This window comes from Pseudomonas sp. D3, assembly GCF_029320995.1.
GTDB lineage: Bacteria > Pseudomonadota > Gammaproteobacteria > Pseudomonadales > Pseudomonadaceae > Aquipseudomonas > Aquipseudomonas paraveronii.
In genome coordinates this window covers 4,633,225-4,690,003 of sequence record NZ_CP119772.1, presented here as the reverse complement: position 1 = coordinate 4,690,003, position 56,779 = coordinate 4,633,225, and the positions used below count along the sequence as shown (strand labels likewise).

Annotated in this window: 51 protein-coding genes and 1 tRNA gene (1 of these 52 cut by a window edge); 31 read left to right on the top strand and 21 right to left on the bottom strand. The window is 61.6% G+C overall.

The window, feature by feature from the left end:
* Window positions 1-47: the end of a DUF6543 domain-containing protein gene (locus P3S72_RS21600; RefSeq protein WP_276194154.1), read on the top strand. It extends 5,224 nt beyond the left edge of the window; 47 of the gene's 5,271 nt are visible here — the last part of the coding sequence; its start codon lies off the left edge, out of view; its stop codon occupies window positions 45-47.
* Here P3S72_RS21600 and P3S72_RS21595 read toward each other — a convergent pair.
* From P3S72_RS21595 to P3S72_RS21585, 3 genes are all read right to left on the bottom strand, one after another.
* Window positions 44-670: a LysE family translocator gene (locus P3S72_RS21595; protein ID WP_276194153.1), complete on the bottom strand. Its 627-nt coding sequence runs from the start codon at window positions 668-670 to the stop codon at window positions 44-46. The two genes, P3S72_RS21600 and P3S72_RS21595, sit on opposite strands and share 4 nt — an antisense overlap.
* A gap of 66 nt (window positions 671-736) precedes the next feature.
* Window positions 737-2,068, bottom strand: coding sequence for an NCS2 family permease (locus P3S72_RS21590; RefSeq protein WP_276197972.1), 1,332 nt, complete (start codon window positions 2,066-2,068; stop codon window positions 737-739).
* A 197-nt stretch (window positions 2,069-2,265) separates the two neighbouring features.
* Complete coding sequence (locus P3S72_RS21585) at window positions 2,266-2,700, bottom strand: MarR family transcriptional regulator (protein WP_276194152.1); 435 nt, start codon at window positions 2,698-2,700, stop codon at window positions 2,266-2,268.
* Window positions 2,701-2,781: 81 nt separating this feature from the next.
* On the opposite strand from P3S72_RS21585, the gene P3S72_RS21580 reads away from it, so the two are divergent.
* Together P3S72_RS21580 and P3S72_RS21575 are read left to right on the top strand one after the other, a co-directional pair.
* Window positions 2,782-3,948 carry a PLP-dependent aminotransferase family protein gene (locus tag P3S72_RS21580; protein WP_276194151.1) on the top strand — a complete coding sequence of 389 codons (1,167 nt, stop codon included), beginning with the start codon at window positions 2,782-2,784 and terminating at the stop codon, window positions 3,946-3,948.
* Between the two features lie 10 nt (window positions 3,949-3,958).
* A complete protein-coding gene (locus P3S72_RS21575) occupies window positions 3,959-4,561 on the top strand; it encodes a glutathione S-transferase family protein (protein ID WP_276194150.1) in 603 nt (200 codons plus the stop codon).
* Window positions 4,562-4,665: 104 nt separating this feature from the next.
* Here the strand turns inward: P3S72_RS21575 and P3S72_RS21570 are convergent, their stop codons facing one another.
* Window positions 4,666-5,562 (bottom strand): LysR family transcriptional regulator, encoded by an 897-nt coding sequence (locus P3S72_RS21570; RefSeq protein WP_276194149.1) that lies wholly within the window; start codon window positions 5,560-5,562, stop codon window positions 4,666-4,668.
* 111 nt (window positions 5,563-5,673) lie between these two features.
* On the opposite strand from P3S72_RS21570, the gene P3S72_RS21565 reads away from it, so the two are divergent.
* From P3S72_RS21565 to P3S72_RS21555, 3 genes are read left to right on the top strand one after another with little or no spacing between them, the layout of a single operon-like run.
* Entirely contained in the window at window positions 5,674-6,966 is a 1,293-nt protein-coding gene (locus P3S72_RS21565; RefSeq protein ID WP_198717280.1) for a citrate:proton symporter, read from the top strand.
* A 1-nt stretch (window position 6,967) separates the two neighbouring features.
* Entirely contained in the window at window positions 6,968-8,293 is a 1,326-nt protein-coding gene (locus P3S72_RS21560; RefSeq protein WP_276194148.1) for an acyclic terpene utilization AtuA family protein, read from the top strand.
* Entirely contained in the window at window positions 8,290-8,616 is a 327-nt protein-coding gene (locus P3S72_RS21555; protein ID WP_276194147.1) for a hypothetical protein, read from the top strand. The genes P3S72_RS21560 and P3S72_RS21555 overlap by 4 nt, the downstream gene beginning before the upstream one ends.
* Window positions 8,617-9,539: 923 nt before the next feature.
* On the opposite strand, the gene P3S72_RS21550 is transcribed toward P3S72_RS21555, so the two are convergent.
* The 5 genes from P3S72_RS21550 to P3S72_RS21530 form a co-directional block, all read right to left on the bottom strand.
* Complete coding sequence (locus P3S72_RS21550; RefSeq protein ID WP_276194146.1) at window positions 9,540-9,911, bottom strand: glutathione S-transferase N-terminal domain-containing protein; 372 nt, start codon at window positions 9,909-9,911, stop codon at window positions 9,540-9,542.
* Window positions 9,912-10,011: 100 nt separating this feature from the next.
* Entirely contained in the window at window positions 10,012-10,557 is a 546-nt protein-coding gene (gene folE / locus P3S72_RS21545; RefSeq protein ID WP_017845839.1) for a GTP cyclohydrolase I FolE, read from the bottom strand.
* 78 nt (window positions 10,558-10,635) lie between these two features.
* On the bottom strand, window positions 10,636-11,193 hold the full coding sequence (locus P3S72_RS21540; RefSeq protein WP_198717284.1) for a Smr/MutS family protein: 558 nt from the start codon (window positions 11,191-11,193) through the stop codon (window positions 10,636-10,638).
* Between the two features lie 75 nt (window positions 11,194-11,268).
* Window positions 11,269-11,589 carry a hypothetical protein gene (locus P3S72_RS21535; protein WP_276194145.1) on the bottom strand — a complete coding sequence of 107 codons (321 nt, stop codon included), beginning with the start codon at window positions 11,587-11,589 and terminating at the stop codon, window positions 11,269-11,271.
* Between the two features lie 140 nt (window positions 11,590-11,729).
* On the bottom strand, window positions 11,730-12,320 hold the full coding sequence (locus P3S72_RS21530; protein WP_198717286.1) for a cysteine hydrolase family protein: 591 nt from the start codon (window positions 12,318-12,320) through the stop codon (window positions 11,730-11,732).
* A gap of 240 nt (window positions 12,321-12,560) precedes the next feature.
* Here P3S72_RS21530 and prmB point away from each other — a divergent pair, with 240 nt between their 5' ends.
* Window positions 12,561-13,469 carry a 50S ribosomal protein L3 N(5)-glutamine methyltransferase gene (gene prmB / locus P3S72_RS21525; protein WP_276194144.1) on the top strand — a complete coding sequence of 303 codons (909 nt, stop codon included), beginning with the start codon at window positions 12,561-12,563 and terminating at the stop codon, window positions 13,467-13,469.
* 106 nt (window positions 13,470-13,575) lie between these two features.
* Here prmB and P3S72_RS21520 read toward each other — a convergent pair whose 3' ends face one another.
* Both P3S72_RS21520 and P3S72_RS21515 read right to left on the bottom strand, forming a co-directional pair.
* Entirely contained in the window at window positions 13,576-14,382 is an 807-nt protein-coding gene (locus P3S72_RS21520; protein ID WP_276194143.1) for a hypothetical protein, read from the bottom strand.
* A gap of 99 nt (window positions 14,383-14,481) precedes the next feature.
* Complete coding sequence (locus P3S72_RS21515; RefSeq protein WP_276194142.1) at window positions 14,482-15,444, bottom strand: alpha/beta fold hydrolase; 963 nt, start codon at window positions 15,442-15,444, stop codon at window positions 14,482-14,484.
* Between the two features lie 142 nt (window positions 15,445-15,586).
* Here P3S72_RS21515 and aroC point away from each other — a divergent pair, with 142 nt between their 5' ends.
* The 4 genes from aroC (at window position 15,587) to P3S72_RS21495 (ending at window position 18,898) form a co-directional block, all read left to right on the top strand.
* Window positions 15,587-16,678 carry a chorismate synthase gene (gene aroC, locus P3S72_RS21510; RefSeq protein WP_276194141.1) on the top strand — a complete coding sequence of 364 codons (1,092 nt, stop codon included), beginning with the start codon at window positions 15,587-15,589 and terminating at the stop codon, window positions 16,676-16,678.
* Window positions 16,679-16,730: 52 nt separating this feature from the next.
* The gene (locus P3S72_RS21505) at window positions 16,731-17,894 is read left to right on the top strand and encodes an MFS transporter (RefSeq protein WP_276194140.1); all 1,164 of its coding nucleotides are present in this window, start codon (window positions 16,731-16,733) and stop codon (window positions 17,892-17,894) included.
* Window positions 17,891-18,421: an acireductone dioxygenase gene (locus tag P3S72_RS21500; RefSeq protein WP_276194139.1), complete on the top strand. Its 531-nt coding sequence runs from the start codon at window positions 17,891-17,893 to the stop codon at window positions 18,419-18,421. Before P3S72_RS21505 ends, P3S72_RS21500 begins: the two co-directional genes overlap by 4 nt.
* 210 nt (window positions 18,422-18,631) lie before the next feature.
* Window positions 18,632-18,898, top strand: a complete 267-nt coding sequence (locus tag P3S72_RS21495; protein WP_247404572.1) for a helix-turn-helix transcriptional regulator — start codon at window positions 18,632-18,634, stop codon at window positions 18,896-18,898.
* A 57-nt stretch (window positions 18,899-18,955) separates the two neighbouring features.
* Here P3S72_RS21495 and P3S72_RS21490 read toward each other — a convergent pair whose 3' ends face one another.
* The gene (locus P3S72_RS21490) at window positions 18,956-19,234 is read right to left on the bottom strand and encodes a DUF3509 domain-containing protein (RefSeq protein ID WP_048721059.1); all 279 of its coding nucleotides are present in this window, start codon (window positions 19,232-19,234) and stop codon (window positions 18,956-18,958) included.
* Window positions 19,235-19,635: 401 nt separating this feature from the next.
* Between P3S72_RS21490 and P3S72_RS21485 the strand changes: the two genes are divergently transcribed.
* The 5 genes from P3S72_RS21485 to P3S72_RS21465 all read left to right on the top strand — a co-directional run bounded on the left by P3S72_RS21485 (window position 19,636) and on the right by P3S72_RS21465 (window position 25,420).
* Entirely contained in the window at window positions 19,636-21,462 is a 1,827-nt protein-coding gene (locus P3S72_RS21485) for a long-chain-acyl-CoA synthetase (protein ID WP_276194138.1), read from the top strand.
* A 111-nt stretch (window positions 21,463-21,573) separates the two neighbouring features.
* Window positions 21,574-22,089: an ankyrin repeat domain-containing protein gene (locus P3S72_RS21480; protein WP_198717294.1), complete on the top strand. Its 516-nt coding sequence runs from the start codon at window positions 21,574-21,576 to the stop codon at window positions 22,087-22,089.
* A gap of 41 nt (window positions 22,090-22,130) precedes the next feature.
* Complete coding sequence (locus tag P3S72_RS21475; RefSeq protein ID WP_276194137.1) at window positions 22,131-22,661, top strand: hypothetical protein; 531 nt, start codon at window positions 22,131-22,133, stop codon at window positions 22,659-22,661.
* Between the two features lie 67 nt (window positions 22,662-22,728).
* Entirely contained in the window at window positions 22,729-22,920 is a 192-nt protein-coding gene (locus P3S72_RS21470; protein WP_198717296.1) for a PLDc N-terminal domain-containing protein, read from the top strand.
* Window positions 22,921-23,332: 412 nt separating this feature from the next.
* Window positions 23,333-25,420 carry an LTA synthase family protein gene (locus P3S72_RS21465; RefSeq protein WP_276194136.1) on the top strand — a complete coding sequence of 696 codons (2,088 nt, stop codon included), beginning with the start codon at window positions 23,333-23,335 and terminating at the stop codon, window positions 25,418-25,420.
* A gap of 55 nt (window positions 25,421-25,475) precedes the next feature.
* On the opposite strand, the gene P3S72_RS21460 is transcribed toward P3S72_RS21465, so the two are convergent.
* Complete coding sequence (locus P3S72_RS21460; protein WP_198717298.1) at window positions 25,476-25,628, bottom strand: DUF3309 family protein; 153 nt, start codon at window positions 25,626-25,628, stop codon at window positions 25,476-25,478.
* A gap of 330 nt (window positions 25,629-25,958) precedes the next feature.
* On the opposite strand from P3S72_RS21460, the gene P3S72_RS21455 reads away from it, so the two are divergent.
* A complete protein-coding gene (locus tag P3S72_RS21455; RefSeq protein WP_198717299.1) occupies window positions 25,959-26,774 on the top strand; it encodes an SDR family oxidoreductase in 816 nt (271 codons plus the stop codon).
* Between the two features lie 156 nt (window positions 26,775-26,930).
* Complete coding sequence (gene csrA / locus P3S72_RS21450) at window positions 26,931-27,134, top strand: carbon storage regulator CsrA (RefSeq protein WP_276194135.1); 204 nt, start codon at window positions 26,931-26,933, stop codon at window positions 27,132-27,134.
* A 9-nt stretch (window positions 27,135-27,143) separates the two neighbouring features.
* Here csrA and P3S72_RS21445 read toward each other — a convergent pair whose 3' ends face one another.
* From P3S72_RS21445 to P3S72_RS21430, 4 genes are all read right to left on the bottom strand, one after another.
* Window positions 27,144-27,371, bottom strand: a complete 228-nt coding sequence (locus P3S72_RS21445) for a YheU family protein (RefSeq protein WP_003236706.1) — start codon at window positions 27,369-27,371, stop codon at window positions 27,144-27,146.
* Between the two features lie 59 nt (window positions 27,372-27,430).
* Window positions 27,431-28,615, bottom strand: coding sequence for an osmoprotectant NAGGN system M42 family peptidase (locus P3S72_RS21440; protein WP_276194134.1), 1,185 nt, complete (start codon window positions 28,613-28,615; stop codon window positions 27,431-27,433).
* Between the two features lie 161 nt (window positions 28,616-28,776).
* Window positions 28,777-30,522 (bottom strand): N-acetylglutaminylglutamine synthetase, encoded by a 1,746-nt coding sequence (ngg, locus tag P3S72_RS21435; RefSeq protein ID WP_276194133.1) that lies wholly within the window; start codon window positions 30,520-30,522, stop codon window positions 28,777-28,779.
* 3 nt (window positions 30,523-30,525) lie between these two features.
* Window positions 30,526-32,298, bottom strand: coding sequence for an N-acetylglutaminylglutamine amidotransferase (locus P3S72_RS21430; protein ID WP_276194132.1), 1,773 nt, complete (start codon window positions 32,296-32,298; stop codon window positions 30,526-30,528).
* A gap of 309 nt (window positions 32,299-32,607) precedes the next feature.
* Here P3S72_RS21430 and P3S72_RS21425 point away from each other — a divergent pair, with 309 nt between their 5' ends.
* Entirely contained in the window at window positions 32,608-37,428 is a 4,821-nt protein-coding gene (locus tag P3S72_RS21425) for an NEL-type E3 ubiquitin ligase domain-containing protein (RefSeq protein ID WP_276194131.1), read from the top strand.
* Here the strand turns inward: P3S72_RS21425 and mnmC are convergent.
* Window positions 37,423-39,408: a bifunctional tRNA (5-methylaminomethyl-2-thiouridine)(34)-methyltransferase MnmD/FAD-dependent 5-carboxymethylaminomethyl-2-thiouridine(34) oxidoreductase MnmC gene (gene mnmC / locus P3S72_RS21420; protein WP_276194130.1), complete on the bottom strand. Its 1,986-nt coding sequence runs from the start codon at window positions 39,406-39,408 to the stop codon at window positions 37,423-37,425. The genes P3S72_RS21425 and mnmC overlap by 6 nt on opposite strands.
* A 141-nt stretch (window positions 39,409-39,549) precedes the next feature.
* Here mnmC and pap point away from each other — a divergent pair, with 141 nt between their 5' ends.
* The 3 genes from pap to P3S72_RS21405 all read left to right on the top strand — a co-directional run bounded on the left by pap (window position 39,550) and on the right by P3S72_RS21405 (window position 43,414).
* The gene (pap, locus tag P3S72_RS21415; protein ID WP_276194129.1) at window positions 39,550-41,067 is read left to right on the top strand and encodes a polyphosphate:AMP phosphotransferase; all 1,518 of its coding nucleotides are present in this window, start codon (window positions 39,550-39,552) and stop codon (window positions 41,065-41,067) included.
* A 92-nt stretch (window positions 41,068-41,159) separates the two neighbouring features.
* Entirely contained in the window at window positions 41,160-42,344 is a 1,185-nt protein-coding gene (locus P3S72_RS21410) for a thiolase family protein (protein WP_276194128.1), read from the top strand.
* Between the two features lie 113 nt (window positions 42,345-42,457).
* Entirely contained in the window at window positions 42,458-43,414 is a 957-nt protein-coding gene (locus tag P3S72_RS21405) for a DMT family transporter (protein ID WP_276194127.1), read from the top strand.
* A 495-nt stretch (window positions 43,415-43,909) separates the two neighbouring features.
* Here P3S72_RS21405 and P3S72_RS21400 read toward each other — a convergent pair whose 3' ends face one another.
* Complete coding sequence (locus P3S72_RS21400) at window positions 43,910-45,298, bottom strand: class II fumarate hydratase (RefSeq protein WP_276194126.1); 1,389 nt, start codon at window positions 45,296-45,298, stop codon at window positions 43,910-43,912.
* A 193-nt stretch (window positions 45,299-45,491) separates the two neighbouring features.
* Between P3S72_RS21400 and P3S72_RS21395 the strand changes: the two genes are divergently transcribed.
* The 7 genes from P3S72_RS21395 (at window position 45,492) to P3S72_RS21365 (ending at window position 53,205) form a co-directional block, all read left to right on the top strand.
* Complete coding sequence (locus tag P3S72_RS21395) at window positions 45,492-46,010, top strand: DUF2059 domain-containing protein (RefSeq protein ID WP_010567461.1); 519 nt, start codon at window positions 45,492-45,494, stop codon at window positions 46,008-46,010.
* A gap of 6 nt (window positions 46,011-46,016) precedes the next feature.
* Window positions 46,017-46,313 carry a BolA/IbaG family iron-sulfur metabolism protein gene (locus P3S72_RS21390; RefSeq protein ID WP_247408105.1) on the top strand — a complete coding sequence of 99 codons (297 nt, stop codon included), beginning with the start codon at window positions 46,017-46,019 and terminating at the stop codon, window positions 46,311-46,313.
* A 118-nt stretch (window positions 46,314-46,431) separates the two neighbouring features.
* Window positions 46,432-47,373, top strand: coding sequence for a rhodanese-related sulfurtransferase (locus P3S72_RS21385; protein WP_276194125.1), 942 nt, complete (start codon window positions 46,432-46,434; stop codon window positions 47,371-47,373).
* Window positions 47,374-47,376: 3 nt separating this feature from the next.
* On the top strand, window positions 47,377-48,012 hold the full coding sequence (locus P3S72_RS21380) for a DsbA family protein (protein WP_276194124.1): 636 nt from the start codon (window positions 47,377-47,379) through the stop codon (window positions 48,010-48,012).
* Window positions 48,005-49,822 (top strand): ABC transporter ATP-binding protein, encoded by a 1,818-nt coding sequence (locus P3S72_RS21375; RefSeq protein WP_276194123.1) that lies wholly within the window; start codon window positions 48,005-48,007, stop codon window positions 49,820-49,822. Before P3S72_RS21380 ends, P3S72_RS21375 begins: the two co-directional genes overlap by 8 nt.
* Window positions 49,823-49,893: 71 nt before the next feature.
* A complete protein-coding gene (locus tag P3S72_RS21370; RefSeq protein WP_276194122.1) occupies window positions 49,894-52,356 on the top strand; it encodes an EAL domain-containing protein in 2,463 nt (820 codons plus the stop codon).
* 45 nt (window positions 52,357-52,401) lie between these two features.
* Window positions 52,402-53,205 carry an iron-containing redox enzyme family protein gene (locus P3S72_RS21365; RefSeq protein ID WP_276194121.1) on the top strand — a complete coding sequence of 268 codons (804 nt, stop codon included), beginning with the start codon at window positions 52,402-52,404 and terminating at the stop codon, window positions 53,203-53,205.
* Between the two features lie 21 nt (window positions 53,206-53,226).
* On the opposite strand, the gene P3S72_RS21360 is transcribed toward P3S72_RS21365, so the two are convergent.
* Together P3S72_RS21360 and lldD are read right to left on the bottom strand one after the other, a co-directional pair.
* The gene (locus tag P3S72_RS21360) at window positions 53,227-54,153 is read right to left on the bottom strand and encodes a GGDEF domain-containing protein (RefSeq protein WP_276194120.1); all 927 of its coding nucleotides are present in this window, start codon (window positions 54,151-54,153) and stop codon (window positions 53,227-53,229) included.
* 314 nt (window positions 54,154-54,467) lie between these two features.
* The gene (gene lldD, locus P3S72_RS21355; protein WP_276194119.1) at window positions 54,468-55,610 is read right to left on the bottom strand and encodes an FMN-dependent L-lactate dehydrogenase LldD; all 1,143 of its coding nucleotides are present in this window, start codon (window positions 55,608-55,610) and stop codon (window positions 54,468-54,470) included.
* Between the two features lie 101 nt (window positions 55,611-55,711).
* Between lldD and P3S72_RS21350 the strand changes: the two genes are divergently transcribed.
* The gene (locus P3S72_RS21350) at window positions 55,712-56,596 is read left to right on the top strand and encodes a LysR family transcriptional regulator (RefSeq protein WP_276194118.1); all 885 of its coding nucleotides are present in this window, start codon (window positions 55,712-55,714) and stop codon (window positions 56,594-56,596) included.
* A gap of 85 nt (window positions 56,597-56,681) precedes the next feature.
* A tRNA-Asn gene (locus tag P3S72_RS21345) sits at window positions 56,682-56,757 on the top strand.
* Window positions 56,758-56,779: the final 22 nt, after the last annotated feature.

Genomic DNA, 56,779 nt, shown 5'->3' with positions numbered 1-56,779 from the left:
GGGAGGCCCTTCCGAGCGTCTATTTCGCCAAAGTGAGCCCGTCCTAGTGGTTGATCAGCGACGCAACGCCAGCGGCCCCGAACAGCCCGGCACTGGTGCGGTTGAACCAGCTCTGGCCGTTGCCGCTGCGCAAATACCGCGCCGCACCGTGGGCGCCAAGACCGTAGGCGAGCTTGCACAGCAGGTCGAGTACGGTCCAGGTGGCGATCATGACGAGCAACTGCGGCAGAAACGGCCGGTCGCTGCTGAGGAACTGCGGCAGGAAGGCGGCGAAGAACAGGATGTCCTTCGGGTTGCTGGCGCCCAGCACAAACGCGCGGCCAAACAAGGCGCGAAAACGCGGCGTGGCGACGGCCAGTGGCACCACCGCGCCCTGGGCCGGTTGGCGCGACTGCTGCCAGCTCTGCCAGGCGAGGTAAAACAGGTAGAGCGCGCCGACCATCTTCAAGGCGCTGAACAGCTGTTCGGACGCCAACAACAGCGCGCCCAGCCCCAGTGCCGAGGCACTCAACAGGCAGATCGAGGCAAACACGCCGCCGAGAAACGCCGGGTACGAACGGCGCAGGCCGTAGTTGAGGCTGTTGCTGATCATCAGCAACGACAACGGGCCGGGAATCAGGATCACGATCAACGCCGCGCCACTGAACAGCAGCCAGGTTTCCAGGTTCATTTAGAGTGCTCCTTTGATGCCAAAGCCTCACCCGAGGGTGAGGCGGTTTCTTCGCGTGTTCCCGAACTACAGGAAGATAAATTTCGCGATAAAAATCGCGCACAACACCCATAGGCTGATGGAGATTTCGCGGTACTTGCCGGTGCCGGCCTTGAGCGCCACATACGTGATAAAGCCCAGGGCGATGCCGTCGGCGACCGAGAAGGTCAGCGGCATCATGATCGCGGTGACGATAGCCGGAATGCTGTCGGTGGCTTCGTCCCAGTTGATATGGGCCATGCTCGCCATCATCAGCATCGCCACATAAATCAGCGCGCCGGCGGTGGCGTAAGCCGGAATCATGCCGGCCAACGGTGCGAAAAACATCGCCGCCACAAACAGCACGCCCACGGTCACAGCGGTCAGCCCGGTACGGCCACCGGCGGCGACACCGGCGGCGCTTTCCACATAGCTGGTCACCGGCGGCACGCCGACCATGGCGCCGAATACGCTGGAGGCGCTGTCAGCCTTCAACGCTCGGGACAGGTTGTGGATCTTGCCATCGGCGTTCACCAGACCGGCGCGTTGCGCGACGCCCATCAAGGTCCCGGCGGTGTCGAACATGTGTACAAACAAGAAGGCAAATACCACGCTGATCATGCTCACATTGAACACACCCTTAACGTCCATGGCCAGCCAGGTCGGCGCCAGGCTCGGCGGGGAGGAGAGGATGCCGTTGTAGTGAACCAGGCCCAGGCCCCAGCCGGCGAGGGTCACGGCGATGATGCTGATGAGGATCGCGCCAAACACTCGGTGGTAGCTGAGGATCGCGATCAGTAGAAAGCAGATGGCCGCCAGCAACGGCGCCGGTTCGTGCAGCGAACCGAGCTTGATCAGGGTGGCCGGGCTGTCGACGATGATGCCGGCGGTTTTCAGGCCGATCACCCCGAGGAACAACCCCACACCGGCGCCCATCGCGTGGCGCAGACTCACCGGAATGCTGTTGAGCAGCCATTCACGGATGCGCGACAGCGTAAGCAGCATGAACAACACGCCGGAGATAAACACCGCACCGAGTGCCGTCTCCCAGGTGTAGCCCATGGTCCCGACCACGGTGTAGGTAAAGAACGCGTTCAAACCCATGCCCGGCGCCAGGCCCACCGGCCAGTTGGCGTACAAGCCCATCAGCAGGCACCCCAGCGCGGCGGCGATGCAGGTGGCGACGAACGCGGCACCGTGATCGATCCCGGCGTCGGCCATGATGTTCGGGTTGACGAAGATGATGTAGGCCATGGTGATGAACGTTGTGAGACCTGCGATCAATTCGGTCTTCACTGTGGTGCCATGCAAGCGCAGTTTGAACAGGCGTTCCAGCCAGCCAGGGTTCGTGAGGGAGAGGTCCGGCGGGGCGAGGTCCAGCGGGGCTTCGGATTTGCGGCTATCCACAGCGAGTACTCCTCAAGCATTTTATTGTTATGGCCAGCGCTTAGGCGCTGTGAGGTACTGGCGGGTTTTGTTGACTAATAGGTCAGGAACTCGCACGAAGCGAATTATGCTTTTGTATACAAATAAAGCAAATAATGTTTTCGATTGCCTGCGCAAAAAGGGATGAAAGGCTAATTCACCGCACTCAGCGCCAGATTGACCGCCAGCCAGCCGTTCACCGCTTCTTCCCCTGCCTCATTGAAGGCGCGCTGCAACAGCTTCACCTGTTCACGGCGTAACGATTGCTCGAAGCGCAGGCCTTCGGTGCTCAATTCCAGCAGGCGTTTGCGCTTGTCGGTCTCGGACGCGACGCTTTCGACGAGGTGCATTTCCTGTAATTGGCGCAGCGGCATGTTCAGCGCCTGCTTGCTCACACCGAGCAATTCCAGCAGTTCTTTCACGTTCAGGCCGGGGTAGCGCGCGATAAAAAACACGATGCGCTGATGCACCCGGCTCAGGCCACGTCGCTCCAGCATTTCGTCGGCCTTGGCGGTGAACGCCTGGTAGCCGAAGAAGAACGCCTCCATAGCTTTTTGCTGGCTGGTCTGGTTTTTAAGGTCAAGCATATTGACGTATCCACTGAAGTCGTCGTAATTTCGGTCAACCAGTTTGACGTATTTCCCACAGGCTTTGCTACCGGTGACTCTATGGCCTTCTCAGAACGTGTTACACGCCTCAAAAGCTCCCTGATCCGTGAAATCCTCGCGGCGGCACAGCGCCCGGAAGTGATGTCGTTCGCCGGCGGGCTGCCTGCCGAAGCGATGTTGCCTGCGTTGAACTGGGACGACATGCCGTTGAATATCGGCCAATACGGCATGAGCGAAGGCGAGCCGCAGCTGCGTGAATTGCTGGCCGCCGAGGCGCGCGCATTGGGCGTGCCGTGCCAGGCCAGCCAGGTGCTGGTGGTCAGCGGCTCCCAGCAGACCCTGGACCTGGCGGCCAAGCTGTATATCGACAAGGGCACGAAAATTCTCTTGGAAGGCCCGACCTACCTGGCCGCGCTGCAGATTTTCCAACTGTTCGGCGCCGAGTGTCTCACCGTGCAACTGGAAGCCGACGGCCCGGACCTGGCCGCGCTGCGCTCCAGTGTCGAACGTCACCGCCCGGCGTTCGTCTACCTGATCCCGACGTTCCAGAACCCGTCGGCCGTGCGTTACAGCGAGGCCAAGCGCGAAGCCGTCGCGGCGTTGCTCGACGAGTTCGGCGTGACCCTGATCGAAGACGAACCCTACCGCGAACTGACCTTTGACGGCGGCAGTGCACAGCCCATCGCCGGCCGTCTGAAAAAGGCCAGTTGGATCTACACCGGCACCGTGTCCAAAACATTGTTGCCCGGTTTGCGCGTCGGCTACCTGATCGCCAGCCCCGACCTGTTCCCGCACCTGCTCAAGCTCAAGCAGTCGGCCGACCTGCACACCAATCGCATCGGCCAGTGGCAGGCGATGCAGTGGATCGGCAGCGAGAAGTATCAACAGCACCTGGTGGAACTGCGCAGTTTCTATCGCCAGCGCCGGGACTCATTCCAGGCCGCATTGGTGCGACATTTCAACGACCTGGCGGACTGGCAGGTGCCCCAGGGTGGATTATTCTTCTGGCTGACCTTGAAACAACCGCTCGATACCCGCACCTTGTTGGCACCTGCGCTCGATCAGAACGTCGCGTTCATGCCCGGTGAACCGTTTTTTTCCGAGCCGGACCAGCACCTTGGCTCACTGCGGCTCAATTTCAGCCATATCGACCCGTCCCGTTTGGACGAAGGTCTCAAGCGCCTGGCCGCAGTGGTCCGTCAAGCACAGCACGCGCAAGCGGCATAAGGGGAGCCCCATGTACAAGGTTTATGGCGATCACAAGTCGGGCAACTGCTACAAGGTCAAATTGATGCTCAACCTGTTGGGCATTCCGTATCAATGGGTGGATGTCGACATCCTCAACGGCGGCACCGAGACCCCTGAGTTCCTGGCCAAGAACCCCAACGGCAAGATCCCGGTGCTGGAACTTGAAGACGGCACCTGCCTGTGGGAATCCAACGCGATCCTCAACTTCCTCGCCGATGGCAGCGAGTTTCTGCCGACCGAACCGCGCCTGCGCACCCAGGTGTTGCAGTGGCAGTTCTTCGAGCAGTACAGCCATGAGCCGTATATTGCGGTGGCGCGGTTTATCCAGCTGTATTTGGGCATGCCGCAGGATCGCCTCGACGAATACACCACCAGTCACAAGGGCGGCTACAAGGCGTTGAAGGTGATGGAGCGTCAGTTGCAAAGCACGCCGTACCTGGTGGGCGAGCGGTATTCGATTGCCGATATTGCGCTGTATGCCTACACCCATGTGGCGCATGAGGGCGGTTTTGACTTGACGCCTTACCCGGCTGTGCAGGCGTGGCTGAAGCGTGTGGCCAGCCATCCCAAACATGTGGCCATGCTCGACTGACTCACTCGGTCAACTGTGGGAGGGGGCTTGCTCCCGATAGGGCCGTGTCAGTCACCTGATGCATGACTGAACCACCGCTATCGGGAGCAAGCCCCCTCCCACATTTAGCTCAGTGGTGTGTCGGATAATTGTTCATGCAGTAAGTCGAAACAGCGCTGCGCCGCCGGGCTCAGGCCTATCCCGCTGCGACTGATCAGCCCGATCTCCCGGTTCACGTCGGGATGGTCGATGGCGATGCGCTTCAACCCTTCCAGGCTGTCCGCCGCTGATTCGGGCAGCACACTGATCCCCAGCCCCTGACGCACCAGTGCCAGTACGGTCGACATGTAATTGGCCTCCATGCCTGCGTTCATCGTCAGGCGTGTCTGATCAAATAACGCCTCGACGTGCTCGCGCACGCTGCTGTCGCGTCCGGTCAGGATGATCGGCTGATCCGCCAGTTGCTCCAGGGTCAACGCCCGATGGCGGGCGAGCGGATGATCCAGCGGGACAAACGCGCATAACCGATCATTGAGTACCGGCACAAACGCCAGTCCGTGGCTCAGTCGTGCGCGCACGCCGATGCCGAAGTCCACTTCGCCCGAGCGCACCTGGGCATGAATGCGGTGGGCCACCAAGTCATGCAGGCGCACGTCGATCCCGGCGAAGTGTTCGCGAAACAGGCGCAGCGCGGGCGGCAGGGCGCCTGCGCAGACCGAGGGCAGGGCGGCGATAGTCACCACGCCCCGGCGCAGGGCGGCGAGGTCGCGGGAGCCGGTGACGATGTTGTCCAGGTCCAGCAGCAGTTTTTCCATCGGCCCGCGCGCCTCCTGGCCGGCGGCGGTGATGCTCACATGCCGCGGGCTGCGGTCGAGCAGGGCGACGCCGAGCCAGTCCTCCAGTTGCTGAACTTGCACGGTGAGCGCGGACGGCGACAGGTGCAGTTCGTTGGCCGCCTTGGTAAAGCTGCCGGTGCGCGCGACGGTGAGGAAGGCTTGGATGTGTTGGATTGAATTCTTCATTTTGTTTTTCCGAACGCCAACGGGTGAATATTCCAATTTACAAAGTCTAACGCGCTTCCAATACTCCAGGGAAAACAATAACCGGCCACCAAGGCCGCTCTGGAGTAACCCATGCTCGCTACCCTGGGTGTCATTACCATCCTTTGCTTGCTCGCTGCCGTCATGAGCAAACGCCTCTCGCCCCTGGTGGCGCTGATCGCCTTACCGATCATCGCCGCGCTGCTCGGCGGGTTCGGCCTGCAAACCAGTGCCTTCGTCATTACCGGTATCAAGAACGTCGCCCCGGTGGTGGGCATGTTTGTGTTCGCGATCCTGTTTTTCGGGATCATGACCGATGCCGGCATGCTGGACCCCATCATTGATCGCATCCTGCGCACAGTAGGGACGCGCCCTACACGCATTGTCGTTGGCACCGCGACCCTGGCCCTGCTGGTTCACTTGGACGGCTCCGGCGCGGTGACGTTTCTGGTGACGGTGCCGGCGATGCTGCCGCTGTATACGCGGCTGGGCATCGACAAACGCATCCTCGCCTGCGTCTGCGCGATGGCCGCCGGGGTCAACTTCCTACCGTGGACCGGCCCGGTACTGCGCTCGTCGGCCGCGCTGCATGTGCCGGTGGCGGACCTGTTCCAGCCGCTGATCCCGGTGCAGATCGTCGGCTTGATCTTCGTCTTCGCCTGCGCCTGGTGGCTTGGTCATCGTGAGGAAAAACGCCTGGGCCTGGGCGCCGGTTCGACGGTGGACGCCATGCCGCAACGGGTGCTCAGCGACGACGACATCAAGCTGCGTCGCCCACGGCTGTTCTGGGTCAACCTGCTCCTGACCGTGCTGGTCATGGTGGTGATGATTGCCGGCTGGGTCGACCCGGTGGTGATGTTCATGCTCGGTACCGTGGTCGCGCTGTGCATCAACTACCCGAATGTCGACGCCCAGCGTGCACGCATCGACGCCCATGCAAAAACGGCGCTGACCATGGCCAGTATCCTGCTCGCCGCCGGGGTTTTCACCGGCATCATGCAAGGCACCGGCATGCTCAAGGCGATTGCCGAAGTGGCGGTGGCGCAGATTCCGGCCGGCCATGGCAAGTTGATCCCGGCGGTGGTGGGCTTTATTTCCATGCCGCTGAGCATGTTGTTTGACCCCGATTCCTACTATTTCGGCGTGATGCCGGTGATCGCCGAAGTCGGCAAGGCCCTGGGCGTAGACCCCCTGCAAGTGGCCCAGGCCTCATTGCTCGGCGTACACACCACTGGTTTCCCGGTCAGCCCGCTGACCCCCGCGACCTTCCTGTTGGTGGGCCTGTGCAAGATCGAACTGGCCGATCACCAGCGCTTCACCATTCCGTTTCTGTTCGCCGCGTCGGTGTTGATGACCCTGACGGCGTTGCTCTTGGGAGTGTTTTGAGATGAAAACCTTGCGCATCGGTTCCGGCGCCGGCTACTCCGGCGACCGTATCGAACCTGCCGTGGAACTGGCCGAACAGGGTGACCTGGATTATCTGGTCTTCGAATGCCTGGCCGAACGCACCATCGCCTTGGCGCAACAGGCGCGCATCAGCGATCCGCAGGGCGGGTATGACCCGCTGCTGAGTGAACGCATGCGCCGGGTGCTGCCCTTTGTCGGCGAGCATGAAGGTCGCCGGCGCTTGCGGGTGATCACCAATATGGGCGCGGCCAACCCGGTGTCGGCGGCCCGTGAAGTGCGGCGCATCGCCAGCGAACTGGGCCTGGCCCTCAAGGTCGTGGCGGTGGTGGGTGATGATGTGCTCGACGTGTTGCGCCCCGAGCAGGTGTTGGATAACGGCCAGACGCTCGGCTCGCTGGGCGCGCGGCTGATTTCCGCGAACGCCTACCTGGGCGTCGATGGCATTCTGGATGCGTTGCGCGCCGAGGCCGATGTGGTGATCACCGGGCGTGTTGCCGACCCCTCGTTGTTCCTGGCGCCGCAGATGTTTGAGTTCGGTTGGGCGGCGCACGACTGGCTGCGCCTGGGGCGTGGCACGCTGGTCGGGCATTTGCTCGAATGCGCGGGGCAGGTCAGCGGTGGTTACTTCGCCGATCCCGGGTTCAAGGACGTGGACGACCTGGCGCGCCTGGGCTTCCCCTTGGCCGAGATCGATGCCGAGGGCAACGCCGTGATCACCAAAGTGAGCGGGTCCGGCGGGCGCGTCAGCCGCGCCACGTGTACTGAGCAACTGATTTACGAAGTGCATGACCCGGCGGCATACCTGACGCCGGATGTCACCGCCGACTTTTCCGGTGTGAGCTTTGTCGAGGAAAGCGTCGACCGGGTACGCGCCCGGGGCGCTGCCGGACGGGCACGGCCGGAGCGGCTGAAAGTCAGCGTGGGTTATCTGGACGGATGGATCGGCGAGGGGCAGATGTCCTACGGCGGACCGGGGGCCGTCGCACGCGCCCAACTGGCGCGGGAGGTGGTGCTTAAGCGCCTGGAACTGATGGGCGTGAAGATGCAGGACGTGCGCGCCGAGTTGATCGGCATGGACTCGCTGCACGGCCCGCGCAGCGGCGTCGAGCCGTGGGAAGTGCGCCTGCGCGTGGCAGCGCGCTGTGAAGACCGCAGCGAAGCGGTGCGGGTCGGCAATGAAGTGGAAACCCTCTACACCAACGGCCCGTCCGGCGGCGGCGGTGCCAGCAAGAGCGTGCGCCAGGTGGTGGCGGTGGCATCGTTGTTGTTGCCGCGTGACGCAGTCAACCCGAGGATCGAAGCATGAAGCTGCATACACTGGCTCATTCCCGCACCGGGGATAAGGGCGACACGTCGAATATCTCGATCATTGCTTATCGCGCCGAGGATTATCCGCTGCTCTGCGAACAGCTCACGGCCGAGCGTGTGGCGGCGTTCTTCGCCGGTTTGTTGGAACCGGGTGCGGCGCCGGTACGGCGCTATGAGTTGCCCAATGTTCAGGCGCTGAACTTCGTGTTGCCCGGGATCTTGCGCGGCGGTGTGACCCGCTCGCTGGCGCTGGATGCCCATGGCAAATGCTTGGGTTCGGCGCTGCTGGATGTGGACCTGGATTTGCCAACACCGAACTGAATGTGGGAGGGGGCTTGCCCCCGATAGCAGAGTGTCAGTCGATGTATTCGGCGACTGACACTCCCTCATCGGGGGCAAGCCCCCTCCCACAGTGGAACTGCGCAGGTCTGTCAGATGGCAGCGAAACGCTTGTCCAGGTAATCGATGATCGCCTTGGTTGCCGGGGATCTTGCGCGGCGGTGTGACCCGCTCGCTGGCGCTGGATGCCCGTGGCAAATGCCTGGGTTCTGCATTGCTGGATCTGGACCTGGATTTGCAAACACCGAACTAAATGTGGGAGGGGGCTTGCCCCCGATAGCGGATTGTCAGTCGATGTATTCGGCGACTGACACTCCCTCATCGGGGGCAAGCCCCCTCCCACAGTGGAACTGCGCAGGCCTGTCAGATGGCGGCGAAACGCTTGTCCAGGTAATCGATGATCACCTTGGTTGCCGGGGATCTTGCGCGGCGGTGTGACCCGCTCGCTGGCGCTGGATGCCCGTGGCAAATGCCTGGGTTCTGCATTGCTGGATCTGGACCTGGATTTGCCAACACCGAACTGAATGTGGGAGGGGGCTTGCCCCCGATAGCAGAGTGTCAGTCGATGTATTCGGCGACTGACACTCCCTCATCGGGGGCAAGCCCCCTCCCACAGTGGAACTGCGCAGGTCTGTCAGATGGCAGCGAAACGCTTGTCCAGGTAATCGATGATCGCCTTGGTTGCCGGGGATCTTGCGCGGCGGTGTGACCCGCTCGCTGGCGCTGGATGCCCATGGCAAATGCCTGGGTTCTGCATTGCTGGATCTGGACCTGGATTTGCCAACACCGAACTAAATGTGGGAGGGGGCTTGCCCCCGATAGCAGAGTGTCAGTCGATGTATTCGGCGACTGACACTCCCTCATCGGGGGCAAGCCCCCTCCCACAGTGGAACTGCGCAGGTCTGTCAGATGGCAGCGAAACGCTTGTCCAGGTAATCGATGATCACCTTGGAGTCATACATCCAGGTGGTCTGGCCATTCTCTTCGATGCGCAGGCACGGCACTTTGATCTTGCCGCCTTGCTCCAGCAGGGCCTGGCGATCCTGTTCGTTGTTCTTCGCATCCTTCAACGCTACCGGCACATTCAGGCGATGCAGGGTACGACGGGTCTTCACGCAGAACGGGCAAGCGTGGAACTGATACAGGGTCAGTTCTTTGGCAGCCGCGTTGACCTGCGCCTGCTGTTCGGCGGGGCGCTGCTTTTTGCGTGGGCGGGTAATGAAGTCGCCCGCGATGATGACGTGGCCGAGGCCCACTCGAAGTGCTTTGACGAACATGGCTGAAACCTCTTGCCCAGAACAGAGGGCCGCATCTTACTTGATTTACGGGGGCGAAAAAAAACCGGCGATGAACGCCGGCTTTTTCCTACCCAGCCGATTACTTGATCAGGCTGAGGAACTCGCTGCGGGTCGCCGCGTTTTCGCGGAACTCACCCAGCATCACCGAGGTGATCATCGACGAATTCTGTTTCTCCACACCGCGCATCATCATGCACATGTGCTTGGCTTCGATCACCACGGCCACGCCCAGCGCGCCGGTCACTTGCATCACGGCATCGGCGATCTGGCGGCTGAGGTTTTCCTGGATCTGCAGGCGGCGCGCATACATGTCGACAATCCGTGCGACCTTTGACAGGCCCAGTACTTTGCCGCTCGGGATATACGCGACGTGGGCCTTGCCGATAAACGGCAGCAGATGGTGTTCGCACAGCGAGTACAACTCGATGTCCTTGACCAGCACCATTTCGCTGTTGTCGGAGCTGAACAAGGCACCGTTGGTGACTTCTTCCAGTGTCTGTTCATAGCCGCGGCAAAGGTACTGCATCGCCTTGGCGGCACGCTTTGGCGTGTCGAGCAGGCCCTCGCGGGTAACGTCCTCGCCGAGTTGGCCGAGGATCGCGGTGTAATTCTGTTCCAGGGACATGAAACTACCTGTGGGATTTTCGCAAAGCGCAAGGGTACGGTGGCCGACACATCGCTGCAAGCCTGACGATGGCACTTATTACTCGTCGCGCCCTTCCATCATGGTGCGCTTGAGCATCACGTACACCGCTCCCGCGCCACCATGGCGGGCCTGGCAAGAGGTAAAGCCGAGCACCTGGGCATGCTGGCGCAGCCAGGTGTTGACGTGGCTCTTGATCATCGGCCGCTTGCCGTCCAGGCGCACGGCCTTGCCGTGGGTGACGCGCACGCAGCGGATTTCGAACTTGGTGGCTTCGGCGAGGAATGCCCAGAGGGTTTCCCGGGCTTTTTCCACATTCATACCGTGCAGGTCGAGGCTGCCTTCGAACGGAATCTGGCCAACCTTGAGCTTGCGCATCTGGCTTTCCTGCACGCCGTCGCGGGCCCACATCAACTCGTCTTCGGGGCCGACGTCGATGACGAACTGGTCCGACAGGCCGTCCACGGTGGTGGCATCGGTGCGCACGGTCGCGGCCTGGCGCAGCTTGGCGATCTGCGCCCGATCAGTCTTGGGTTTGCCGGTCTCGGCGCGGTCGTGCTTGATCGGCTTGACGCCGCGCAGCTCGTTTTTGAACAGGGAAAAATCGTCGTCTTGCATGTCAGCCTCCGCGAGGGGCGGGCAGTTTACCTAAATCGCGGCGGCCGGGGCGTAGGAAACGCTATCCAAACGCCATCAGTCGTGTTTTTTCATCAAGTGCGAGGCGATGTTCAGCTCCAATGGCTGGTGCATCCGGCGCCGGCTACGGCGCCACAACCACACGCCGAACCACAGCACCAACAGGCCGATCACCAACAGAATCGCCGAGCCGCCGGGGCTGGTATTCAGTTCGCCCAGCGCCGGGGAATGTCCCGACAAACCAGCGCCGCCGGCGACCGCCAGCAGCACACCTATTATCGCCAGCAGCGCGGCAATGCCGGTTGCCAGGCGCAGACGCCAGTTGCTCCGGCCCTTGGGGCGCAAGCGACGAGCATCAAAACCATCGGATATCTTCATTCCGACCTTTCCTCCAGGGTATCGGCCCTTCGACCGGAAGATACACAGGTTGTTCCGGTGCCAGAGGTAATTGCAGCAAATGACAGGCATTTGCAGATGAGCGGGGCCTCGAATCGGCCGCGCCGCTCATCCCAGGGCAATCAGATCAGGTCTTTGGTCAAGGCGAGGGTAGCGAAGTTGTCGGCCATGATGGCCATTTCGGTTTGTTGCACGTGCTCGGCACTCAGGACGCCGCCCTTGTACGGCAGGTCGCGGGTGGCGCAGGCGTCTTCCACCAGGGTGCAACGAAAGCCCAGGTTCTTGGCGGCGCGCACGGTGGTGCTGACGCTGGAGTGGCTCATGAAACCGCAGACGATCAGGTCCAGAGGACCGAGGTCCTGCAGGTGTTTTTCCAGGCCGGTGCCGTGGAACGCGCTGGGCAGCAGTTTACCGATGATGGTTTCGTCGCCCATAGGCTCCAGGCCGGGAATGAACTCGCCGCGCTCGCCTTGCGGGTCAAACAGGCCGCCCACGGTGCCCAGGTGGCGCACATGCACAATCGGGCGACCGGCGTTGCGCGCCGCGGCGACCAGTTGCTTGATATTGCCGACCGCCGCGTCCATGCCCGTGAGGGCGAGTGGACCGCTGAGGTATTCCTTCTGCGCATCGATGATCACGAGGGTCGCATGGCTGAGATTGGCCGCCGCGTAACCTCGACCGCTGATTTGAAACATCGTCTTTGGAACGGACATTCTGGGGGCTCCTGTGAGGGGGGCTTTTGCGCCATTGTCCACTGGCTGAGCGGTTCTGTGAATCGCTACCATCGTAAGCTACGCCGTTGCTGGCGTGCAGCCATGTCAAGAGGTGCGCTTGTTTGACGCGATGATGGCAAATTGGATGAAATCCGACATACGGCTGAGGCTTTTCGTACATCGTCGCTACAGACGAAGGCTGTTAGAATCGCCAGTCGTTTTTTCCAGGAGTCTGCCCCCGTGATCACTTCCCGCCTGCGCACCTTGCGCGACCATATCCGTTGGGCTGTCAGCCGTTTCCATGGGGAAGAGCTGTTTTTCGGGCATGGTACCGACAATGCCTGGGACGACGCCCGGCAATTGGTGCTCGGCGCCTTGCATCTGCCCTGGGAAATCGCCGACGGCTACCTCGATTGCAACCTGGAAGAAGAGGAAGTTGCCCACCTGCAACGGCTGCTCCACCGTCGCATCCATGAGCGGGTGCCGACAGCCTACCTGATTGGCGAAGCCTGGTTCTGCGGCATGTCGTTTATCGTTGACGAGCGCGTGCTGATCCCGCGCTCACCGATCAGCGAACTGATCGAAAACCGCTTCGAACCCTGGCTGGACCAGCCGCCGGCACGCATTCTCGACCTGTGTACCGGCTCTGGTTGCATCGGCATCGCCTGTGCCTACGAGTTCCAGGACGCCGAAGTGGTGTTGGGGGACGTGTCGTTTGAAGCGTTGGAAGTGGCCAACCAGAACATTGAGCGCCATGGCGCCGACGAGCGTGTGTATACCGTGCAGGGCGATGGCTTTGATGGTTTGCCAGGCCAGCGCTTCGATTTGATCGTGTCCAACCCACCGTATGTGGACGCCGAAGACTTTGCCGACATGCCGGACGAGTACCAGCACGAACCGGAACTGGGCCTGGCCTGCGGCGACGATGGCTTGAACCTAGTACGGCGGATGCTGGCCGAAGCGGCGGACCACCTGACCGAGAAGGGCTTGTTGATCGTCGAAGTGGGCAACAGCCAGGTGCATGTCGAGGCGCTGTACCCGGAAGTGGACTTCGCCTGGCTGGAGTTCCAGCGCGGTGGGCACGGGGTGTTCATGCTCACGGCGGAGCAGTGCCGCAACCATCAGGCGGTATTTGCCGCCAGGGTTTAACCGACCTCGCTGATAACGGTGGAAGGGGGCTTGCCCCCGATGAGGGCGTGTCAGTCACTGAATGCATTGACTGATGCACCGCTATCGGGAGCAAGCCCCTCCCACATCACCGGTGGGTGGCAATCCAGATCAACAACCCGGCCTGAAACACGGTAAACGCCACCAAACAGGTGATGGTGAAGCGCAGCCCGCTGTCCTCACGCTTGAACTTGGTGACCTTTTCCTCTTCCTTGCGCAGCTTCACTTCCTGCTCTATCAGGTTCTGCTCGGCCTGTTGCAGCATTTGCGCGGCTTCAAGGATTTCAACGAACTGCACTTTCTCGGTGTTCCAGCTATCGAGCACGTCGCTGACCTTGCCGGGCTGCACGCTGCCCTTCAGATGCTGCACGTCGGCGTAGGCCACATCAAAACCCTGGATACGCAAAAAATGATCGCGGCGCAGGCGTGTAGCTTCGTTTAGGGCGTCCTTGTTGGACAGGTCCACACCGTCGACGCGGTAGTGCGACCACTTCTTCTTCGCCCACGCGGCACCTTGGGCGACCAGGAAGCGGCCGATGCCACGGTTGGCCGGTTCGATTTCGAGGCTATTGCCCGGGCCGAAATGCACACGGTGTTTATCGTGATCGACCCAGATGTCCAGGTGATTCTGCTCGCGGCGCACCCGTTGGCCCGGCAACTGGATGACCATACGCAGCAGGCTGTGATGGTGGTCATGGCGCTCGACATAGCCAAATTGCACAAACCGCAAAGGCCGTACCCCTGTGGCGCGGTCGATGGTCAGAGGCGCCAGACGCAGCATTTTGAAATGTTCGGCCTGCACGTCCGCCCACGGCAGGGGCGTCGCGTCGACGACCTCGGTGTCTTCCGCCGGGGTGTCGGCGGTAGGTTCTGGTGTTGCTTCGGTGTTAGTCATGCGGCGCGATCCTGTCCAAGCCCAGCCAGTCGACAGGCTTTTTGCTGTCGACGTTGGGCTTATCGGCCGTTTTTCCCAGTACTGGAGGCAATTAGTCGGTTAACGGGGTTGAAGTCCGTCGATAAAGCGCACCAGGCGGGTTCCCAGCTCGGCGGCGAGGGGTAATTGCGGGTCGTTGTACGACTCCAACTGTTGCTTCACCTCATTGGGCACGATGCGCATCACATGGTTCATGCCTTCGATCAACGTCAGTTCGGCATCGGGCTTGGCGTTCTTCAATTGCCGGGCATCGCCCACACCCACCTGGAAATCGTTGGTGCCCTGGATGATCAGTGCCGGCATGCGCAACTTGGCAAAGGCGGCCGAGGGATCGGCGCGAAACAGGCTGATCAGATACGGCTGCACGCTGGGTCGGAAAATGCCCAGCAGTGGGTCAGGCACATCGGCATCTACTTGGCCTGCCTTGAGGTGGTCGAGGATTTCATTGCTGCGCAACTGCAGGGCCGGGGGGAGATGACCGGCCAGTTGCTGGCGGATCACCTGATCGACCGGACGGGCGCTGCCGGACAGGGAAATCACCCCGGCCGGGTCGAGTTGCGGTGCCGCCAGCGCAGCCACCAGCGCGCCTTCGCTATGGCCCAGCACGATCAGCGGGCCCATGCGCTTGTCGGCTTTGAGCAGCTTGCCCCAGGCCACGGCGTCGGCCACGTAGGCGTCGAGGGTCAGGTTGCGTTCATCGGGGGTGGCGGCCAGGCTGGCCGCCACGCCGCGTTTGTCGTAGCGCACGCTGGCGATGTTATGCCGAGCCAGCACCCAGGCCAGGCGCTTGAGACTGTCGTTGCGCGCGCCGTCGGCACTGTTGCCGTTGCGGTCGGTCGGGCCGGAGCCGGCAATGATCAGCACCACCGGCACCGGTTTGTCGGACTGCGGCAGCAGCAGCGAGCCGAACAGCTCGCCGTTGCCGGTGTCGAGGCTGATGGGCCGTTGCAACACCACGGGGGACGCCGCATGGGCTACGGCAGTGAACAGGGAGAGGGTAAACAGCAAAACTCGAAACATCATCGCGCCATCATTCAGGAGGTGCCGGTTCGACCAACGTCTACCGGTAAGGTTTCGAGGATGAACTAGTCGGTTGGCCCGCGTATACTGGCGAGCTTGGTTATCACTGCTGAGTGATTACAACTGATTTCACGGAGCGCCCTGCATGTCCGGCAATACCTTCGGCAAGCTGTTCACTGTCACCACCGCGGGCGAAAGCCATGGCCCGGCGTTGGTCGCCATTGTCGACGGCTGCCCGCCCGGCCTCGAGCTGTCCCTGGAAGACCTGCAGCGTGACCTCGACCGCCGCAAGCCCGGCACCAGCCGCCACACCACGCAGCGCCAGGAACCCGATGAAGTCGAGATCCTCTCCGGCGTGTTCGAAGGTCGCACCACCGGCTGTGCCATCGGCCTGCTGATCCGCAACACCGACCAGAAGTCCAAGGACTACTCGGCGATCAAGGACCTGTTCCGCCCGGCCCACGCGGACTACACCTACCACCACAAATACGGCGAACGCGACTACCGTGGCGGCGGCCGTAGCTCGGCCCGCGAAACCGCGATGCGCGTGGCCGCCGGTGCCATCGCCAAGAAATACCTGGCGACCCAGGGCATCGTTATCCGTGGCTACATGAGCCAGCTGGGCCCGATCGAAATCCCGTTCAAGACCTGGGACAGCGTCGACGACAACGCCTTTTTCTGCCCGGACCCGGACAAAGTGCCTGAGCTGGAAGCCTATATGGACCAGTTGCGCCGCGACCAGGATTCCGTCGGGGCGAAAATCACCGTGGTCGCCGAGGGCGTGAAACCGGGCCTCGGCGAGCCGATCTTCGACCGCCTGGACGCTGAACTGGCCCACGCGCTGATGAGCATCAACGCCGTCAAAGGCGTTGAAATCGGCGCCGGGTTCGCCTGCGTGTCCCAGCGCGGCACCGAGCATCGCGATGAACTGACCCCGCAGGGCTTCCTCAGCAACAATGCGGGCGGCATCCTCGGCGGTATTTCCTCCGGTCAGCCGATCGTTGCGCACCTGGCGCTCAAGGCCACGTCGAGCATCACCACTCCGGGCCGTTCGATCGATGTATATGGCAACCCGGTGGACGTGATCACCAAGGGCCGCCACGATCCGTGCGTCGGCATCCGTGCCACGCCGATCGCCGAAGCGATGATGGCCATCGTGTTGATGGATCACCTGCTGCGCAACCGTGGGCAAAACGCCGATGTGCGCGTGAGTACCCCGGTGCTGGGCCAGCTGTGACGGTGTATGGCGAGCGAGTTTGCTCGCGTGGGGCCGCGAAGCGGCCCCTTGCATGACGCCAGCCCTCCCGTACTGGCGACTCTCCAGCTTCTACCTCTTCTACTTCGCCCTGCTGGGGGCGACGGCGCCATTCCTGGCGCTGTACTTCGATCACCTGGGGTTCTCCAGCGCGCGTATCGGCGAGCTGGTGGCCATCCCCATGCTGATGCGCTGCGTGGCGCCCAATCTGTGGGGCTGGCTGGGCGACTACACCGGCCGACGCCTGGCCATCGTGCGCGTTGGTGCGGTATGTACCCTGGTGAGTTTTGCGCTGATTTTCGTCAGCAAGACCTACGCCTGGCTGGCCCTGGTCATGGCCCTGCATGCGTTTTTCTGGCATGCGGTGCTGCCGCAGTTTGAAGTGATCACCCTGGCCCACCTGCACCAGCAGACCTCGCGCTATAGCCAGATCCGCCTGTGGGGCTCCATCGGGTTCATCCTCACGGTGGTGATCATGGGCCGCCTGTTCGACTGGCTGAGCCTGGATATTTACCCGGTGGTGGTCGTGGTGATCATGGCCGGCATCATCGCTGCCAGCCTGTGGGTGCCGAACGCGCAGCCCGCGAACCACGGCCCTCGCTTGGCCGGCGAAGGCTTCCTCAAGCAGTTGCGCAGCCCCGGCGTCCTGGCGTTTTATGCCTGCGTGGCGTTGATGCAAATGAGCCATGGGCCGTATTACACCTTTCTCACCCTGCACCTGGAACACTTGGGCTACAGCCGTGGTGTGATCGGCATGCTGTGGGCCCTCGGGGTGGTGGCGGAAGTGTTGATGTTCCTGGGCATGAGCCGCATCCTCACGCGCTTTTCGCTGCGCCGGGTGTTAATGGCGAGTTTCCTGTTGGCGGCGCTGCGCTGGTTGTTGTTGGGCGCGTTCGCTGAGTTTTTCTGGGTGCTGCTGTTGGCGCAGGTGATGCACGCGGCCACCTTCGGCAGCTTTCATGCGGCGGCGATTGCCTTTGTGCAGCGCAGCTTCGGCGCCCGCCAGCAAGGTCAGGGCCAGGCGTTATACGCGGCCTTGGCCGGCACCGGCGGCGCGCTGGGTGCGTTGTATGCCGGTTACAGCTGGAACCTGTTGGGGCCGACCCTGACCTTCAGTATCGCCAGCGTTGCGGCCCTGGCCGCCGCCCTTATCATCGGCTTTCGATTGCACGAGCAGAACCAAGGAACTGTCCTATGAGTTATGTAGCTGTTTACCACGTTGCCACACCGGACACCCCGAACAAAGTCCTGACCCACTTCGAGGATGTCGTGTCGACCCTGGCCGAGCATGGCGTGCGATTCGAGCGCTGGCAGCCCGGCATTATTGAAAAAGGCGCGAACGACGCCGCCATGATCGCGGCGTACCGGCCGCAGATCGACGCCCTCGGCTATGCCTGCGTCGACGTGCTGCGTGTCCCCGGCGATCCTGCGCAGAAGGCGGCATTGCGCGATCAGTTCCTCGCCGAGCGCCGTTGCAGCGAAGATGACGTGCGCTTTTTCATCGCCGGCCAAGGCCTGTTTGCCTTGCACATTGGCGACTATGTGTACGGCGTGCGCTGTGAGAAAAATGACCTGCTGGTGATCCCGGCCGGCATGCCTCATTGGTTCGATATGGGCGAGAACCCACATTTTGTGATGTTGCGCCTGTCCCATACGGCAAGCGGCGGGGTGCCTGAGTTCAGCGGGGACGATATCGCTGCCGGTTTTCCGGGGATGGATGACTAGTCTTAATCGACTTGAATGTTCAACCCCGGCAAGTTGGATTTTGTTGTGGGAAGTGGCTTATTTATCTGTAAGGCCTGGCTGTTTATCACCGGCCTTACGCTCTAACGCTCTGCATTATGTAACTCTCCCCGGTCTCAATGTTTATATCGCCTGTCAATAGGAGGAATCCGAAAGGCGATAAGCATCAGCCAATAAGAAGGAGAGAAAGCGATGAGTGATCCAGAAGCGTCAGGCGCGCCGTTGAGCGTGCCCACCGATGTCAGAAAACGCTTGGCCCTGTCCGGCAAGCCCCTGACCCCGACCGAATTGGAGATCTTGCGCTGGGCCTCCGAAGGCAAGACGATCTGGGAAATCAGCCGGATTCGTGAAACGTCCCAAGCCGCGGTGAAATTCCACCTACGTAACATCTACGGCAAGTTACACGTCAACAATCGTGTACAAGCGATGAATGAAGCGGCCCGCCTGGGCCTGTGTTGAGTTCATAAAAAAGGGCCGCGACGCTGAATGGCGTCGCGGCCCTTTTTTATGTGTGGCTTATGCCGAGTGGTAAGTCGGCAGGGCAAAGCGGTTCTGGCTTTGCAGCATCGAAATTTGCGGCAGGTCGCTGGCTTGTTCGGCCAGGTCGCGGCGAATGGCGCTGATTACCCAGGTGAGTTGATCGGCCGTGTGCAATTGCTGGTAGGAGATCGAACGCTTGACCTGCTTACCTTCGCTGTTGCGCAGGGTCAGCAGGATACCGCCGTCCGGGCGTGGCTGAGTGGTGACGTCGTATTGGGAGAATACTGAGGCGAATTTATCTTGGATCAGGCTCATGTCTATCAGCTCCGTTGGCTCAAGTTGGCAAGCATGGAGTGATAGGTGCAGTGATTGTGCCATCTTACAACTTTGTAATAAGTCTTTTAAAATCAATGAGTTGTGAAAAATATGGATTTTTGATTTCGTGCAATTTGCATGAGTGGCCATCATGCATCCTGCATTTTGCGCTATTCGATCCGGCCAGGCGGATGCATCGTTACTCATAAGGACTGTGGATGTGTCGCTAAATTCCCTGTTTGTCGGTTGCCTGTTGCCGGCCTGGGATACAAAACATTTCAAATCCCGCGTGTACAGCCGAAGAACGGCTGGCGTATTTTCCCGTGAGCATTTGGCTTGCTGCCTACAAAAGTGCCGGAGCTTCTGGCCTCCACGAAGAATAAGAAAAAGGACGTTCCTCTATGAACCCTCCGCAAAACGACATGATTACCTGGCGCATGCTGCTGCGTAAGGTGCCCGCCATCGTCCGGGCCTTGCCTCGGGTGGTCCGCGGCATGCGTGCCGCCAATGTCACCGACCCCGCGCAGCCCTGTGGCCTGGGCTGGCATTTCGAGCAAGCAGCCTTGCGCAACCCTGACGGTGCTGCGTTGTTGTATGGCGACAGCGTGCTTAGTTACCGCGACGCCAATCAGCGTGCGAACCGCATCGCCCACCACTTGCACAGCCAGGGCATCCGCAAGGGCGATGTAGTGGCGTTGTTTATTGAAAATCGCCCAGAATTGCTGCTCAACGTGCTGGCCGTGGCCAAGCTGGGCGGCATCTGCGCCATGCTCAATACCGCGCAAACCCAGGCGGCGCTGGTTCACAGCCTGAATCTGGTCAACCCGGTGGCGATTGTGGTGGGGGCGGAATTGGTGGCGGCCTACACGGCGGTGCGCGAGCAAGTGGCGATCGAGACGGGCCGCACCTGGTTTGTCGCGGATCAGCACAGCAGCGCCGTGCCTGCTGGCTATGTCGACCTGATGGCCGCCAGCGCCGAGTGCGCGGCGGATAACCCGGCCAGCTCCCAGCAGATATTTTTCAACGACCCGTGCTTCTATATCTACACCTCCGGCACCACCGGCTTGCCCAAGGCCGGCATCATGAAACATGGCCGCTGGACCAAAACCGCCGTCAGCTTCGGCAGTATCGCCCTCGACATGGGCCCCGCCGACGTCCTGTATTGCACCTTGCCGCTGTACCACGCCACTGGCCTTTGCGTGTGCTGGGGCTCGGCGATTGTCGGCGCGTCGGGGTTCGCGATTCGCCGCAAATTCAGCGCCAGCCAGTTCTGGGACGATGTGCGCAAGTTCAACGCCACCACCCTCGGTTATGTCGGTGAGCTGTGCCGTTACCTGCTCGACCAACCCGCCAACGTCCAGGATCGTGACAACCGCGTGACCAAGATGGTCGGCAATGGCCTGCGGCCCGGCGTATGGGCGCAGTTCAAGCAACGCTTTGGCGTCGAGCATATCTGTGAGCTGTATGCCGCGAGTGACGGCAATATCGGCTTCACCAATGTGTTGAATTTCGACAACACCATCGGCTTCTGCCTGCAGCACTGGGCGCTGGTGGACTACGCCCACGACAGCGGTGAGCCACTGCGTGGCGCCGATGGTTTCATGCGCAAGGTGCAAACGGGCGGGCAGGGCCTGTTGCTGGCCAGGATCGATGAAAAGGCGCCGTTCGACGGCTACACCGACCCGGAAAAGAACCGCAAGGTGGTGCTGACCGACGTGTTCGAAAAGGGCGACCGTTACTTCAATACCGGCGATCTGCTGCGCAGCATCGGTTTTGGCCATGCGCAATTTGTCGATCGCCTGGGGGATACCTATCGCTGGAAAGGTGAAAACGTCTCCACCACCGAGGTTGAGAACATCCTGCTGCAACACCCGCAGATCGCCGAAGTGGTGGCCTACGGTGTCGAGATCGAAAACACCAATGGCCGCGCCGGCATGGTCGCCATCACCCCCAGCGAATCCCTGGCCGCCCTGGATATGCGCGAGTTGTTGCAATTCGCCCATGGCCAGTTGCCGCACTATGCGGTGCCGCTGTTCCTGCGGATCAAGATGAAGATGGAGACGACGGGCACGTTCAAGTACCAGAAAGTGCGGCTCAAGGAGGAAGCGTTCGACCCGGAAAAGGCGGGCAACGACCCGGTGTACGCCTGGTTGCCCGGTTCGGACAGTTACGTGCCTGTCACCGGCCAGTTGCTCGCGCAGATCCAGGGCGGTCACTTCCGCTATTGATTCTGCCTATGGCCGCTTTCGACAAAAAAACCATGACAGTGGGGAACTCCCTCGCGACACTGGGCGCCTACTCTTCAGTACCCCAAGCCTTACCAGACAAGGAGCCCCCACATGTCGGACCACGCCAAACAAATGACTGACGACGAAGCCGCCGAATTTGCCGAGCAGGTCTTCGACGTCGCGCGCAGAGGCGATGCCGCCCTGATGGCCGCGCTGCTGGCCAAGGGCTTGCCAGCCAACCTGCGAAACCACAATGGCGACACCTTGCTGATGCTGGCCGCTTATCACGGCCACGCCGACGCGGTAAAAGTGCTGCTGGAATTCAAGGCTGACCCGCAGATCGCCAATGACAAGCATCAACTGCCGATGGCCGGTGCGGCGTTCAAGGGCCATTTGCCCGTGGTCAAGGCGCTGATCGAAGGCGGCGCGCCGGTTGACGCTTCATCCTCGGACGGGCGCACCGCGTTGATGATGGCGGCGATGTTCAACCGCGTCGAAATGCTCGACTACCTGCTCAGCCAGGGCGCCAACCCCAAGGCGATCGACGCCCAGGGCGCCACGGCACTGGCAGCGGCACAGACCATGGGCGCGGTGGATACGGCGGCGCAGTTGCAGAAACTGGTGTAGGCTACGCGCCCTCAAAAACCCGCCCGCCACAGGACCCTTTCATGAAAAACGCCCTCGTCGAACTCATCCGTAAAATCAGCGCCGGCGTCATGGGCGACGACGAGGTGGCGCGCATCGCCGAGGAAGCGGCGCAGGCCTACGCCGACCCTGTGGCGTTTCTGGCGGCAAACCCGGACATCAACTACGACGATACGTTCTCGATTCCGTTGGGCGAGTGGGTAGTGGTCGGCAGCCTGCCGGACACCGTCCTGTTCCAGGCCGACACCTATGGCGACCTGTTTGCGCAGATCGTTGCATCGTTTGGTCCCGGCGTGGCGTTTAACCTCAAGCCCAAGCAACTGGCCAAGACCGAAGCCCTTACCGCGCTCAATCGCATCCAGATCCAGATGAGTGCGCTCAGCCCGGAAGACGGTGGTTATGTGTTGCTGAACCTCAGCCAGCCACTGGATGACGAGATCCAGGCCGTGCTGGTGTACGGCAACGACCTGCCGCGCGTGCTGGAACTGTGCGCCGAAGTTGGCATCAAGGGCGAGCCGTCCCTGGAAGCGCTGCGGGTCGCGGTCCACGTCTGAAATAAAACGGAACCGCAGCCAGGGCTGGCTATCCTACAAGGGCATGCCCTCACTTAGGAGCGACACCATGGGTTCCACTTTCAACGGTCTGGTCGGGTTGATCATCCTCGCGCTGGATATCTGGGCGATCATCAATGTGTTCAAAAGTGGCGCAAGCACCGGTGCCAAGGTGCTGTGGATTCTGTTGATCCTGCTGCTGCCGGTACTGGGCCTGATCATCTGGGCGATCGCCGGGCCACGGGGCAACATGCGCTTCTGAGCGCCAGCTTCACTCAAGCTGAAGCGGGCACGGAAAATGTGGGAGGGGGCTTGCCCCCGATAGCGGTGTATCAGTCCTTACAACAGTGGCTGAACCACCGCTATCGGGGGCAAGCCCTCTCCCACAATGGTTTCAGCGAATACCTTAATATTGTGTGTCGAAATATTCGCTGTACGAAATTTTCACATCTCATCCAAGACAATTCGCCGGCTTTATCTCCCGGCGACGGCTCTATCTCACGCGCCGTCAGCGGCGGGATTGCGGCACGCGTTCAGTAATTAATAGCGTTGCCGGCAGTGATCGGGCACCATTTGCGCCACCGCGTTTACCGCCTACCCCAGCCAGCCTGGGCGAGGGTCGGACGCCACTGCACTCTTTCGCAACTTAAACTTCCAATGGGTCCTGAAACGACATGGCAAACCCGGACGCCCTGAATCAGCAGCGAGCTTCTAATCGCCTGCTGCAACCGACCGTCAAATCCCATCTGGCATACACGCTGCTTTGCGCGCTGGTCATGATGGTGATGTTCTCCCTGCTGCGCCTGGCGCTGCTGGCGTACAACCGCGAGATGATCCTCGACACACCGGCCTCGACCTTCCTGGAAGCGTTCGCCAACGGCCTGCGCCTGGACATTCGCCTGGTGGTGTACTTGGTGATCCCCTTGCTGCTGGCATTGTTCAGCGTGAGGGCCATGGCCGCGCGGGGGTTCTTCCGTTTCTGGCTGACCCTGGCCTCCAGCATCGCGCTGTTCCTGGGCCTGATGGAGATGGACTTCTACCGCGAATTCCACCAGCGCCTCAACGGCCTGGTCTTCCAATACGTGAAGGAAGACCCGAAAACCGTGATGAGCATGCTCTGGTACGGTTTCCCGGTGGTGCGCTACCTGCTGGCCTGGGCCGTGGGCACGCTGATCCTGAGCATGGCCTTCAAGGGTGCCGACCGCGCGACGCGCCCACGCGGCCCGTTCAGCGGCGGCAGCATTGGCACCCGCCAAGTGGCGCCGTGGTATTCGCGGATCGCGGTGTTTGTGGTGTGCCTGCTGGTCGCCGTGGTCGCCGCCCGTGGCACCCTGCGCCAGGGCCCGCCGCTGCGTTGGGGTGACGTCTACACCACCGACTCGAACTTCGCCAACCAGTTGGGCCTCAATGGCACGTTGTCGCTGATCGCCGCAGCCAAGTCGCGCTTCTCCGAAGAACGCACCAACATCTGGAAGGCCACCCTCGAACAGTCGCTGGCCACCCAGACCGTGCGCGACATGCTGGTGCTGCCGCAAGAGAAGCTGGTGGATACCGACACCGCCGCCGTGCGCCGTGATTTCACGCCACCGGCCGAGAAAACCCTGCCGATCAAAAACGTCGTGGTCATCCTATTGGAGAGCTTCGCCGGTCACTCGGTGGGCGCCCTGGGGCGTCCGGGCAATATCACGCCGTACTTCGACAAACTGTCCAAGGAAGGCCTGCTGTTCGACCGCTTCTTCTCCAACGGCACTCACACCCACCAGGGTATGTTTGCCACCATGGCGTGCTTCCCGAACCTGCCGGGTTTCGAATACCTGATGCAGACCCCGGAAGGCAGCCACAAGCTGTCGGGCCTGCCGCAGCTGCTCAGTGCGCGCAAGTTTGACGATGTGTATGTCTACAACGGCGATTTCGCCTGGGACAACCAGTCGGGTTTCTTCAGCAACCAGGGCATGACCAACTTCATCGGCCGCAACGACTTTGTCGACCCGGTGTTCTCCGATCCGACGTGGGGCGTGTCCGACCAGGACATGTTCAACCGTGGCCTGGAAGAACTGAAAGCGCGTGAAGGCGGCAAACCGTTCTACGCCTTGCTGCAAACCCTGTCCAACCACACGCCGTATGCCTTGCCGACCCCGTTGCCGGTGGAGAAAGTCACCGACCGTGGCACCCTCAACGAGCATTTGACGGCGATGCGCTATTCCGACTGGGCCCTGGGCCAGTTCTTTGAAAAAGCCCGCAAGGAGCCGTACTTCAAGGAAACCCTGTTTGTGATCGTGGGCGACCACGGTTTCGGTAACGAGCAGCAGATCACCGAGATGGACCTGGGCCGCTTCAACGTGCCAATGCTGATGATTGCACCGGGCATGCAAGAGAAGTTCGGCGAGCGTGACCACACCGTGGGTACCCAGATCGACATCGTACCGACCATCATGGGCCGTCTCGGTGGCGACACCCTGCACCAGTGCTGGGGCCGTGACCTGCTCAACCTGCCGGAAGGCGACAAGGGCTTCGGCGTGATCAAACCTTCGGGCAGCGATCAGACCGTGGCGTTGGTCACCGGCGACCGCGTGCTGGTATTGCCTAAGGAAATGCCAGCGAAATTGTGGCAATACGAACTGGGCGCCGAGCCGACCGGTAAAGTGATTGCTGAATCGCCGGACGAGGCTGGGCTGAAACAGAAGCTCGAATCGTTCCTGCAGACCGCGACCAAAAGTTTGCTGGATAACACCGCCGGTGTTGTCGACGGTAAGCCGGACTAATAGCCCGGCAATAAAAAAGAGGCCTTCATGAAGGCCTCTTTTTTTTGCCCGGCGTTTATATCTTGCCGAGTAACAACAGAATCAGCAGCACCACCAGGACGGCGCCGAGAATACCCGACGGCCCATAACCCCAGCTACGGGAGTGCGGGAACACCGGCAAACCGCCGACCAGCAGGAGAATTAGGATGATGATTAAAATGAGGCTCATAGTTGTATTTCCTTATAGGCCTTGTGCAAGGACTGGTTGTTTAACATTAGGCCCGCCGGTTTAATTGCGGACGCCTTAACAACTCCGACTGTGCCGCTTGACAGAAAATTCCCTATTTTTTAAAGCATTTTGGAAAGTCGCTTATTTCTTTTAACGCGTCATTGAGCGCCTGCGCTTAGTTTAAAAATATTGAACTTAGGGCGTAGCGCAGTATCCGACCCGTCCCGCGGTTTGCTCAGGGCATTCATCAATTGGATGGTGCGTGGGTGTAGGAAAAACCTTCGCTACACTGCCGATCACTTCTTCCGTGAACCACAAGGCTATTTTCCTATGCAAAATCGCATGATGATCACCGGCGCCGGGTCCGGACTGGGTCGCGAAATCGCGCTGCGTTGGGCCCGCGAGGGTTGGCAGTTGGCCTTGTCGGATGTCAGCGAGCCAGGCTTGCAAGAGACCCTCAAGCGAGTGCGCGAGGCGGGCGGCGATGGGTTTATCCAGCGTTGCGATGTGCGCGACTACAGCCAGCTCACCGCCTTTGCCCAGGCCTGCGAGGTCAAGCTGGGCGGGATCGATGTGATCGTCAACAATGCTGGCGTGGCCTCTGGCGGGTTCTTCGCCGAACTGTCCCTGGAAGACTGGGACTGGCAGATCGCAATCAACCTGATGGGCGTGGTCAAGGGCTGCAAGGCGTTCCTGCCGCTGCTGGAAAAGAGCAAAGGCCGCATCATCAACATCGCCTCAATGGCGGCGCTGATGCAAGGGCCGGCCATGAGCAACTACAACGTGGCCAAGGCGGGTGTGGTGGCGTTGTCGGAGAGTTTGCTGGTGGAGCTCAAGCAGCAGGAAGTCGGGGTTCACGTGGTGTGCCCGTCGTTCTTCCAGACCAACTTGTTGGACTCATTCCGTGGGCCGACCCCGGCGATGAAGGCGCAGGTGGGCAAGTTGCTGGAAAGCTCGCCGATTTCGGCGGCCGATATCGCGGATTACATTTATCAGCGGGTGGCCGAGGGTGAGTTCATGATCCTGCCCCACGAGCAAGGGCGGATGGCCTGGGCGTTGAAGCAGAAGAACCCGCAGTTGCTGTATGACGAGATGACCGTGATGGCCGACAAGATGCGCGCCAAAGCCCAGGCGATTAAGGGCTGATCGGTTTCTTGACTGGGCTCAGCGCAAAAAAATCATGTGGTCTGTCAGGCAAATTACCTACTGCTGTAGGTGATGCCTGATTCGACCGCAAGTCATTGCTGAGCATCACCCAGGCGCGCAAGGTCGGGGTCCTGTCACTCGAAAAGGACAACCGCCATGCTGGTCTTAAGCCGTGCCGTAGGCGAAATCATTTCCATCGGCGATGACATCGCCTTGCACATTCTCGAACTCAACGGTTCCCAGGTGAAATTCGGGGTCGAAGCCCCGGCCGGGGTGCAGGTCCATCGCGCCGAGGTGTACCAGAAGATCGTCGAACGCCAGGGCACCGCCACTCATCCGGTGCGGGTGCCCAATCCCTGAACTGCCCTTTCAGTCGAACAGATGCTTGGGCACGTCGTGTTTGAGCATCAACTGGCATTGCTCGCTGTCGGGGTCGAATACGATCAATGCCTGGCCCTTGGTCAGTGCCTGGCGTACGCGCAGTACGCGGGTTTCCAGGGGCGTGTCGTCGCCATTGTCGGTGCCGTCGCGGGTCACGAAGTCTTCGATGAGGCGGGTCAGGGTGTCGACTTCAAGTGCGTCGTAGGGAATCAGCATACAAGCCTCTGGGGTTAAGTCCCGGCGATGCTACTGCGCCGGGACCGTTGTTGCCAGTGTCAGGACTTCTGGCCGACCAGGCTGTCCACCGACGGCACGCGGGTGTCGCTTTCCATCTGGGTCTCGTGCTCGAGCTGATGACTGAACCGGTCCAGTGAACCTTGCGCCGGTTGCGCGTCGCTGGCGAACACTGGCGGGCTGAGAATGTAAGCCGTCAACAAACGGCTCAGCGCCGCGAGGCTGTCGATGTGGGTGCGTTCGTAGCCGTGGGTCGCATCGCAACCAAACGCCAGCAAGGCGGTGCGAATGTCGTGGCCGGCGGTGACCGCCGAGTGCGCATCACTGAAGTAATAACGAAACAGGTCGCGGCGTACCGGCAGTTCGTTATCTGTCGCCAGGCGCAGCAGGTGACGCGACAGGTGATAGTCATACGGCCCGCCGGAATCCTGCATCGCCACGCTGACGGCATGCTCGCTGGAATGCTGGCCGGGGGCGACCGGGGCGATGTCGATGCCGACAAACTCACTCACGTCCCAGGGCAGCGCGGCCGCCGCGCCACTGCCGGTTTCCTCGGTGATGGTGAACAGCGGGTGGCAGTCGATCAGCAAGGGTTCGCCGCTGTCGATGATCGCCTTGAGGGCGGCGAGCAGGGCGGCGACGCCGGCCTTGTCATCGAGGTGACGCGCGCTGATATGCCCGCTCTCGGTGAACTCGGGCAGCGGGTCGAACGCCACATAGTCACCGATGCCGATCCCCAGGGAATCGCAATCGGCGCGGGTGGCGCAGTACGCGTCCAGACGCAGTTCGACATGGTCCCAACTCACCGGCATTTCATCCACGGCGGTGTTGAACGCATGCCCGGAGGCCATCAGCGGTAACACGCTGCCACGGATCACGCCGTTGTCGGTGAACAGGCTGACGCGGCTGCCTTCGGCAAAGCGGCTCGACCAACAGCCGACCGGGGCGAGCGTCAGGCGGCCGTTGTCTTTGATCGCCCGCACGGCGGCGCCGATGGTGTCCAAGTGCGCGGATACCGCGCGGTCGGGGCTGTTTTTCTGGCCCTTGAGGGTGGCGCGGATGGTGCCACGGCGGGTCATTTCAAAGGGGATGCCGAGTTCTTCCAGGCGCTCGGCGACATAGCGCACGATGGTGTCGGTAAAGCCGGTCGGGCTGGGAATGGCGAGCATTTCCAGCAGCACTTTTTGCAGGTAGTTGAGATCCGGTTCGGGGAGGGTTCGGGTCATGGAAACTCCTGATGGGGTGAGGGCATCGATGGTTTCGATGAGGGGTTAGCGGCGGTGGCGGGGCGGGCTTCAGCGCGGGCGAGTCCGCTCCTACATGTGGAATGCGGTCACCTGTGGGAGCGGGTTTGCCCGCGATAGCGCCGCTCCAGGCAATACATCTTTCAAGCGCTCGGCTGACTGTGCGGAAACAACAAATCCACAAACCGCTCCGCCGCAGGCTGCGGTTCATGATTGGCCAGCCCGGCCCGTTCGTTGGCTTCGATAAACACGTACTCCGGTTGATCGGCCGCCGGCACCATCAGGTCGAGGCCGACCATCGGGATGTCGAGGGCCCGCGCGGCGCGCACGGCGGCGTCGACCAGCGTCGGATGGAGGATCCCGGTGACGTCTTCCAGGCAGCCGCCGGTGTGCAGGTTGGCGGTTCGGCGCACGGCCAACTGCACGCCACTGGGCAGGATGCTGGCGTAGTCATAACCGGCGGCGTGCAGGGTGCGCTCGGTTTCGGCGTCCAGGGGGATTTTGCTTTCGCCGTCGGTGGCGGCCTGGCGACGACGGCTTTGCGCCTCGATCAGGGCGCGGATCGAATGCTGGCCGTCACCGATCACTTCGGCCGGGCGGCGGATCGCTGCGGCGACCACCTCGAAGCCGATCACCAGGATGCGCAGGTCCAGGCCTTCGTGGAAACTTTCGAGCAAGACCCGGCTGTCGAACTGGCGCGCGGCTTCAATCGCTTGTTGCACCTCTTCGATGGTCTGCAGATCCACCGCCACGCCTTGGCCTTGTTCGCCATCGAGCGGTTTGACCACGATGCGCTGGTGTTCGTCGAGGAACTCCAGGTTGTCATCGGCGCTGCCTGCCCGTTGTTGCGCCGGCAGTTTCAACCCGGCGGCGTTGAGCACCTTGTGGGTCAGGCTTTTGTCCTGGCACAAGGTCATGCTGATGGCGCTGGTCAGGTCGCTCAACGATTCACGGCAGCGCACGCGTCGGCCGCCATGGCTGAGGGTGAACAGGCCGGCGTCGGCGTCGTCCACGTGCACGTCGATGCCACGACGATGGGCTTCTTCGACGATGATCCGCGCGTAGGGGTTGAACCCCGCCTGCGGCCCAGGGCCGAGGAACAGCGGCTGGTTGATGCCGTTCTTGCGCTTGATCGCAAAGGTGGCCAGGGCGCGAAAGCCGAGCTTGGCGTACAGGCTCTTGGCCTGGCGGTTGTCGTGTAGCACCGACAGGTCCAGGTAGCTCAGGCCACGGCTCATGAAGTGTTCCACCAGATGGCGCACCAGCACTTCGCCGACGCCGGGGCGGGTGCAGTGCGGGTCGACCGCCAGGCACCACAGGCTGCAACCGTTTTCCGGGTCGTGGAAGGCTTTCTGGTGGTTGAGGCCCATCACGCTGCCGATCACCGCGCCGCTGTCTTCGTCCTCGGCCAGCCAATACACCGGGCCGCCCGCGTGGCGGGGCGTCAGGCGTGCGGCGTCGACCGGCAGCATGCCGCGTCCCTGGTAGAGCTGGTTGACCGCCTGCCAATCGGCCTCGGTCTGCACGCGGCGAATACGGAAGCCACGAAACACGCGGGTCGACGGACGATAGTCAGAGAACCACAAGCGCAAGGTGTCGGACGGGTCGAGGAACAGTTGCTGCGGATCGATCCCCAGGATCTGCTGGGGCGCGGCCACGTACAGCGCGATATCGCGCTCGCCGGCCTGCTCATTGAGCAACTCCTCGGCGAGGCTGGCCGGGTCGGGAAACGTGTGGCCGATCAACAACCGGCCCCAGCCGCAATGCACCGCGATCGGCTCGGCGGCCAGTGGGCTGCCGTCTTCGGCCAGGCGCGCTTGCAGGCGCTCGTAGGTCGGCGCCTGGCCCTTGAGCAAGCGTTGGCTGTAAGCCGCTGCGAGAGGTTTCATCGATCAGATTCCTTGTTCGCTGAGCCACAGGTTCAGCGCCGCCAGTTGCCACAGTTTGGAGCCGCGCAGCGGGGTGAGTTGACCGTGTGGGTCGGTGAGCAAGCGGTCGAGCATGGCAGGATTGAACAGGCCGCGGTCCTGGCTCGGGTCCAGCAGCAAATCGCGCACCCAGTTCAAGGTGTCGCCCTGCAAATGCTTGAGGCCGGGCACCGGGAAGTAACCCTTCTTGCGGTCGATGACTTCACTCGGGATGACCCGGCGCGCCGCTTCCTTGAGGACCTGCTTGCCGCCGTCGGGCAATTTGAATTTGCCCGGTACGCGGGCCGACAGTTCCACCAGGCGGTAGTCGAGAAACGGTGTGCGCGCCTCCAGGCCCCAGGCCATGGTCATGTTGTCGACGCGTTTGACCGGGTCGTCCACCAGCATCACCGTGCTGTCCAGGCGCAGGGCCTTGTCCACGGCGGCGTCCGCGCCCGGCATCGCGAAATGCTCGCGCACGAAGTCGCCGGCGGCGTCGTTGGCGGTCAGCCATTTCGGCGTGACGGTGGCCGCGTAGTCGTCGTAGCTGCGGTCGAAAAACGCCTCGCGGTACGCCGCATACGGATCGCTGGCGCCGTCCACGTGCGGGTACCAGTGGTAACCGGCGAACAGCTCGTCGGCGCCCTGGCCGCTTTGCACCACTTTGCAGTGCTTGGCCACTTCCCGTGACAGCAGGTAAAAGGCGATGCAGTCGTGGCTGACCATCGGCTCGCTCATGGCGCGGAACGCCGCTGGCAGTTGCTCGATGATCTCGCGCTCGGCGATGCGCAGTTGGTGGTGACGGGTGCCGTAGTGCTTGGCGATCAGGTCCGAGTATTGGAACTCGTCGCCGCGTTCACCGCCGGCGTCTTCAAAGCCGATGGAGAAGGTCGACAGGTCCTGCACGCCGACGTCACGCAGCAGGCCGACGAGCAGGCTCGAATCGACGCCGCCGGACAGCAGCACGCCCACATCCACGGCGGCGCGTTGGCGGATGGCCACGGCTTCGCGGGTGCTGTCGAGTACGCGGTCGGTCCAGTCTTCGAGGGTCAGGTGCTGCTCATCCTCACGCGGGCCGTAGGGCAGGGTCCACCAGGTTTTCTGCTCGATGTTGCCGTTGGCGTCGATACGCATCCAACTGGCCGGCGGCAGTTTCTCGATGCCGGCCAGCAGCGTGCGCGGCGCGGGCACCACGGCGTGGAAGTTCAGGTAATGGTTGAGCGCCACCGGATCGAGGAGCGGGTTGATATCGCCGCCCTTGAGCAGCGCCGGCAACGTCGAGGCAAAGCGCAGGCGCTGGCCGGTGCGCGACAGGTACAGCGGCTTCACGCCCAGACGGTCACGTGCAATAAACAGACGCTGGGCATCGCGCTCCCAGATGGCAAACGCAAACATGCCGTTGAGCTTGGGCAGCAGGGCTTCGCCCCACGCGTGGTAGCCCTTGAGCAGCACCTCGGTGTCGCCGCCGGAATAGAAGGCGTAGCCCAAGGCTTCCAGCTCCTGGCGCAGTTCCGGGAAGTTATAGATCGCGCCGTTGAAGGCCAGGGACAAACCCAACTGCGCGTCGACCATCGGTTGGGCAGAACCGTCCGACAGGTCCATGATTTTCAGGCGCCGATGGCCCAGGGCAATCGGCCCTTGGGCATGGAAGCCCCAGGCGTCGGGGCCGCGTGGGGCCAAGTGATGGGTGATGCGCTCAATCGCAGCCAGGTCGGCAGGTTGGGCATCGAAACGTAGTTCTCCAGCTAATCCGCACATAAATTCCTTACCGGTTTTTCCGTTGGGGAGGTTCAACACTCAATACGCCCAAAGGGCGCGTACCCAGAAACTGACACGGGCAAATCAACGGAGTTTTAGAACGATCTGTTATAAGGCAAAGAGCCTTGACTGCTCGGGCGCGACCCTGCGCCGCGCGTGGCGGCGGATTCGCGGGCGGTAAATAGGCCTGGTAAACATACAAATTTTGCGCGGTTTGGTGGGGCAACCGCCCCGGTTTTTGCGTCATTCGGCGCAGGCGTCGGGCTTATTGTTGAGCGTCATTACTCAATGCAATAAGGAAGGCTCCCGATGGCCGAATCACAGGATTCAGCTCAAACCCCCGCGCCGGTGACGCAAGAAGACATCACCGCCACACTGTTGGAGATCACCGCAGACCTGGACAAAGCCCAAGTGCTGCAAGAGAAGTTGCCCGCCTGGTGGATCGACGCCGATACCCAGACGCGCCAGGCCCTGCAAGATGCCCATGCAGATAGCCAGCACCCTCACGAACAAGCGGCGCGCCTGTTGGCGCGGGTCAAATCGCTCAAGGTTTTTTGCGCCGAACGGCTCCAGGCATTTTTGGCCAGCAAGGGGCACGCGTCCTTGGATATCGAGCACGACATGCTGGAGGTGCCCCGGCGTTCTTACAAAATGAAAGCCCCTATCGGCCCGGCGATTGAGGTGATCAAGACTGAGCGACATAGCCTGCTGCAGGCGGCCATGCAGAACTTCCCGCAGGCGCTTGCCGAGCCCGGGGGGATGCCGCAGGGATCGGTCATTCGTGTGGGCCAGACGGTCGTTCAAGGCCTCAGCGCCGAAACCTTCGTGGGCTACTGCCGGGAACTGGACCTCGGTGCCGCCTATCAACAGCATCTGCGGGAGGTGTTTAACCTGTCAGCCCCCGGCGACTCGGTGGCGGCGGAGCGCGGTTACAACCCGGCCGTCTCGACCCTGGGGCAAGCCAGGCGCATGGACATGCAGACCGATCTGCACATCGCTTACGCGAAAGGCGATATCAGCCAGTCGACCTACGCGGTAGTGCTGGCGCTGATCAAGGCGAATGCCCCCGCCGACCAGATGCAACATCTGCTGTTTCACGGTAAACCGCTGGTCTGGCAGGGGCTGAATATCGGCGGAAGCTGCTTGTGGGGCGTGATGGTATTGGCCCACGCGGCGACAGATGGTTTTTCCTCGGGCCCGCTGGTGCTGTACATGCCCAATGAGCCGCTAAGGCCCTGGTACGAGTACCCGTCGCTGGATGACTTCAAGCAGTACCTGACGCTCAAGCTCCAGGTGCCCGCGTATCGGCGCTTTTTTACCGGCTACCTGGACGAGTCGGAACGCTTCGGGTTTTTCCAGCGATTTGACCAGGGTAGAACCCTGGTGCGTCTGGAACCGGTGGCGGAGACGGGCAATCTGTCGAGCTTCTTTTTCAACGTCGGCACCGGCAAGCTGCTGCTCGACGCGCACGTACTGGCGGTGCCCACGGCGCAGGCAGATGAAGATGCCCGGCAGCAGCGCCTGCAGAGTTACCTGGACGCCGGCTTGACCGTGCTCAACGTCGCCGGTTTTGTGGTGCCGGTGGTGGGGGCCTTGATGACCGGGATTGGCATCGGCCAGTTGCTCGGCGAAGTGTTTGAGGGCATCGACGACTGGACTCATCGTGAAAAAGCCGAGGCGCTCGGGCATTTGCTCAACGTGGCTGAAAGCATGGCGGGTATGGCCCTGTTTGCGGCAGGTGCAAAGGTGTTTAGTGCGGCCAAGCGCCTGGTCACCCGGCCGGTGGATTTTTTTGACGGCATGGAGGCCGTCAAGCGGCCCGACGACAGCGCATGGTTATGGCCGCGTCGGCCCCGCGCCTATCGTCAGCCCCCGGACGTGATCGCCGGCACCGTGGCTAACGGCGCGGGCGTGTATCAGGTCAACGGGAAGTTCTACGTCAAGATCGAAGGCGGGGTGTATTCGATGGTCTTCGACACCCACGCCAAGCAGTGGCGAGCCACGCACCCGCTGCACAGCGAGGCCTATCGTCCGGTGCTTGAGCATAATTTGACGGGGGGCTGGCGGTTTGAGTGGGAGCGGCCCGAGGAATGGGAAAGCCCGTCATACATCATCAAACGCTTGCATCCCGCGCTTGGGGCGCTGAGCGATGAGCGCTTGAAGGAGATTGCGAGCATTACCGACCTGTCGTTGTCCGAGTTGCGTTACCGGGCTGTGGAGAACCTGCCATTACCGGAGCGCTTCAAGGAGGGGGTGGCGCGTTTCATACAAGAACAAAAAGTGCGTGACCTGACCTGGCAGCTTGAACACCAGGCGCAGTTGGATACCGGTACGGCACGCACCCAGATGTTCGCATTGCCGTATATGGCCGGTTGGCCCAGCGGGCGCTTCTTCGAGGTGCTGGACAATGAGGGCAACTTGCTTGAACGCTACCCGGATGTAGCACCCTTTGATTATGAGGACCTGAGCATCCACCTCACCAAGCAACAGTTGGAAAACGGCGAGGTGATGCCCACGCTGCTGTCCGCGTTGGACGCTGATGAAACCCAGGCATTGCTCGGTGGGGTGGTGGAAGCTGATGAGGCCGAGGAGACGTTGAAACGTCGCTTGCTCGCCTCGCTTCAGGTCACTCATCGGCAGGTGTATGAGCAGTTGTATCAGCACTCCGACGTGATCACCCACAGCGATCATGGCCTGCTCAAGTCGCACTATCCGCGCTTGCCCAATCGCATCGCCTGGGAGCTGCTGTCCAAGACTTCGAGCGTGGAACGCGGGCGTTTGCGTGAGGCCGGTCGGGTGCCGCTGGCGCTGGCGCAACAGACCCGGGAGGCGTTGCAACTGCTTGAGGAGGATCAGGCGCTCAGTGGTTTGTACTGGCCACGACAAGGCAGCGAAGCCACCCAGCGCCTGGTGGTCGGGCTGCTGGCACGAGTACCCGATTGGCCGCAGGCGATGTCGCTGCAAGTGCGCCGCGAAACGCTCACGGGTGAGCTGATTGCGCAAGGTGGGACGCCGGGCGCGGCGTTGCGGCGCACTGTCGTGACATCTGCCAAGGGCTGTCAGGCATTTGATGGGCACGGTAAGGCCTTGGGCACGCTCGCCACCGGCGAGGAGGGTTTTTACCAGGCCCTGACGGACACGTTGTCGGCCGATCAACTGGCCACGCTGAAGCTGAACGGCGGGCAGCGCGGCGCTTTCTTGCGGCATGATCTGCTGGCCAAGGCTGAAACGGAGCGCAAGACGCTGGCACGTTGCCTCTGGCCGGAGCGCCCGGTACCCAAACCAGCGCTGGCCTGTATTCAGGCGGTATTGGAAGACCCGCCGGCGCAACCGGCCGCACTGATGCGCAAGGCACGCAAGCTCTACCCCAAGCTGGATTCACGCCAACTCTCACGCTTGTTGCAGGAACTGGGCCCGGATCATGTGTCGCGCGCCAAGGCCGTCAAAGGGTTGGAAGGACAACTCAAGGTGCTGTTGTTGACGTTGAAGCGCTGGTCTGACGACAAGGCGGCGACGAAAGATATGTCTCGCTCTGCCAGGAAGGACTTTCGCTCGGCTCGCCAATCGGTCATGAAGGCCATTGAGCGCAGTTGGAAACGCAAAACACTGCTGCCCGATGAGAAGGGGCAGGTATTTGGCCTGAAGTTGGACGCCATGGCGACGGGCCCGTTGCCTCAGTTGCCTGCCGAAGTTGATTTCGCCCATGTCCGCGTGCTGTCGCTCAAGCACATGGCGCTCAACAATGACGTTACGCAGTTCCTTGGGCACTTCAAGGGGCTGCAGACGCTCGACCTGATGGGCAACAAGCTGACCGACCTGCCGCAGACGCTGGAGCAGATGCCCGGGTTGCAGCGCTTGTACCTGAGCGACAACCAACTGCAACTGACCGAAGCCTCCCGCACGACCCTGGCGGGCTTGACCGAACTGCGGCTACTGGACCTGAACCGCAACCCGCTGCTGAACGCGCCGACGATCAGTCGGATGCTGGATTTGCAAACACTGTTCCTCAATAGCTGCTCGCTCAGGGAGCTGCCTGTCGGTCTGCGAAGGCCGCCGTACCTGGAAACGGTGGACCTGCGTGGCAATCGAATCACGCAGTTGCCGCAATGGCTGGCCGATGTCCCGCGTGGGGTTGCACGCACGCTCAACCTTGGGGACAACCCGCTGGACGCCCCCAGCCGGCAACTATTGAGCAACTACCGAACCCGTGTCGGCGTGGGCATGGGTTTTCTGGAAGATGACATTGCCCGTATGACCGAGCAACGGGCGCAGGAGCTCTGGTTGAAGGACGTGGGCACGCTGTTTACCACCAAACAGTCCACCTGGACCGCGCTCAGGGCGGAACCTGGCTCCGATGGGCTGTTCAACCTACTGGCCGGGCTGGGGGGCACCGCTGATACCAAGAAGGTCCGCGAGGACATGAGTCGGCGTGTGTGGTGGGTGCTGGACTCGGCCGAAACCGATGCCGGCTTGCGCCAAGAAATCTTTGAGCGCGCCGCTACTCCGCTCAATTGTGATGATGCCGCGGCCGCGAGTTTCAGCAATCTAGAGGTGCTGACGCATATTCACGAGGCTTCAAGGTCGGTCGAGGGCGGTCAGTTGACCGCCGAACCGTTACTGCATTTCGGCCGGGGATTATTTCGGCTCGACCAACTTGAGCGTTATGCCCGGCGTCATAGCGAAGATCACCCCAGTGCTGACCCGCTGGAGGTGAGCCTGGCCTTTCGAAAAGGCTTGGCCGACAGGTTTCACCTGCCGGGCCAACCCAAACATATGCGTTTTGAGAGCTTGGCTGAGGTGACGTCCCAGCACTTGACGGAAGCCGCTGACGAGCTCCGCGCAGCCGAGAACTCAAGCGAGTTGTTGAATTATCTGGTTGAGTTGCCGTTGTGGACGGGCTATTTGAAGAAAGCTAACAGTGTGCCGCTCGACCGCTTGACCAAGCCGTTCGACGAACGAATGCAGGCGGTGTTTGATCAGGGCGAGACGTTGGGTGATGCCGACTACCGCGAGCAGATGAACGTGATTTTGCAGGCGCGGGCGCAGGTTGAGTCCACCGAGATCAGGCGCCAGACCGAAGAGGCACTCAAACCCGGTGCGCTGACCGCCTGCCCGCTGCCGTTGTTATAACCCGCCCGTGCCGCGGATCAATGCACGCAAGGCAAATCGATTCGGATGGCAGGCGTCGGCCACGCTTTTGGGCAGCGGCAAGGGTTCATCGTCCAGCCAGGCCGCCAACAATTCGGCGCACAGCGGCGCAGTCACTAGGCCGCGCGAGCCGTGGCCGCTGTTGATGTACACGCCGTCGAGCCACGGGCACGCGGCCTCGGGGACTTGGCGGGCATCCTTGCGCAGCGCGGCGTAGGCCTGGTCGAAGAGGGCGTGATCGGCCAGCGGCCCGACAATCGGCAGGTAGTCCGGGCTGGTGCAGCGGAACGCGGCGCGACCTTCGAGTTGATCGGCGGCGAGTGCGTCGGCGCCCAAGCGGTGGGCCAGGTCGACGGAGATTTCCCGCAGCATCTCCAGGTTGCCGACATGCTCGGCGACTGTCGGCGCCAGGTCGTCACGCTTGAAGTCGAAGCTGGCGCCCAGGGTGTGTTCGCCGAGGCGCGCCGGGGCCACATAGCCTTCGGCACAGACCACGGTGGCCAGCGCCTGGCTGTCTGGGGTTTGCGCCAGGCGGGTGATTTGCCCGCGAATGCGCTTGAGGGGCAGCTCGGCGCTGAACGGGAACCGCTTGATCTCGGCCGCGCCGGCCAGCACCACCACCGTGGCGCTGGCCAGTAGGGTGTCGCCGGCCAGGGCGTGCCATTGCCCGTCAACCCGTTGCAACTCAAGGGCCTCGTGATGCGTCAGTACGTTGATCAACGGGTGCCGGGCTTGCCATTCGCATAAGGCCGGCGGATGTACCCAGCCGCCCTCGGGGAAAAACAGCCCGCCGTGTTCCAGCGCCACACCGGCGCGCGCTTGGGCCTGGGCCTGGTCCAACGGGTGCAGCAGGCCTGGGGCAAACGCCGCAGCCAACTGGGCCTGGCGCTCGGCCTCCTTGGCGTTGAACGCCAGTTGCAGCACGCCGCAACCGTCCCAGTCGACACCTCGGTGCAGGTGTTCGAGCAGGCGCCGGGTGTGGCCGAACCCGCTCAAAATCAATTGCGAAAGGGCCGTGCCATGGGCCGACAACTTGAGGTACAGCACCCCTTGCGGGTTGCCCGAGGCTTCCTCGGCCAGGCGGGCATGGCGTTCCAGCAGGCTGACATTCCAGCCGCGTGCAGCGAGGCTGGCCGCCGTCGTGCAGCCGGCCAGGCCGCCGCCGATCACCAGAGCGCTGCGCTCACCGCGCAGCGGCACCGGGCGCGCGAACCACGGTTTGCTCACGGCTGGCAACGGCGTCTCGGCCGGCCAGCCGAGGAATTCGCCGCGCAGGATTTCCCATTTATGGCCGATGCCCGGTGTGCGCTTCATCTTGAACCCGGCGGCATTGATCAGGCGTCGCACCCACCCGGTGCTGGTGAAGGTGCTGATGGTCGATCCCGGGGCCGCCAGGCGTGCCAGTTCGGCAAACAGCTCGGCGGTCCACATATCCGGGTTTTTCGCCGGGGCGAAACCGTCGAGAAACCACGCGTCGATTTGCGCATCCAGCTGCGGCAACTGCTCCAGGGCGTCGCCGATCAGCAGGGTCAAGGTCACGCGGCCGTTATCCAGCAGCAGGCGCTGGAAGCCTGGGTGGATGGCGATGTACTGCGCCAGCAATTGCGCGGCGAACGGCTGCAGTTGCGGCCAGAGCAGCAGGGCGCGTTGCAGGTCGGCGTGGCTCAGCGGGTACTTTTCCACACTGACAAAATGCAGGCGAGCACCGGCCACCGCGTGTTGCTCGAACAGTTGCCAGGCGCAGAGAAAGTTCAGCCCGGTGCCAAACCCGGTTTCGCCGATCACTAGGCGCCCACCCGCCGGCAAGGCCGCAAACCGTGCCTGCAAACGGTTCTGTTCGAGGAACACATAGCGGGTTTCTTCAAGGCCCGACTGGTCGGAAAAGTACACATCGTCGAACACCCGCGAATGCGGGCGACCTTGGTCATCCCAGTCGAGCTGGGCGTGGGTTACAGGGTTCATGGGCGACTCGGCAAAGGCAAGGCGGCCATTCTAGCCGATCAACCGGCAATGAATTGATCCATGGCAAGCGAGGGTTGAATTTCCTGCCGCGTGTTGCTGCCCAATCCGCTAGTCTTGAGTCATCTTGAAACGGAGCTGCTCATGTTCGAATCCGCTGAAATCGGTCATGCCATCGACAAAGACACTTACGACGCCGAAGTGCCGGCCCTGCGCGAAGCCTTGCTCGAAGTGCAGTTCGAGCTGCAACAGCAGAAACGGTTCCCGGTGATCATCCTGATCAACGGCGTCGAAGGCGCCGGCAAGGGCGAGACGGTCAAGCTGCTCAACGAATGGATGGACCCGCGCTTGATCGAAGTGCGCACCTTCGACCAGCAGACCGACGAAGAGCTGGCGCGCCCGCCGGCCTGGCGTTACTGGCGGCAGTTGCCTGCGAAAGGCCGCATGGGAGTCTTCTTCGGCAACTGGTACAGCCAGATGCTGCAAAGCCGCGTGCAGGGCGAAATCAAGGACGCGCGGCTCGACCAGGCCATCGCCGGCGCTGAGCGCCTGGAGAAGATGTTCTGCGACGAAGGCGCGCTGATCTTCAAGTTCTGGTTTCACCTGTCCAAGAAACAGATGAAGGCGCGGCTCAAGGCCCTGGCCGACGACCCGCTGCACAGTTGGCGGATCAGCCCGCTGGACTGGCAGCAGTCCAAGACCTACGACAAGTTCGTCCACTTCGGCGAACGCATCCTGCGCCGTACCAGCCGCGACTACGCGCCTTGGTATGTGATCGAAGGGGTCGACAGCAATTACCGCAGTCTCACCGTGGGCAAGATTCTACTCGAAGGCCTGCAAAACGCCTTGAGGCAACCCAAGGGCAAAGTCAGCGGCATGAACCCGGCACCGTTGCCGGTGGCCGTGGATCAAGTGAGCCTGCTCAACAGTCTCGACATGACCTTGAGCCTGGAAAAAGACGATTACGAAGAGCAATTGATCACTGAACAGGCGCGTCTTTCCGGCCTGATGCGTGATAAACGCATGCGCAAGCACGCTCTGATCACGGTATTTGAAGGTAACGATGCGGCTGGCAAAGGTGGGGCGATCCGACGGGTAGCGGCGGCCCTCGATCCCCGCCAGTACCATATCATCCCGATCGCCGCGCCCACCGAAGACGAGCGCGCTCAGCCTTACCTGTGGCGCTTTTGGCGGCAGATTCCGGCGCGGGGCATGTTCTCCGTGTTTGACCGCTCCTGGTACGGTCGTGTGCTGGTGGAGCGCATCGAAGGTTTCTGCACCCCGGCGGACTGGATGCGCGCCTATGGCGAGATCAATGATTTCGAAGAGCAACTGCGCGACGCCGGGGTGATCGTGGTCAAGTTCTGGCTGGCCATCGACAAGGATACCCAACTGGAGCGCTTCCAGGCCCGCGAAGCGATCCCGTTCAAACGCTTCAAGATCACCGAAGACGACTGGCGTAACCGCGAGAAGTGGGATGAATACCGTGCCGCCGTGGGCGATATGGTCGACCGCACTAGCACCGAGGTCTCGCCGTGGACCCTGGTCGAAGCCAATGACAAGCGCTGGGCGCGGGTCAAGGTGCTGCGCACCATCAACCTGGCCTTGGAAGAGGCGTTTGCCCAGTCCGACAAGCACGACCAGAAAGGCAAGAAGAAGTAGGCCTATAGGCGGGGTGAATGATCGTCGCGGTTGGGCAGGCCTGGATCTATCCTCGATCCCTCTCCCAACAACGACAAGATCGAGGTAGCCCCATGCGTGAAGTAGTGATCGTCGACAGCGTGCGAACCGGCCTGGCCAAATCCTTTCGCGGCAAGTTCAACCAGACCCGGCCGGATGACATGGCGGCCCATTGCGTCAACGCGCTGCTCGTGCGCAATGGCATTGACCCGGCGACGGTGGAGGATTGCATCGTCGGCGCGGGCTCCAACGAGGGCGCGCAGGGCTACAACATCGGGCGCAACGTCGCGGTGCTGTCGCAACTGGGCACCGGTACGGCAGGGATGACCCTCAACCGTTTCTGTTCCTCGGGCTTGCAGGCGATTGCCATCGCGGCCAACCAGATCGCCTCGGGCTGCAGCGATATCATCGTCGCTGGCGGCGTCGAGTCCATCAGCCTGACCATGAAAAGCGTCAACACCGACAACCTGATCAACCCGCTGCTCAAAGAACAGGTGCCGGGCCTCTATTTTCCCATGGGCCAGACCGCCGAAATCGTCGCGCGCCGCTATCACGTCAGCCGCGAGGACCAGGACCGGTATGCCCTGCAAAGCCAGCAGCGCACTGCCCAGGCCCAGGCCGATGGTTTGTTCGACGATGAAATCGTGCCGATGGCGGTCAAGTACAGCGTCGAGGACAAAAATACCGGCGTTGTGCAGGTGCTCGACGGCGTAGTCGACCGCGACGACTGCAATCGCCCCGACACCACCCTGGCCAGTCTCCAGGGTTTGAAACCGGTGTTTGCCGAAGACGGTTCGGTGACGGCGGGTAACTCTTCGCAATTGTCCGACGGCGCCTCGATGACGCTGGTGATGAGCCTGGAAAAAGCCCTGGCACTGGGGCTCAAGCCCAAGGCGTTTTTCCGTGGTTTTACCGTGGCCGGCTGCGAGCCGGACGAGATGGGCATCGGCCCGGTGTTCTCGGTGCCCAAGTTGCTCAAGGCCAAGGGCTTGCAGGTGGCGGATATCGACCTGTGGGAGCTCAACGAAGCGTTTGCTTCCCAATGCCTGTATGCACGCGACCGCCTGGAAATCGACAATGCCAAATACAACGTTAACGGCGGCTCGATCTCCATTGGCCACCCGTTCGGCATGACGGGTTCGCGGCAAGTTGGGCATCTGGTGCGTGAGTTGCAGCGGCGTAATCTGCGCTATGGCGTCGTCACCATGTGCGTGGGCGGCGGCATGGGGGCGACCGGGCTGTTCGAAGCTGTGCGCTGAGTCCGCTGTGGGGGGCAGGCAAGCCTGCCCTCACATTTGAACGGCGGCGTATCCCAATTCGTGTCCTTGCCCCTAGAATGCCTGTTCCACTTCCTCTGGCTTCTGGGGCACGCATGCACATCTCTTCCGGGCGCTGGGTCTATGGCTTTTGCTTGACCCTGCTGACCGCGCTGCTCTGGGGCATTCTCCCGATCAAACTCAAGCAAGTGCTGCAAGTGATGGACCCGATTACCGTCACCTGGTTTCGCTTGACGGTCGCGGGCAGTTGCCTGTTTGTCTATCTCGCCGCCGTCAAGCGGTTGCCCAGTGTGCGCGCGCTCGGGCCGCGCGGCGGTTGGCTGGTCGCAATGGCCGTGTGCGGCCTGGTGGGCAACTACGTGCTGTACCTGGTAGGCCTGAAAGTGCTCAGCCCCGGCACGGCGCAACTGGTGGTGCAGATGGGGCCGATCTTCCTGATGGTCGCCAGCGTGTTTGTGTTTAAAGAACGCTTCAGCCTGGGCCAGGTGTTGGGCCTGGTGGCGCTGCTCATCGGCTTTGGCCTGTTCTTCAACCAGCGTCTGGTGGAGTTGCTGACGTCCCTGGGCACTTACACCGCCGGGGTGCTGACGGTCCTGCTCGCCACCACGATCTGGGTGTTCTACGCCCTGGGCCAGAAGCAATTGCTGACGGTGTGGAATTCGCTGCAGGTGATGATGGTGATCTATCTGTCGTGTGCTGTGTTGCTCACGCCTTGGGCGCATCCGCTGGAGGCCCTGCAACTGAGCCCGCTGCAAGGCTGGCTGCTGCTGGCGTGCTGCATGAACACGCTGGTGGCCTATGGGGCATTTGCCGAGGCCCTGGCTCATTGGGAAGCCTCGCGGGTGAGTGCGACCCTGGCGCTGACGCCGTTGGTGACGTTTGTGGCGGTGGCCTTGGCGGCGTGGTGGTGGCCGGGTTTTGTGCAGGCTGAAGAGATCAATGCGCTGGGCTATGCGGGGGCGCTGGTGGTGGTGTTGGGGTCGGCGACGGTGGCGTTGGCGCCGTCGTTGTTTGCGGGGCTCAAGGCGCGGCGGGCGCGGTTGGCGTCTTGATTGGCTGAGGTGTTTTATCGGGTGTATGCAGGTCTACGCTTGGGCGCTGGCTTGCTTGCGATGGCGACCTGACAGCCGATACAGATCCAACAGGTTCACCTCGTTCCAAATGTGGGAGCTGGCTTGCCTGTGATGGCGGCCTCTGGGCCGACCATGTTCTTTCGGTTGACCGGGTACATATCCGTTCCTGCGGTAATGGCTGCTATGGGTTCCGCCCTTACGGCGGCTCACTTTTGAAAAGCGCAAAAGTAAGCAAAACGCTCTTGCCCCACCACTCGGCACCTCGCCTAGGCTCGGTGTGCCCGAACGCAGGCTTGAATCCGTGGGCCGCCGTCATGGGCCATCCATGGCCCAGGACGGCTAACCCGGCGTCCTGCCGGGTTACCCACGGATTCAAACCTGCGTTCGGCCAGCGTGGTTTAACGGGGCGCCTAAGATCAAGATCAAAAGCAGATCAAGAGCAAGAACAAAGCAAAAGCACGTGCTGCGCTGCGCTTAGTGTCCGGCCTCCAGCATGTTTTCCGGGCGTACCCATTGGTCGAACTGTTCGTCGGTCAGGTAGCCCAGGTCCAGCGCGGCTTCTCTTAGGGTCAGGCCTTCGGCGTAAGCCTTTTTGGCGATCTGCGCGGCTTTGTCGTAGCCGATGTGCGGGTTGAGTGCGGTCACCAGCATCAGCCCGCGTTCCAGGTGCGCGGCCATTTGTTCGGCGTCGGGCTCGAGGCCTGCGATGCAGTGTTCCTGGAAGTTGTTGCAGCCGTCGGCCAGCAAGCGGATCGATTCCAGCAGGTTATGGATGATCACCGGTTTGTACACGTTCAACTGCAAATGCCCCTGGCTGGCGGCAATGCCGATGGTTACGTCGTTGCCCAGGACCTGGCAGGCGAGCATCGACAGCGCTTCGCACTGGGTCGGGTTGACCTTGCCGGGCATGATCGAGCTGCCCGGTTCGTTGGCCGGCAGTTTGACTTCTGCCAGCCCGGCGCGGGGGCCGGAGCCCAGCAAGCGCAGGTCGTTGGCGATTTTCATCAGGGCCACGGCCAGGGTTTTCAGGGCGCCGTGCAGGGTCACCAGCGGTTCGTGGCCGGAGAGGGCGGCGAATTTGTTGGGTGCGGTCACGAACGGCAGGCCCGACAAGGCCGCCAGTTCGGCGGCAATCGCCTCGCCAAAGCCGTGGGGCGAGTTGAGCCCGGTGCCGACGGCGGTGCCGCCCTGGGCCAGTTCGCACACCTGGGGCAGGGCGCTGCGGATCGCGCGTTCGGCGTAATCGAGTTGGGCGATAAACGCCGAGAGTTCCTGACCAAACGTGATCGGCGTGGCATCCATCATATGGGTGCGACCGGTCTTCACCAGCTTCATATGGCGTGCCGACAATTCCGCCAGCCCGCCGGACAGGTGCGTGATCGCGGGCAGCAGTTGCTGGTTGACTGCCTGCACCGCCGCGATGCTCATGGCGGTGGGGAAGCAGTCGTTGGAACTCTGTGAGCGGTTCACATGATCGTTCGGATGCACCGGGCTCTTGCCGCCGCGGGCCTTGCCCGACAGCTCGTTGGCGCGCCCGGCGATCACTTCGTTGGCGTTCATGTTGCTCTGGGTGCCGCTGCCGGTCTGCCACACCACCAGCGGGAACTGGTCGTCATGCTGCCCGTCGAGCACTTCGTCGGCGGCCTGTTCGATCAGGCGCGCGATGTCGGCAGGCAGGTCGCCATTGCGGCTGTTGACCCGCGCGGCGGATTTCTTGATCAGGGCCAGGGCGTGCAGTACCGCGAGGGGCATGCGCTGCTCGCCGATGGCGAAGTTCACCAGTGAGCGTTGGGTCTGCGCGCCCCAGTAAGCGTCATCCGGGACTTGGACTTCTCCCAGGCTGTCGGTTTCGATACGGCTCATCGGGCACACTCCTTCAGGTTCGTTTGCGCAGTTTAGGCCGTGATCGACCCAGGGGGTTCCCTAAAAGACTTTTCATCGGATTCATCCACCGCAAATCCAGGCCCGACAAGGCCTGGGGTTGAGCCGCGAGGTTTTTTAGGCGCAGAATGGGCGCCCTTGGGGTCTGACCTCGCCTGCTAGAAAAGGAAACTCGATGACTCGTCTTCGTGCCATCTGTACCGCGGTTGCTCTGGTTTGCGCCAGCGGCCAGGTTTTTGCCGATACCGCCAGCCACAACGCCAGTGCCGAAGCCTTCCTTACCCTGGCCCACGCTGACAAGCTGGGGACCCCGGTGTACATGCAAGTGCAGCAAATGTTCGCCCAGCGTTTCGAACAGACCAAAGCGCCGGCCGCCAAGCAGTCCGTACTGGACAGCTACCAGGCCAAGGCCAATGCCGCCCTGGACCAAGCCATCGGCTGGCCAAAACTGAAACCGGACATGGTCAAGCTCTACACCAGCAACTTCAGCGAATCCGAGCTCAAGGACCTGGTTGCGTTCTACCAATCTCCATTGGGTAAGAAAGTCCTGGAAAAAATGCCGCAGTTGACCCAGCAATCGGCCCAGATGACTCAGGCCAAGCTGGAAAGCGCCGTGCCGGTGGTGAACAAGCTGTTGGAAGACATGACCAACGAGCTGACACCTAAAGCCGCCGCTCCGGCCAAGAAGAAGTAAGCAGGAATGACCATGCAACAGCGTATCGAAACGGCGCTTGCCGCCCTGGGCCCGGACCACTTGAGCGTGCTGGACGAAAGCCACATGCACAGCCGTGGGTTACAGACCCACTTCAAGGCCGTGCTGGTCAGCCAGCAGTTCGAAGGGCTTAACCGCGTCAAGCGCCACCAGAAGGTCTACGCCACCCTGGGTGACCTGATGAGCGAGTTTCATGCGCTGGCGCTGCATACCTACACGCCTGAAGAATGGGCGAAAATCGACGCAGCCCCGGCCTCGCCGACCTGCGCCGGCGGCCATAGCTGATGACCGGGTGTTTCTGACCCCCCGCATTTGCTAGAATCCGCAACGCGCCGCTTAGCCGGCGCGTTTTTTTTGCATCCGGTTCACCCCTTACGAGGGTAGCCACCTGGAGAGAACACCCATGACTCAACCGATTGTCGTGGCGGCACTGTATAAGTTCGTCACCCTCGAAGACTACGTCGCCCTGCGCGAGCCCTTGCTGCAGGCGATGGTCGACAACGGCATCAAAGGCACCTTGCTGATCGCCGAAGAAGGCATCAACGGCACCGTTTCCGGCAGCCGCGAAGGCATTGATGGCCTGATGGCCTGGCTGAAGAACGACCTGCGCATGGTCGATATCGACCACAAAGAGTCGTACTGCGACGAGCAGCCGTTCTATCGCACCAAGGTCAAGCTCAAGAAAGAGATCGTGACCCTGGGCGTCGAAGGCGTCGACCCGAACAAAAAAGTCGGCACCTACGTTGACCCGCAGGACTGGAACGCGCTGATCAGCGACCCGCAGGTGCTGCTGATCGACACCCGCAACGACTACGAAGTCTCCATCGGCACCTTTGAAGGCGCGATCGACCCGAAAACCACCAGTTTTCGCGAGTTTCCCGACTACATCAAAGCCAACTTCGACCCGGCCAAGCACAAGAAAGTCGCCATGTTCTGCACCGGCGGCATTCGTTGCGAGAAGGCTTCCAGCTATATGCTCAGCGAAGGCTTCGATGAGGTTTACCACCTCAAGGGCGGCATCCTGAAGTACCTCGAAGAGGTGCCACAGGCCGAGACCAAATGGCAGGGCGACTGCTTTGTGTTCGACAACCGCGTGACCGTGCGCCACGACTTGAGCGAAGGTGACTACGATCAATGTCATGCCTGCCGCACACCGGTTAGTGTGGAAGATCGTACATCCGAGCACTACGTGGCGGGCATCAGTTGTCCACATTGCTGGGATAAGCTATCGGAGAAAACCCGTCGCAGCGCGATCGACCGGCAAAAGCAGATTGAACTGGCCAAGGCCCGCAATATGCCGCACCCGATTGGCTTCAACTACAAGCAAACCCCTTCCGAGGTCTGAGCCATGTCTGCGCGCCTGCTCTATGTGATGGACCCGATGTGTTCCTGGTGCTGGGGCTTTGCCCCGGTGGCCGAGGCGTTGGTCGAGCAGGCCCAGGCGGCCGGCGTGGAGCTGCACCTGGTGGTGGGCGGCTTGCGCACCGGCAGCGGCGCGGCGCTGGAGCCGGCGACACGGCGCTACATCCTGGAACACTGGCAGGCGGTCACCGACGCCACCGGGCAGACGTTCAAGCGTGACGGCGCGCTGCCTGAAGGTTTTGTCTACGACACTGAGCCGGCGTGCCGCGCCATCGTCACCGCGCGCAGCCTGGCGCCGGATTGCGCGTGGAAGCTGCTGGGGCTGATCCAGCGTGCGTTTTATGTCGAGGGTCGCGACGTGACCCTCGCCAGTGTTCTGGTGGAGCTGGCGGAAACAGCGGGCATACCGCGCATCGAGTTCGCCGGGGCGTTTGACCGTGCCGAACAGCACGCCGCCACCGCCGCCGATTTCACCTGGGTGCAGGATTTGGGGATCGCCGGTTTTCCGACGCTGCTGGCCGAGCGCAATGGCCAGTTGGCCTTGCTGACCAACGGCTACCAGCCGCTGTCCGCGCTGTCGCCGCTGCTCGCCCGCTGGCTGGAGCGAGCTGCCTGTGCCTGACCAGCCTGACGCCAAGCCCACCCACCACGTTGATCGACTGACCTGGGCGGAAATACGCCGCCTGGCCTTGCATCACAAGAAATCCCTGTGGGTCGCCAATGGCGTCGCCGTGCTGGCGACCCTTTGTAGCGTGCCCATCCCCCTGCTGTTGCCCCTGCTGGTAGACGAAGTGCTGCTGGGCCATGGCGATGCCGCGCTCAAGGTGATGAACCACGCGCTGCCCCTGGGTTGGCAGAAAGCTGTCGGTTATATCGGCCTGATGCTGCTGGTGACCCTGACCCTGCGCTGCGGGGCGCTGGTGTTCAACGTGGTGCAGGCGCGCTTGTTTGCGCGACTGGCCAAGGACATCGTCTACCGCATCCGTGTGCGCCTGATCGAGCGGCTCAAGCGCATTTCCCTCGGCGAGTACGAAAGCCTAGGCAGCGGCACCGTCACCACGCACCTGGTCACCGACCTGGATACGCTGGACAAATTCGTCGGCGAAACCCTCAGTCGTTTCCTGGTGGCCATGCTGACGCTGGTCGGCACGTCGGCGATTTTGGTGTGGATGCACTGGCAACTGGCATTGCTGATCCTGCTGTTCAACCCGCTGGTGATCTATGCCACGGTGCAGTTGGGCAAGCGCGTCAAGCACCTGAAGAAGCTGGAAAACGACAGCACTTCGCGCTTCACTCAGGCGTTGACCGAAACCCTCGACGCCATCCAGGAGGTCCGTGCGGGCAATCGCCAGGGCTTTTTCCTCGGGCGCCTCGGTCAGCGGGCCCGGGAAGTGCGTGACTATGCGATTCACTCCCAGTGGAAAACCGACGCCTCCAGCCGCGCCAGTGGTTTGCTGTTCCAGTTCGGCATCGACATTTTTCGCGCGGCGGCGATGCTCACCGTGCTGTTTTCCGACCTGTCCATCGGCCAGATGCTCGCGGTGTTCAGCTACCTGTGGTTCATGATCGGCCCGGTGGAGCAGCTGCTGAACCTGCAATACGCCTACTACGCGGCGGGCGGGGCGCTGACGCGGATCAACGAGCTGCTTGCCCGTGCCGATGAGCCGCAATACGCCGGCGGCGCAGACCCGTTCACCGGGCGCGAAACGGTCGGCATTGAGGTGCGTGGCCTTACGTTCGGCTATGGCGAAGACCGGGTGCTCGACCAGTTGAATCTCAGCATCGAACCCGGTGAGAAGGTGGCGATTGTCGGCGCCAGCGGCGGTGGCAAAAGTACCCTGGTGCAACTGCTGCTGGGGTTGTACACACCGCAGGCGGGCAGTATTCGTTTCGGCGGTGCAACCCAGCAGGAAATCGGCCTGGAGACCATCCGCGAGCACGTCGCGGTGGTGCTGCAACACCCCGCGCTGTTCAACGATACCGTGCGTGCCAACCTGACCATGGGCCGCAATCGCAGTGACCAGGCCTGTTGGCAGGCGCTGGAAATCGCCCAGTTGGAGGCGACCGTCAAGGCGTTGCCCCTGGGCCTGGATAGCGTGGTGGGGCGCTCCGGCGTGCGCTTTTCCGGCGGCCAGCGCCAACGCCTGGCGATTGCGCGCATGGTCTTGGCCGAGCCCAAGGTGGTGATCCTGGATGAGGCGACCTCGGCCCTGGACGCTGCCACCGAGTACAACCTGCACCAGGCGCTGGCGCGGTTTCTCAGTGGGCGTACTACCCTGATCATTGCCCATCGACTCTCGGCGGTGAAACAAGCTGATCGGGTACTGGTGTTCGACGGTGGGCATATCGCCGAGGACGGTGACCATCAGCAACTGATCGCGGATGGCGGCCTATACGCCAAACTTTACGGACACTTGCAACAAGTGCGTTGATTTAGCCTACGCTGTGCTATCAGGAGCGGATGTCCGCGCGCGTATTTGGCTGTGCATGTGCAAGGGACTTCATGAAGCAGAAGCGGACTCTCGGAACGCCAAGGCTGTTGGGCATTGTCTGGCCCTTTATCGCCGTCGTATTGTTCCAAGTATTATTAGGTTGCATCAGTCTATATGTGCTTTCAGCGGTGCGCGTCTATGTGGCCGGCGAGAGTCTTTGGTCCAAGGGCCAGAAAGACGCCATCTACTATCTGACGCTGTACGCCGATAATCGCGACGAGGCCACCTACCTCAAATACCAACAAGCCATTGCCGTGCCCCAGGGCGGGCATGAGTTGCGTATCGCACTGGACCGCCCGGCCCCCGACCTCAACGCGGCGCGCCAGGGGATCATCAAGGGCGGCAACCACCCGGATGACGTCTCCAGTGTGATCTGGCTGTATCTCAACTTTCGCCATTTCAGTTACTTGGAAAAAGCCATCGAACGGTGGGCCGTGGGCGATGGCTATCTGGTCCAGCTGGACGACCTGGCCCAGGCGATGCACCGGGCGATCACCACCAGCCAGGTCCGTGATGACGATGTGCGGCAATGGAAGGCGCAAATATTTGCCATCAACGACGGCGTGACGCCGGCGGCAAAGGCGTTCAGCGATGCCCTGGGTGAAGGCTCGCGTTTCATCCTGCGGCTGTTGCTGATCACCAACCTGGCCACGGCACTGTGCCTGATCGCCCTGGCGCTGCTGCGTACCTATAAGTTGTTGACGCAGCGGCACGCCTTCGCCGATGCCCTGCAAGTGGAGAAGGAGCGGGCACAGATCACCCTGGAGTCGATCGGCGATGGCGTGATCACCACCGATGTCGATGGCGCCATTACCTACATGAACCCGGCCGCCGAGGCACTGACGCGTTGGACATCGGCCCGTGCCCAGGGCCAGCCCTTGGCGGCACTGTTCAACCTACTCGATGACGATGCCCAGCCCGATGCTTTCGCCCTGATCGAACACATCACCAAGGGCCACTTGAGTGGCGGCAGCGAACACTCCAAAACCATCCAGCGCCTGGACGGCAGTACCGTCTCGGTAACATTGGTGGGCGCGCCGATCCGCAGTGCCGGCAAAGTCAGCGGTGCGGTGCTGGTGCTGCACGACATGACCCAGGAACGGCAATACATCGCCAATCTTTCGTGGCAGGCGACCCATGACGCATTGACCGGCCTGGCCAACCGTCGTGAGTTCGAGTTCCGCTTGGAACAGGTGTTGCAACACGTCGGGCGTGAGCACAACGGGCGGCATGCCTTGATGTTCCTCGACCTGGACCAGTTCAAGCTGGTCAACGACACCTGCGGCCATGCGGCAGGCGACGAGCTGTTGCGGCATATCTGCGCACTGCTGCAATCGGATCTGCGGGACGGCGACACCCTGGCGCGCCTGGGCGGTGATGAGTTCGGTATCCTACTGGAGAACTGCCCGGCGACGGTGGCGGAAAAAATCGCCGAAAGCCTGCGCCACACCGTGCAGAACCTGCATTTCGTGTGGAAGGGCCGGCCATTCATGACCACCGTTAGCATTGGCCTGGTGCATATTTCACAGATCCCGACCACCCTGGAAACGTCGCTGCGCGCCGCCGACATGGCCTGCTATATGGCCAAGGAAAAGGGCCGCAACCGCGTGCAGGTCTACCATCCCGACGACTCCGAACTGTCCCTGCGCTTCGGCGAGATGGCCTGGGTGCAACGCTTGCACATGGCTTTGGAAGAAAACCGCTTTTGCCTGTACTCGCAGGAAATCTCGCCCCTGGGGCACACCGACGCCGGCAGTGGGCACATTGAAATCCTGCTGCGGATGCACGACGAGTCCGGCCGGATCATCCTGCCCGACAGTTTTATTCCGGCCGCCGAGCGTTACGGGTTGATGAGCTCCCTGGATCGCTGGGTGGTGGACAACGTGTTCAACCTCATTGCCCGCTGCATGCATGAGCGCCCGGGCCGGCCCATGGCTATGTGTGCGATTAATCTGTCAGGCATAACTATTGGTGATGACGCTTTTCTCGGTTTTTTACGCGAGAAGTTTGCGGCTTACAGTGTTCCGCCAGAAATGATTTGTTTTGAAATAACTGAAACCTGCGCTATTGCAAATTTAGGCAGCGCAATTCGCTTTATTAATGAACTCAAAGAGTTAGGTTGCCATTTCTCACTCGATGACTTCTGCGCCGGAATGTCCTCATTCGCTTATCTGAAACATTTACCTGTAGACTTCTTGAAGATCGATGGAAGTTTCGTAAAGGATATGCTGGACGACCCGATTAACCGCGCCATGGTCGAAGTGATCAACCACATCGGCCACGTCATGGGTAAACGCACAATTGCCGAGTTTGTTGAAACGCCGCACATCGAACAGGCTCTACTTGAGATCGGTGTGGATTACGCTCAGGGCTACGTGATTGAACGCCCGCAATTGTTTACCTTTGATAGCTTGCAGTGTCGACCTGTGCGGCCGCAGCCTCTGTTATTCAAGGCGCCCGGCACATTCCGCTGAAACATTTGCTGGTCTGTACAATCACACTTAAAAAGGAGCCTTACAGTGATCGACACCTTCAACAGAACCGGCCCGCTTATGGAAGCCTCGAGTTACCCCGCCTGGGCGCAGCAATTGATCCAGGGCTGTAGCGAAAGCAAGCGCCGAGTTGTCGAGCACGAACTGTATCAGCGCATGCGTGATAACACGCTGAGCGCCAAGACCATGCGCCAATACCTGATCGGTGGCTGGCCCGTGGTTGAACAGTTTGCCTTGTACATGGCACAGAACCTCACCAAGACCAAGTTTGCCCGTCATCCTGGCGAGGACATGGCGCGGCGTTGGCTGATGCGCAATATTCGGGTGGAATTGAACCACGCCGACTATTGGCTGCATTGGGCCGGCGCCCACGGCGTCAGCCTCCAAGAGCTGCAAGCACAGAACGTAGCGCCGGAACTGCACGCACTGAGTCATTGGTGCTGGCACACCAGTTCGGCCGATTCGTTGATCATTGCGATCGCCGCCACCAACTACGCCATCGAGGGCGCGACGGGGGAGTGGTCCGCGTTGGTGTGTTCCACCGGCGTTTATGCCGCAGCCTTCCCAGAGGAAGACCGCAAGCGCGCAATGAAGTGGCTGAAGATGCATGCCCAGTACGACGATGCCCACCCTTGGGAAGCACTGGAAATCATTTGCACGTTGGCCGGCATGAACCCCAGCCGACAACTGCAGGCAGAGCTGCGCCAGGCCGTGTGCAAGAGCTACGACTACATGTACTTGTTCCTGGAAAGCTGCATGCGCCTGGAGAACGAAAAGCCTGCGGCCGCGACTGTTCGCGAGCGCCTGGTGCGCGTCGCTAGCGAAGCGTGATGTAAAACGCGTGGCGGGGGTCTACCCCGCCATTGCCAAGCGGTTGCGACCTTCGCGCTTGGCTACATACAGGGCGCTGTCGGCCCGGCGCAAGAGGCTTTCGGCAGACTCGCCAGCCAACAACGTCGCGCAGCCCAGACTCACCGTCAGATCGATGCGTATGTCATCCGCCCAATATTCCTGGGTCTGTGCCGCCTGGCGCAGCCGCTCGCCGACGATCGCCGCCGCTTCCCGGCCGGTGTTGGAGAGCAGGACCAGAAACTCTTCCCCGCCAAACCGGAACACCATGTCCATATTGCGTAGCTGGCCCTTGATTGACGCGGCCACGGCGCGCAGTACCTTGTCGCCGACCGCATGGCCGTGAGTGTCGTTGACGCGTTTGAAGTGATCGATGTCGAGCATCAGCAGGGACAACGGGTTCGAGTGTCGCCGCGCCATGTCGATTTCGCGCTGCAGGGTCTGGTCCATGGCGATGCGGTTGCCGGTTTCGGTCAACGGGTCACGCAGGGCGCTGCGGGTGGCGGCGCGATAGAGCAGGGCGTTGCGCATCGGGTAGAGCAGGGTGGCGAGCAGGGATTCTAGCTGACCCAGTTCTTCCTCCAAAAAACGTTGGTTGCGACGGAATACCAGCTCGCCCAAATGTTCGCCTTCATGGCTCAAGGCGTAGCTCACCGAATGATGGCCGCGATGGCCGAATTCCAGGCGTAGGTCGCTGGGCTGATGGACGTAGTGCATAGCGTCAAGGGGCAGCAGGCGCTGGATCTCGCGAAAGAACAGGCCGAGGATGCGTTGCGGTTCCAGGCTGGTCTGCAATTGCAGGCCCAGTTGTTGGCGCAGTTGAACAACCGTGGTGGGGCGGTGCGGGAGAGAGGATGGCTGACCAAAGCCCAGGCGTTGCAATTTGGCACTGTCAAAGTCGATTGCGTGAGTCTGGGGCGGGGTTTTCATAAGCAGTCGGCCTCTAAGCACTTAGCTGTCTTACAGGCTCGATGCGAGTAGCGAGTACCAAGCGTCTTACTGTTCCTTCAGTTCCGTAAACATTGGAAACAGTTTAAACCGCTTTGCCAGGGGTTATAACCCCTGGGCACTGCCACACGTCTTGTCATCGCATAACCTGCTTGAAAGGGTTAGAGCGAGATTCATGCCACTTTGTTGTTTTTTAATAAAATCCTTATAAATCAAAGGGTATTCAGGATGTCAAAAACAGCCGCTGCAGCTTAATGTCAGTTATTTGGCAGGTTGATGGCAGGTTGATGGCAGTTTTACACGCCGTGCTGAACCAAGGTGCTCGGGTCGATCTGCTCAATCGATGTCACACCGGTCAGTGTCATGGCCACACGCATTTCCTTGGCGAAGATATCCAGCAGGTTTTCCACCCCGTGCTGGCCATCGGCGGCCAGCGCATAGGCGGTCGAGCGTCCCAGCAGACACGCTTTGGCGCCCAGGGCGAGCATGCGCACTACGTCGAGCCCGGAGCGAATGCCGGAGTCCACCAGCACTGTCAGGTCGTCGCCTACCGCTTGGGCAATCGGCGGCAGTGCCTTGGCAGTGGAGAGCACGCCGTCCAATTGGCGGCCACCATGGTTGGAGACCACGATGCCATCGGCTCCGAAGCTCACCGCGTCCTTGGCGTCCTGCGGGTCGAGGATGCCCTTGATAATCATCGGGCCTTTCCAGAACTCACGTATCCACTCCAGGTCTTTCCAACTGATCGACGGGTCGAAGTTGTTGGCCAGCCAGCCGACGTAATCTTCAAGGGTGGTGGGCTTGCCCAGGTACTTGGAGATATTGCCCAGGTCGTGCGGGCGGCCCATCACGCCAACATCCCATGCCCATTGTGGTTTGGTGACGGCCTGCAGCATCCGGCGCGCCGAGGCATACGGTCCGGACATGCCCGAGTGCGCATCCCGGTAACGTGCGCCCGGCGTCGGCATATCGACGGTGAACACCAGCGTCGTCACCCCGGCGGCCTGCGCCCGTTCCAGCGCATTGCGCATAAAGCCGCGGTCCTTGAGCACATAGAGCTGGAACCAGATCGACTGCGCGCTTTGCGACGCCACTTCCTCAATCGAGCACACCGACACTGTCGACAGGCAGAAGCGAATCCCCTTGTTGGCCGCCGCCTTGGCCGCCTGCACCTCGCCGCGCCGCGCGTACATGCCGGTCAAGCCCACTGGGCTGAGGATGATCGGCATGGCGTGTTCCTGACCGAACAACGTGGTCTTCAAACTCAGGCTATCCACGTTGCGCAGAATGCGCTGGCGCAGGCTGATCTCGGCCAGGTCCGAACTGTTGGCGCGCATTGTGTGTTCGGCGTAGGCGCCGCCGTCGATGTAGTCGAACAGGAAGCGCGGCAGCTTGCGCTTGGCGGCAGCACGGTAATCGGATGCCGACGAAATGATCATGAACAGTGTCTCCGCAGGGCAAAGGGGGATTACGGTAAGCAAACATCTGGCATGATAAAAACAACTTTTATCGCTAGCGTCCAGTCGCAAAAGGAATACCGATGAACCTGAGAACACTGCGTGTCTTCGTCGAGGTGGTGCGTCAGGGCGGGTTTTCCCAGGCGGCGCAGGTGGTGTCGCTGACCCAGTCGACGGTGAGCAAGGCGGTCAAGACCCTGGAAGACGAGCTGGGCGCGCCGCTGCTTAATCGCCTCGGCCACAAGAATGAACTTACCGCCGCCGGCGAAATTGCCTACCGCCGCGCCCTGGTGCTGCTCGCCGAGCGCAGCGACCTGGTCGCCGAGATCAACGACCTGCGCGAGCTCAAGCGCGGCCTGCTGCGTATCGGCCTGCCGCCAGTGGGATGCGGCGTACTGTTCGCGTCCATGTTTGCGACCTACCGCAACCGCTACCCGGACATCGATATCGAACTCACCGAGCACGGCAGCAAAAAACTGCGCGAATGCCTGGAAGCCGGGGAGGTCGATCTGGCGGCCCTGCTACTGCCGGTGGACGAAGGCTTCGACTACCAGCCCGTGCGCAATGAGCCACTGATGGCCGTGCTGCCCATGAGCCATCCGCTCGCGCGGCGCAAGCGCATCGACTTCACCGACCTCGCGGATTCACCGTTCATTCTGTTCGAAGCCGGTTTTGCCCTGAACGCATTAATCCTCACCGCCTGCGAACGCAAGGGCGTGACGCCCAGGGTGACCGCCCGCAGCGGGCAGATCGACTTCATCGTCGACCTGGTGGCGGCAGGGCTGGGCGTCGCCTTCCTGCCACGCATGCTCGCGCTCAAGCACCAGCACGCCGGCATCGCGCTGATTCCTTTGGACGAACCCCACACCGACTGGCACATCGCCCTGGCCTGGCGCGCCAGCGCCCACCTGCCACCGGCAGCCCGGGCCTGGCTGGACTTGGCCAAGGAAATGGCCGTCGCGGGATAGAGGCGCACGCCAACTGTCCGAATGCGCCGATCAGGCGCTACGGAGTGCTTGACTTATCCTTTTTAATCAGTAACATACGGCAAATTCCGCGATAGCTCAGTTGGTAGAGCAAATGACTGTTAATCATTGGGTCCCTGGTTCGAGTCCAGGTCGTGGAGCCAGATAGGGAAAAGCCTGCAGCGA

Coding starts and splice junctions, on each gene's coding strand:
- P3S72_RS21595 (WP_276194153.1), bottom strand. CDS start 670: ATGAACCTGGAAACCTGGCTGCTGTTCAGTGGCGCGGCGTTGATCGTG.
- P3S72_RS21585 (WP_276194152.1), bottom strand. CDS start 2,700: ATGCTTGACCTTAAAAACCAGACCAGCCAGCAAAAAGCTATGGAGGCG.
- P3S72_RS21580 (WP_276194151.1), top strand. CDS start 2,782: ATGGCCTTCTCAGAACGTGTTACACGCCTCAAAAGCTCCCTGATCCGT.
- P3S72_RS21575 (WP_276194150.1), top strand. CDS start 3,959: ATGTACAAGGTTTATGGCGATCACAAGTCGGGCAACTGCTACAAGGTC.
- P3S72_RS21570 (WP_276194149.1), bottom strand. CDS start 5,562: ATGAAGAATTCAATCCAACACATCCAAGCCTTCCTCACCGTCGCGCGC.
- P3S72_RS21565 (WP_198717280.1), top strand. CDS start 5,674: ATGCTCGCTACCCTGGGTGTCATTACCATCCTTTGCTTGCTCGCTGCC.
- P3S72_RS21560 (WP_276194148.1), top strand. CDS start 6,968: ATGAAAACCTTGCGCATCGGTTCCGGCGCCGGCTACTCCGGCGACCGT.
- P3S72_RS21555 (WP_276194147.1), top strand. CDS start 8,290: ATGAAGCTGCATACACTGGCTCATTCCCGCACCGGGGATAAGGGCGAC.
- P3S72_RS21550 (WP_276194146.1), bottom strand. CDS start 9,911: ATGTTCGTCAAAGCACTTCGAGTGGGCCTCGGCCACGTCATCATCGCG.
- folE (WP_017845839.1), bottom strand. CDS start 10,557: ATGTCCCTGGAACAGAATTACACCGCGATCCTCGGCCAACTCGGCGAG.
- P3S72_RS21540 (WP_198717284.1), bottom strand. CDS start 11,193: ATGCAAGACGACGATTTTTCCCTGTTCAAAAACGAGCTGCGCGGCGTC.
- P3S72_RS21535 (WP_276194145.1), bottom strand. CDS start 11,589: ATGAAGATATCCGATGGTTTTGATGCTCGTCGCTTGCGCCCCAAGGGC.
- P3S72_RS21530 (WP_198717286.1), bottom strand. CDS start 12,320: ATGTCCGTTCCAAAGACGATGTTTCAAATCAGCGGTCGAGGTTACGCG.
- P3S72_RS21520 (WP_276194143.1), bottom strand. CDS start 14,382: ATGACTAACACCGAAGCAACACCAGAACCTACCGCCGACACCCCGGCG.
- P3S72_RS21515 (WP_276194142.1), bottom strand. CDS start 15,444: ATGATGTTTCGAGTTTTGCTGTTTACCCTCTCCCTGTTCACTGCCGTA.
- aroC (WP_276194141.1), top strand. CDS start 15,587: ATGTCCGGCAATACCTTCGGCAAGCTGTTCACTGTCACCACCGCGGGC.
- P3S72_RS21505 (WP_276194140.1), top strand. CDS start 16,731: ATGACGCCAGCCCTCCCGTACTGGCGACTCTCCAGCTTCTACCTCTTC.
- P3S72_RS21500 (WP_276194139.1), top strand. CDS start 17,891: ATGAGTTATGTAGCTGTTTACCACGTTGCCACACCGGACACCCCGAAC.
- P3S72_RS21495 (WP_247404572.1), top strand. CDS start 18,632: ATGAGTGATCCAGAAGCGTCAGGCGCGCCGTTGAGCGTGCCCACCGAT.
- P3S72_RS21490 (WP_048721059.1), bottom strand. CDS start 19,234: ATGAGCCTGATCCAAGATAAATTCGCCTCAGTATTCTCCCAATACGAC.
- P3S72_RS21485 (WP_276194138.1), top strand. CDS start 19,636: ATGAACCCTCCGCAAAACGACATGATTACCTGGCGCATGCTGCTGCGT.
- P3S72_RS21480 (WP_198717294.1), top strand. CDS start 21,574: ATGTCGGACCACGCCAAACAAATGACTGACGACGAAGCCGCCGAATTT.
- P3S72_RS21475 (WP_276194137.1), top strand. CDS start 22,131: ATGAAAAACGCCCTCGTCGAACTCATCCGTAAAATCAGCGCCGGCGTC.
- P3S72_RS21470 (WP_198717296.1), top strand. CDS start 22,729: ATGGGTTCCACTTTCAACGGTCTGGTCGGGTTGATCATCCTCGCGCTG.
- P3S72_RS21465 (WP_276194136.1), top strand. CDS start 23,333: ATGGCAAACCCGGACGCCCTGAATCAGCAGCGAGCTTCTAATCGCCTG.
- P3S72_RS21460 (WP_198717298.1), bottom strand. CDS start 25,628: ATGAGCCTCATTTTAATCATCATCCTAATTCTCCTGCTGGTCGGCGGT.
- P3S72_RS21455 (WP_198717299.1), top strand. CDS start 25,959: ATGCAAAATCGCATGATGATCACCGGCGCCGGGTCCGGACTGGGTCGC.
- csrA (WP_276194135.1), top strand. CDS start 26,931: ATGCTGGTCTTAAGCCGTGCCGTAGGCGAAATCATTTCCATCGGCGAT.
- P3S72_RS21445 (WP_003236706.1), bottom strand. CDS start 27,371: ATGCTGATTCCCTACGACGCACTTGAAGTCGACACCCTGACCCGCCTC.
- P3S72_RS21440 (WP_276194134.1), bottom strand. CDS start 28,615: ATGACCCGAACCCTCCCCGAACCGGATCTCAACTACCTGCAAAAAGTG.
- ngg (WP_276194133.1), bottom strand. CDS start 30,522: ATGAAACCTCTCGCAGCGGCTTACAGCCAACGCTTGCTCAAGGGCCAG.
- P3S72_RS21430 (WP_276194132.1), bottom strand. CDS start 32,298: ATGTGCGGATTAGCTGGAGAACTACGTTTCGATGCCCAACCTGCCGAC.
- P3S72_RS21425 (WP_276194131.1), top strand. CDS start 32,608: ATGGCCGAATCACAGGATTCAGCTCAAACCCCCGCGCCGGTGACGCAA.
- mnmC (WP_276194130.1), bottom strand. CDS start 39,408: ATGAACCCTGTAACCCACGCCCAGCTCGACTGGGATGACCAAGGTCGC.
- pap (WP_276194129.1), top strand. CDS start 39,550: ATGTTCGAATCCGCTGAAATCGGTCATGCCATCGACAAAGACACTTAC.
- P3S72_RS21410 (WP_276194128.1), top strand. CDS start 41,160: ATGCGTGAAGTAGTGATCGTCGACAGCGTGCGAACCGGCCTGGCCAAA.
- P3S72_RS21405 (WP_276194127.1), top strand. CDS start 42,458: ATGCACATCTCTTCCGGGCGCTGGGTCTATGGCTTTTGCTTGACCCTG.
- P3S72_RS21400 (WP_276194126.1), bottom strand. CDS start 45,298: ATGAGCCGTATCGAAACCGACAGCCTGGGAGAAGTCCAAGTCCCGGAT.
- P3S72_RS21395 (WP_010567461.1), top strand. CDS start 45,492: ATGACTCGTCTTCGTGCCATCTGTACCGCGGTTGCTCTGGTTTGCGCC.
- P3S72_RS21390 (WP_247408105.1), top strand. CDS start 46,017: ATGACCATGCAACAGCGTATCGAAACGGCGCTTGCCGCCCTGGGCCCG.
- P3S72_RS21385 (WP_276194125.1), top strand. CDS start 46,432: ATGACTCAACCGATTGTCGTGGCGGCACTGTATAAGTTCGTCACCCTC.
- P3S72_RS21380 (WP_276194124.1), top strand. CDS start 47,377: ATGTCTGCGCGCCTGCTCTATGTGATGGACCCGATGTGTTCCTGGTGC.
- P3S72_RS21370 (WP_276194122.1), top strand. CDS start 49,894: ATGAAGCAGAAGCGGACTCTCGGAACGCCAAGGCTGTTGGGCATTGTC.
- P3S72_RS21360 (WP_276194120.1), bottom strand. CDS start 54,153: ATGAAAACCCCGCCCCAGACTCACGCAATCGACTTTGACAGTGCCAAA.
- lldD (WP_276194119.1), bottom strand. CDS start 55,610: ATGATCATTTCGTCGGCATCCGATTACCGTGCTGCCGCCAAGCGCAAG.
- P3S72_RS21350 (WP_276194118.1), top strand. CDS start 55,712: ATGAACCTGAGAACACTGCGTGTCTTCGTCGAGGTGGTGCGTCAGGGC.